General features: G+C 67.3%; 59 protein-coding genes and 1 tRNA gene (1 of these 60 running past the window's edge). 34 read left to right on the top strand and 26 right to left on the bottom strand.

What is annotated here, in order from left to right:
- Positions 1-3398 carry the 5' portion of a hypothetical protein gene (locus K3F48_RS11290; RefSeq protein WP_222575543.1) on the bottom strand. 1705 nt of this gene lie to the left of the window's left edge, so 3398 of the gene's 5103 nt are visible here — the first part of the coding sequence; the start codon lies at positions 3396-3398; its stop codon lies off the left edge, out of view.
- A 558-nt stretch (positions 3399-3956) separates the two neighbouring features.
- Here K3F48_RS11290 and K3F48_RS11285 point away from each other — a divergent pair.
- Together K3F48_RS11285 and K3F48_RS11280 are read left to right on the top strand one after the other, a co-directional pair.
- The gene (locus K3F48_RS11285) at positions 3957-4256 is read left to right on the top strand and encodes a hypothetical protein (RefSeq protein ID WP_222575542.1); all 300 of its coding nucleotides are present in this window, start codon (positions 3957-3959) and stop codon (positions 4254-4256) included.
- A 156-nt stretch (positions 4257-4412) separates the two neighbouring features.
- Positions 4413-4832 (top strand): hypothetical protein, encoded by a 420-nt coding sequence (locus K3F48_RS11280; RefSeq protein ID WP_222575541.1) that lies wholly within the window; start codon positions 4413-4415, stop codon positions 4830-4832.
- Between the two features lie 3 nt (positions 4833-4835).
- On the opposite strand, the gene K3F48_RS11275 is transcribed toward K3F48_RS11280, so the two are convergent.
- Complete coding sequence (locus K3F48_RS11275) at positions 4836-5462, bottom strand: hypothetical protein (protein ID WP_222575540.1); 627 nt, start codon at positions 5460-5462, stop codon at positions 4836-4838.
- On the opposite strand from K3F48_RS11275, the gene K3F48_RS11270 reads away from it, so the two are divergent.
- Entirely contained in the window at positions 5463-5693 is a 231-nt protein-coding gene (locus K3F48_RS11270; protein ID WP_222575539.1) for a hypothetical protein, read from the top strand.
- Positions 5694-6221: 528 nt separating this feature from the next.
- Here K3F48_RS11270 and K3F48_RS11265 read toward each other — a convergent pair.
- Positions 6222-7019, bottom strand: a complete 798-nt coding sequence (locus K3F48_RS11265) for a DUF1217 domain-containing protein (RefSeq protein ID WP_222575538.1) — start codon at positions 7017-7019, stop codon at positions 6222-6224.
- Between the two features lie 467 nt (positions 7020-7486).
- On the opposite strand from K3F48_RS11265, the gene K3F48_RS11260 reads away from it, so the two are divergent.
- Together K3F48_RS11260 and hisS are read left to right on the top strand one after the other, a co-directional pair.
- Positions 7487-7906, top strand: a complete 420-nt coding sequence (locus K3F48_RS11260; RefSeq protein WP_222575537.1) for a DUF123 domain-containing protein — start codon at positions 7487-7489, stop codon at positions 7904-7906.
- A 28-nt stretch (positions 7907-7934) separates the two neighbouring features.
- On the top strand, positions 7935-9428 hold the full coding sequence (gene hisS / locus K3F48_RS11255; protein WP_222575536.1) for a histidine--tRNA ligase: 1494 nt from the start codon (positions 7935-7937) through the stop codon (positions 9426-9428).
- A 64-nt stretch (positions 9429-9492) separates the two neighbouring features.
- Here the strand turns inward: hisS and K3F48_RS11250 are convergent, their stop codons facing one another.
- From K3F48_RS11250 to K3F48_RS11240, 3 genes are read right to left on the bottom strand one after another with little or no spacing between them, the layout of a single operon-like run.
- A complete protein-coding gene (locus K3F48_RS11250) occupies positions 9493-10452 on the bottom strand; it encodes an Hsp33 family molecular chaperone (protein ID WP_222575535.1) in 960 nt (319 codons plus the stop codon).
- Positions 10449-11399: an ornithine carbamoyltransferase gene (gene argF, locus K3F48_RS11245; RefSeq protein ID WP_222575534.1), complete on the bottom strand. Its 951-nt coding sequence runs from the start codon at positions 11397-11399 to the stop codon at positions 10449-10451. The genes K3F48_RS11250 and argF overlap by 4 nt, the downstream gene beginning before the upstream one ends.
- Complete coding sequence (locus tag K3F48_RS11240) at positions 11396-12592, bottom strand: aspartate aminotransferase family protein (RefSeq protein WP_222575533.1); 1197 nt, start codon at positions 12590-12592, stop codon at positions 11396-11398. The genes argF and K3F48_RS11240 overlap by 4 nt, the downstream gene beginning before the upstream one ends.
- Before the next feature lie 476 nt (positions 12593-13068).
- Here K3F48_RS11240 and K3F48_RS11235 point away from each other — a divergent pair, with 476 nt between their 5' ends.
- Positions 13069-13611 (top strand): GcrA family cell cycle regulator, encoded by a 543-nt coding sequence (locus K3F48_RS11235; protein ID WP_222575532.1) that lies wholly within the window; start codon positions 13069-13071, stop codon positions 13609-13611.
- Between the two features lie 101 nt (positions 13612-13712).
- On the opposite strand, the gene K3F48_RS11230 is transcribed toward K3F48_RS11235, so the two are convergent.
- The 4 genes from K3F48_RS11230 to K3F48_RS11215 form a co-directional block, all read right to left on the bottom strand.
- Positions 13713-15110 (bottom strand): NAD(P)(+) transhydrogenase (Re/Si-specific) subunit beta, encoded by a 1398-nt coding sequence (locus K3F48_RS11230; protein WP_222575531.1) that lies wholly within the window; start codon positions 15108-15110, stop codon positions 13713-13715.
- Positions 15111-15115: 5 nt separating this feature from the next.
- Positions 15116-15565: an NAD(P) transhydrogenase subunit alpha gene (locus tag K3F48_RS11225; RefSeq protein ID WP_222575530.1), complete on the bottom strand. Its 450-nt coding sequence runs from the start codon at positions 15563-15565 to the stop codon at positions 15116-15118.
- 75 nt (positions 15566-15640) lie between these two features.
- Complete coding sequence (locus K3F48_RS11220) at positions 15641-16777, bottom strand: Re/Si-specific NAD(P)(+) transhydrogenase subunit alpha (protein ID WP_222575529.1); 1137 nt, start codon at positions 16775-16777, stop codon at positions 15641-15643.
- A gap of 106 nt (positions 16778-16883) precedes the next feature.
- A complete protein-coding gene (locus tag K3F48_RS11215; protein WP_222575528.1) occupies positions 16884-17027 on the bottom strand; it encodes an aa3-type cytochrome c oxidase subunit IV in 144 nt (47 codons plus the stop codon).
- A gap of 319 nt (positions 17028-17346) precedes the next feature.
- On the opposite strand from K3F48_RS11215, the gene K3F48_RS11210 reads away from it, so the two are divergent.
- Positions 17347-18366 (top strand): patatin-like phospholipase family protein, encoded by a 1020-nt coding sequence (locus tag K3F48_RS11210; RefSeq protein WP_222575527.1) that lies wholly within the window; start codon positions 17347-17349, stop codon positions 18364-18366.
- A 23-nt stretch (positions 18367-18389) separates the two neighbouring features.
- Here K3F48_RS11210 and gor read toward each other — a convergent pair whose 3' ends face one another.
- From gor to rpiA, 3 genes are all read right to left on the bottom strand, one after another.
- Positions 18390-19763, bottom strand: a complete 1374-nt coding sequence (gene gor, locus K3F48_RS11205) for a glutathione-disulfide reductase (protein ID WP_222575526.1) — start codon at positions 19761-19763, stop codon at positions 18390-18392.
- 210 nt (positions 19764-19973) lie between these two features.
- Positions 19974-20537, bottom strand: a complete 564-nt coding sequence (locus tag K3F48_RS11200) for a DUF2059 domain-containing protein (RefSeq protein ID WP_255608864.1) — start codon at positions 20535-20537, stop codon at positions 19974-19976.
- Between the two features lie 41 nt (positions 20538-20578).
- Entirely contained in the window at positions 20579-21289 is a 711-nt protein-coding gene (rpiA, locus tag K3F48_RS11195; RefSeq protein WP_222575525.1) for a ribose-5-phosphate isomerase RpiA, read from the bottom strand.
- A 181-nt stretch (positions 21290-21470) separates the two neighbouring features.
- Here rpiA and K3F48_RS11190 point away from each other — a divergent pair, with 181 nt between their 5' ends.
- Together K3F48_RS11190 and K3F48_RS11185 are read left to right on the top strand one after the other, a co-directional pair.
- A complete protein-coding gene (locus K3F48_RS11190) occupies positions 21471-22571 on the top strand; it encodes a M14 family metallopeptidase (RefSeq protein ID WP_222575524.1) in 1101 nt (366 codons plus the stop codon).
- A 71-nt stretch (positions 22572-22642) separates the two neighbouring features.
- A complete protein-coding gene (locus K3F48_RS11185) occupies positions 22643-22969 on the top strand; it encodes an antibiotic biosynthesis monooxygenase (RefSeq protein WP_222575523.1) in 327 nt (108 codons plus the stop codon).
- A 14-nt stretch (positions 22970-22983) separates the two neighbouring features.
- Here the strand turns inward: K3F48_RS11185 and K3F48_RS11180 are convergent, their stop codons facing one another.
- Positions 22984-23355: a hypothetical protein gene (locus K3F48_RS11180; protein WP_222575522.1), complete on the bottom strand. Its 372-nt coding sequence runs from the start codon at positions 23353-23355 to the stop codon at positions 22984-22986.
- Between the two features lie 93 nt (positions 23356-23448).
- On the opposite strand from K3F48_RS11180, the gene K3F48_RS11175 reads away from it, so the two are divergent.
- The gene (locus K3F48_RS11175) at positions 23449-24153 is read left to right on the top strand and encodes an HAD-IA family hydrolase (RefSeq protein ID WP_222575521.1); all 705 of its coding nucleotides are present in this window, start codon (positions 23449-23451) and stop codon (positions 24151-24153) included.
- An 88-nt stretch (positions 24154-24241) separates the two neighbouring features.
- Here the strand turns inward: K3F48_RS11175 and K3F48_RS11170 are convergent, their stop codons facing one another.
- Positions 24242-25195 carry a GDP-L-fucose synthase gene (locus K3F48_RS11170; protein ID WP_222575520.1) on the bottom strand — a complete coding sequence of 318 codons (954 nt, stop codon included), beginning with the start codon at positions 25193-25195 and terminating at the stop codon, positions 24242-24244.
- 340 nt (positions 25196-25535) lie between these two features.
- Between K3F48_RS11170 and K3F48_RS11165 the strand changes: the two genes are divergently transcribed.
- Both K3F48_RS11165 and K3F48_RS11160 read left to right on the top strand, forming a co-directional pair.
- Positions 25536-25611 (top strand) — tRNA-Thr (locus tag K3F48_RS11165).
- Between the two features lie 329 nt (positions 25612-25940).
- A complete protein-coding gene (locus K3F48_RS11160) occupies positions 25941-26930 on the top strand; it encodes an SDR family NAD(P)-dependent oxidoreductase (RefSeq protein ID WP_222575519.1) in 990 nt (329 codons plus the stop codon).
- On the opposite strand, the gene K3F48_RS11155 is transcribed toward K3F48_RS11160, so the two are convergent.
- The 5 genes from K3F48_RS11155 to K3F48_RS11135 all read right to left on the bottom strand — a co-directional run bounded on the left by K3F48_RS11155 (position 26927) and on the right by K3F48_RS11135 (position 30303).
- Positions 26927-27328: a VOC family protein gene (locus K3F48_RS11155; RefSeq protein ID WP_222575518.1), complete on the bottom strand. Its 402-nt coding sequence runs from the start codon at positions 27326-27328 to the stop codon at positions 26927-26929. The two genes, K3F48_RS11160 and K3F48_RS11155, sit on opposite strands and share 4 nt — an antisense overlap.
- A 123-nt stretch (positions 27329-27451) precedes the next feature.
- Complete coding sequence (lysA, locus tag K3F48_RS11150) at positions 27452-28729, bottom strand: diaminopimelate decarboxylase (RefSeq protein WP_222575517.1); 1278 nt, start codon at positions 28727-28729, stop codon at positions 27452-27454.
- Between the two features lie 173 nt (positions 28730-28902).
- On the bottom strand, positions 28903-29175 hold the full coding sequence (locus K3F48_RS11145; RefSeq protein WP_222575516.1) for a lipoprotein: 273 nt from the start codon (positions 29173-29175) through the stop codon (positions 28903-28905).
- A 76-nt stretch (positions 29176-29251) separates the two neighbouring features.
- Positions 29252-29653 (bottom strand): metalloregulator ArsR/SmtB family transcription factor, encoded by a 402-nt coding sequence (locus tag K3F48_RS11140; RefSeq protein WP_222575515.1) that lies wholly within the window; start codon positions 29651-29653, stop codon positions 29252-29254.
- Positions 29650-30303 carry a peroxiredoxin gene (locus K3F48_RS11135; RefSeq protein ID WP_222575514.1) on the bottom strand — a complete coding sequence of 218 codons (654 nt, stop codon included), beginning with the start codon at positions 30301-30303 and terminating at the stop codon, positions 29650-29652. Before K3F48_RS11135 ends, K3F48_RS11140 begins: the two co-directional genes overlap by 4 nt.
- Before the next feature lie 90 nt (positions 30304-30393).
- Between K3F48_RS11135 and K3F48_RS11130 the strand changes: the two genes are divergently transcribed.
- From K3F48_RS11130 to K3F48_RS11105, 6 genes are read left to right on the top strand one after another with little or no spacing between them, the layout of a single operon-like run.
- Positions 30394-31314, top strand: coding sequence for an MBL fold metallo-hydrolase (locus K3F48_RS11130; RefSeq protein ID WP_222575513.1), 921 nt, complete (start codon positions 30394-30396; stop codon positions 31312-31314).
- Positions 31314-31745: a YeeE/YedE family protein gene (locus K3F48_RS11125; RefSeq protein ID WP_222575512.1), complete on the top strand. Its 432-nt coding sequence runs from the start codon at positions 31314-31316 to the stop codon at positions 31743-31745. Before K3F48_RS11130 ends, K3F48_RS11125 begins: the two co-directional genes overlap by 1 nt.
- Positions 31739-32155 carry a DUF6691 family protein gene (locus tag K3F48_RS11120; protein WP_222575511.1) on the top strand — a complete coding sequence of 139 codons (417 nt, stop codon included), beginning with the start codon at positions 31739-31741 and terminating at the stop codon, positions 32153-32155. Before K3F48_RS11125 ends, K3F48_RS11120 begins: the two co-directional genes overlap by 7 nt.
- A gap of 27 nt (positions 32156-32182) precedes the next feature.
- Positions 32183-32386: a DUF2892 domain-containing protein gene (locus K3F48_RS11115; RefSeq protein WP_222575510.1), complete on the top strand. Its 204-nt coding sequence runs from the start codon at positions 32183-32185 to the stop codon at positions 32384-32386.
- A 34-nt stretch (positions 32387-32420) separates the two neighbouring features.
- A complete protein-coding gene (locus K3F48_RS11110) occupies positions 32421-34097 on the top strand; it encodes a bifunctional protein tyrosine phosphatase family protein/NAD(P)/FAD-dependent oxidoreductase (RefSeq protein WP_222575509.1) in 1677 nt (558 codons plus the stop codon).
- Positions 34098-34107: 10 nt separating this feature from the next.
- Positions 34108-34893 carry a sulfite exporter TauE/SafE family protein gene (locus K3F48_RS11105; protein ID WP_222575508.1) on the top strand — a complete coding sequence of 262 codons (786 nt, stop codon included), beginning with the start codon at positions 34108-34110 and terminating at the stop codon, positions 34891-34893.
- A 14-nt stretch (positions 34894-34907) separates the two neighbouring features.
- On the opposite strand, the gene K3F48_RS11100 is transcribed toward K3F48_RS11105, so the two are convergent.
- Complete coding sequence (locus K3F48_RS11100) at positions 34908-36950, bottom strand: acyltransferase family protein (RefSeq protein ID WP_222575507.1); 2043 nt, start codon at positions 36948-36950, stop codon at positions 34908-34910.
- Between the two features lie 432 nt (positions 36951-37382).
- Between K3F48_RS11100 and infA the strand changes: the two genes are divergently transcribed.
- The 4 genes from infA to K3F48_RS11080 all read left to right on the top strand — a co-directional run bounded on the left by infA (position 37383) and on the right by K3F48_RS11080 (position 39089).
- Positions 37383-37601 (top strand): translation initiation factor IF-1, encoded by a 219-nt coding sequence (gene infA, locus K3F48_RS11095; RefSeq protein ID WP_222575506.1) that lies wholly within the window; start codon positions 37383-37385, stop codon positions 37599-37601.
- Positions 37602-37629: 28 nt separating this feature from the next.
- Entirely contained in the window at positions 37630-38268 is a 639-nt protein-coding gene (locus tag K3F48_RS11090) for a Maf-like protein (RefSeq protein WP_222575505.1), read from the top strand.
- 100 nt (positions 38269-38368) lie between these two features.
- On the top strand, positions 38369-38737 hold the full coding sequence (locus tag K3F48_RS11085; protein ID WP_222575504.1) for a cold-shock protein: 369 nt from the start codon (positions 38369-38371) through the stop codon (positions 38735-38737).
- On the top strand, positions 38724-39089 hold the full coding sequence (locus K3F48_RS11080) for a hypothetical protein (RefSeq protein ID WP_222575503.1): 366 nt from the start codon (positions 38724-38726) through the stop codon (positions 39087-39089). The genes K3F48_RS11085 and K3F48_RS11080 overlap by 14 nt, the downstream gene beginning before the upstream one ends.
- 6 nt (positions 39090-39095) lie before the next feature.
- Here the strand turns inward: K3F48_RS11080 and alr are convergent, their stop codons facing one another.
- On the bottom strand, positions 39096-40241 hold the full coding sequence (gene alr / locus K3F48_RS11075) for an alanine racemase (protein WP_222575502.1): 1146 nt from the start codon (positions 40239-40241) through the stop codon (positions 39096-39098).
- A 112-nt stretch (positions 40242-40353) separates the two neighbouring features.
- Positions 40354-41031 (bottom strand): response regulator transcription factor, encoded by a 678-nt coding sequence (locus tag K3F48_RS11070; RefSeq protein ID WP_222575501.1) that lies wholly within the window; start codon positions 41029-41031, stop codon positions 40354-40356.
- Positions 41032-41444: 413 nt separating this feature from the next.
- Here K3F48_RS11070 and sdhC point away from each other — a divergent pair, with 413 nt between their 5' ends.
- The 7 genes from sdhC (at position 41445) to K3F48_RS11035 (ending at position 46246) form a co-directional block, all read left to right on the top strand.
- Positions 41445-41858, top strand: a complete 414-nt coding sequence (gene sdhC, locus K3F48_RS11065; RefSeq protein WP_222575500.1) for a succinate dehydrogenase, cytochrome b556 subunit — start codon at positions 41445-41447, stop codon at positions 41856-41858.
- A gap of 61 nt (positions 41859-41919) precedes the next feature.
- Entirely contained in the window at positions 41920-42300 is a 381-nt protein-coding gene (gene sdhD / locus K3F48_RS11060; RefSeq protein WP_222575499.1) for a succinate dehydrogenase, hydrophobic membrane anchor protein, read from the top strand.
- A 32-nt stretch (positions 42301-42332) separates the two neighbouring features.
- The gene (gene sdhA, locus K3F48_RS11055; protein WP_222575498.1) at positions 42333-44165 is read left to right on the top strand and encodes a succinate dehydrogenase flavoprotein subunit; all 1833 of its coding nucleotides are present in this window, start codon (positions 42333-42335) and stop codon (positions 44163-44165) included.
- A gap of 27 nt (positions 44166-44192) precedes the next feature.
- The gene (locus K3F48_RS11050) at positions 44193-44414 is read left to right on the top strand and encodes a hypothetical protein (protein WP_222575497.1); all 222 of its coding nucleotides are present in this window, start codon (positions 44193-44195) and stop codon (positions 44412-44414) included.
- Positions 44411-44794 (top strand): virulence factor, encoded by a 384-nt coding sequence (locus tag K3F48_RS11045; protein ID WP_370631403.1) that lies wholly within the window; start codon positions 44411-44413, stop codon positions 44792-44794. Before K3F48_RS11050 ends, K3F48_RS11045 begins: the two co-directional genes overlap by 4 nt.
- 7 nt (positions 44795-44801) lie before the next feature.
- Positions 44802-45590 carry a succinate dehydrogenase iron-sulfur subunit gene (locus tag K3F48_RS11040; RefSeq protein WP_222575496.1) on the top strand — a complete coding sequence of 263 codons (789 nt, stop codon included), beginning with the start codon at positions 44802-44804 and terminating at the stop codon, positions 45588-45590.
- Positions 45591-45901: 311 nt separating this feature from the next.
- Positions 45902-46246, top strand: a complete 345-nt coding sequence (locus K3F48_RS11035; protein WP_222575495.1) for a hypothetical protein — start codon at positions 45902-45904, stop codon at positions 46244-46246.
- 6 nt (positions 46247-46252) lie between these two features.
- Here the strand turns inward: K3F48_RS11035 and K3F48_RS11030 are convergent, their stop codons facing one another.
- The gene (locus tag K3F48_RS11030) at positions 46253-47650 is read right to left on the bottom strand and encodes a M48 family metalloprotease (protein ID WP_222575494.1); all 1398 of its coding nucleotides are present in this window, start codon (positions 47648-47650) and stop codon (positions 46253-46255) included.
- A 689-nt stretch (positions 47651-48339) separates the two neighbouring features.
- Positions 48340-48915 carry a hypothetical protein gene (locus K3F48_RS11025; RefSeq protein ID WP_222575493.1) on the bottom strand — a complete coding sequence of 192 codons (576 nt, stop codon included), beginning with the start codon at positions 48913-48915 and terminating at the stop codon, positions 48340-48342.
- A gap of 250 nt (positions 48916-49165) precedes the next feature.
- Here K3F48_RS11025 and mch point away from each other — a divergent pair, with 250 nt between their 5' ends.
- The 5 genes from mch (at position 49166) to fae (K3F48_RS11000) (ending at position 53401) form a co-directional block, all read left to right on the top strand.
- The gene (gene mch, locus K3F48_RS11020; protein WP_222575492.1) at positions 49166-50143 is read left to right on the top strand and encodes a methenyltetrahydromethanopterin cyclohydrolase; all 978 of its coding nucleotides are present in this window, start codon (positions 49166-49168) and stop codon (positions 50141-50143) included.
- Complete coding sequence (locus tag K3F48_RS11015) at positions 50097-51068, top strand: RimK family alpha-L-glutamate ligase (protein WP_222575491.1); 972 nt, start codon at positions 50097-50099, stop codon at positions 51066-51068. Before mch ends, K3F48_RS11015 begins: the two co-directional genes overlap by 47 nt.
- Positions 51061-51933, top strand: a complete 873-nt coding sequence (locus tag K3F48_RS11010) for a triphosphoribosyl-dephospho-CoA synthase (RefSeq protein WP_222575490.1) — start codon at positions 51061-51063, stop codon at positions 51931-51933. The genes K3F48_RS11015 and K3F48_RS11010 overlap by 8 nt, the downstream gene beginning before the upstream one ends.
- 137 nt (positions 51934-52070) lie before the next feature.
- The gene (gene fae, locus K3F48_RS11005; protein WP_222575489.1) at positions 52071-52580 is read left to right on the top strand and encodes a formaldehyde-activating enzyme; all 510 of its coding nucleotides are present in this window, start codon (positions 52071-52073) and stop codon (positions 52578-52580) included.
- A gap of 257 nt (positions 52581-52837) precedes the next feature.
- Complete coding sequence (gene fae / locus K3F48_RS11000) at positions 52838-53401, top strand: formaldehyde-activating enzyme (protein ID WP_255608857.1); 564 nt, start codon at positions 52838-52840, stop codon at positions 53399-53401.
- 52 nt (positions 53402-53453) lie between these two features.
- Here the strand turns inward: fae (K3F48_RS11000) and K3F48_RS10995 are convergent, their stop codons facing one another.
- The gene (locus K3F48_RS10995) at positions 53454-54152 is read right to left on the bottom strand and encodes a HisA/HisF-related TIM barrel protein (protein ID WP_222575488.1); all 699 of its coding nucleotides are present in this window, start codon (positions 54150-54152) and stop codon (positions 53454-53456) included.
- Between the last annotated feature and the right edge of the window lie 207 nt (positions 54153-54359).

The raw sequence follows: 54359 nt of genomic DNA, 5'->3' as shown, positions 1-54359 counted from the left end.
TCGGCGCCGCCGACCACCCAGACGACGGCGCGCCAATCGCCGAGCTGCGCGGGCCAAGCGGCGACCGGCGCGAGCCCGCGGTCCTGTCCGACGACCAGCCAGCGCCCGTCCGGCGCGCGCTTCTCGATCGACAGCGCGATCTCGCGGGAGGATTGCGCGGCGACGAGCATCAGCCGCCCATCGGTGGCGACGGGCAGCGCGAGCTCATGCGCGCCAGCGCCGGAGAGGGTTCGAACGCCCGAGAAGGTCAGCGCCTCGCGCGGCGTCGCGACCGGCAGAGCGAGGCGAATCTCGACGCCAGCGGGATCGTCCCGTTCCCCCGCTTCCTCGACGGGCCGATCCTCCCGCCCGGCTTCGTTCTCGCCCTCCGCGGATTCGTCGCCGCCGGATCGCGCCTTGCCCTTCCGCGCGTCGAGACGCAGCCGATAGGCGCCGGCGGGCAGCCGGCGCGACAGCGACAGGTTCCAATCCTCGGCCCGGCCCTCGAGCCGCTCGATCGCCGCGCCGGATTCGTCTTCCAGCGCGCCGATCAATTCCTCGTCGCCGAAGCTCGTCACATCGACGATGCGGTCCTCGGCGATGGAGAAAGGCAGGGTCGCCGGCGGCCGCGCGAAGCGGGAGGCGCCGGGCTGCAATTGCCTCGACGCGAGCGTGATCTGGTAGTCGAGCCGATCGTCATGGGCGAGGCTGCGCGCCTCGATCCGATAGGCGCCGGCGGCGAGCGTCCTCGCAAATTTGCGGCCCATGGCGAATTTGCCGAGGCTCTCCGCGCCACGGAAAATTTCGGCGATCATGCCGTCGCCGATGTCGATCTCGACATCCGCCTCGCCCGCCAGCGCAAAGGTCCACACATCCGGATCGCGCGGAGCGTTCTTCGCCGAAGGCTCGCGCCATTGCAGCCTCTGCGGCGCGTCGAAGGGCAGCGCATGCGGGCCATGGCCGGCGAGCGGCGCCGGCGTCACGAGCTTGCGCAGCCGGGCGACGAAACGGCCCTCGACATCCTCGGGCAGCACGACCAGCCGATAGGTCCCCGGCTCGAAGCGGCGGACGAGATGCGTGATCGGGCCGGGGGTCGTCAGCGGCCAGCCGTCCGCCTCCTCGAGCCGCGCGCGCCATTGCCTGCCGAGGCCCTGCACGTCGAGCCGGTAGAGCCCGGCCTCGGCGATCTCGATCGGCGCGACCGCGCCGCGGCCGCCGTCGAGCGCGGCGCTGGCCGCGCCTTCGCCGACGAGCGGCGCGGTCGCCGCCAGGGCGACGGGTTTCACGGACAGGCCGAGATGACCGGCCGATTCGCGCGCGGTGACGGCGGCGCGATAGGCTCCCGCGCGCAGATAGGCGGTGATCAGCGCATTATGCCCGGGGCCATTGTTCTCGGCGTCGCCGAGATGCGGCGTCACCGCCGCGCCGAGCGCGAGACGTGTCTGCAGCCGTCCGAGCGTCTCCACCCGGTAGAGTCCGCCCTCGGGCGCCTCGAAGCGGAACTCGCGCCGCTCGTCGCGCGCGAGATCGAACCAGGCGGGCCGCGCGGCGGCGATAGAAACGGCCGGCGTCTCCTTCGCCGGCTCGCCCGCCGCGACGTCCGGCTCGGGCGCATGGATCACGGCGACGGCCTGCGGGCGGGAGATCGCGGGCAGGCGCACCGTCGCGAGCCGAATGTCCTTGTCGATCTTTTCTTCGGCGATGGATGCGGGACGGCGCGCGCCGGTTTCGTCGACGATCAGAATTTTGCCCGCGCGCGGAGCGCGGACCGGCAGCAATTCTTCGCCGCCCGCCGAACGCCAGAGCGCCGCCGGACCTTTCTCCAGCTCGGCCGGGAGAGCGGTCACGCGGGGGCCGGTGACGAGGCCCGGGGCCGCATTGGCGAGGATGAAATAGGAGCCGGACTTGTCGAGCTCCTGCCGGCCGAAGGAGATCGCCGCCCGCGAGAGCGGCTGCGCCGCGAGCGCCGGCGAGAGGCCGGGCGGTCCGAGCGTCAGATCGAGAACGCCGACGGCGCCGTCGACCGGCTCCAGCGACAGCGCGTAATAGCCCGCCTGCAGATCATAGCGCAGGGGCAGGCGCCCGTCGGCGCGCGGCGGGGCGGCGGCGAACGCCGGCTCGATGATGGCGCGCACGCGCGGGCCGACGACGCCGATCGCGACCGGGCCGCTGTCGGCCGCCTCGAACAGCAGCGTCGTCGGGCCGCGCAGATTGAACCTGGCGCGATAGGCGCGGCCGCCGCCGATCTTCGGCAGATCGGCGGCGAGCACGCGGGCGCCGCCATTTTCCGCGCGCGCCAGCAGCGCCGTCACGGGGACCTCGTCCGCGCCCTCGCCGGCGACGTCGAGCGCGACGAGATGCGGGCCGGAGCCCTCGACCGTCGCGCGACTCGCCCGCTTCAGCGCGCGCAAGGTGAAGGCCTGCCCCTCGAGGCCGGAAATCTCGACGCTCGCCGCCGTCTTGCCGTCGGCGGCGAGCGAGAGGAGCGCGACCGGCTCGCGGCTCTTCTTGTCGATGACGTCGACCGCGGGCGCGCCGGCGCCGCGGCGCGCCTCCAGCCGCGCTGCGACCGGCTGCGGCAGCTCGAGGCGAAACGCATCATAACCCGCCGGCGCCTCGAACCGCGCCGAGCCGAAGGGACCGAGCGTCCCATCGACGACGCCGGCCGCGAGCGAACCCTGCTCGATCCGGCGGAGCAGGAGGGGCTGCGCCGTCCCGCCGTCGGGCCAGATCAGCGGCTCGCCTCCGTAAGCGGTGAGGACATAGCGGCCGGGCTCTGTCGTCCCTTCGAGCCGCAGGCGGGTCATCGGCCGCCCGGCGCGCGGCTCGGCCTGATCCCGCGCCGGCAACAGATCGACCAGCTCCCCGCCGGCGCGCCACAGCCGCAAATCGCGCAGGGATCGGCCCAGCGCCTCGACGGCGACGCGCCCGGAGGCGCCGACCTCCAGCGCATAGGAGCGCTGCGTGAGATCGCCGAGCTCGGCGGTTGTCGTCCGGCCCGGCGCCGGCGCCTCGCCGCCCTTCTGCAGTTCCGTGAAGGGCGCGGCGGAGAGCGCGATCCTGCCGCTCGCGCCCTTCGCGCCGAAGACGCGCAGCTTGTAGACGCCCTTGTCGAGCAGCTGGTCGAGGCGGCCGTCGCGCGAGCCGGCGGCGCCGGCGACCTCGCCGGGGCCGGCGATCATGTCGACGAGCTGGAGCGCCGCGCCCGTGGCGCTGCGCGCCGCGACCGCATAGCGGCCGGGCCGCGCAATGGTCAGCAGCGCGAAGCCGTCGCGGTCGGCCGGCAGATCATTCGCCGAGAACCGGCCGGGCGGTGAATGCGGCGGCTCCTCGGCGGCGCGCGATGAGGCCGGCGCGAAGGCCGCGAGGGCGACCAGAGCCGCCGCAACGGCGAGATCGCGAAAATTCGACTGTCTCATGCAACCTCTCCGCCACCCCGAACGCCGCGCGCGCGGTCCGCGAGCCTAGAGCAGTTTTCGATCCGAGTGGATCGGAAACCGCTCCAGAGGCTTGCGTCGAAATTGAAGGCCCGAAGGCCCCCTCCCTCACCCTCCCCCGCTGCGCGGGAGAGGGAGGCGTCGACGTTTCGCGAACCGTTTATGAAGCGCCGAATCTGCTCCCTCTCCCGCGCAGCGGGGGAGGGTTGGGGGGGCGTCGAACACCTTTCATCTTCATTGACGCAAGTCACTCGGCCTTTTTTTTGATTTGGAGCGAATTCCGATCGGAAAGCGCTCCGATTCGACGAGCCTTCGCCTGTCGAGCGGACATGCCGCTCGACGAGCGTCATGCGCGCAAACACGCTTTTCTGTCGCCGGAGAATGCGCCGCCGCATAGACGCGCGCATCACGCCGCGCGCTCCGCGTTAACCTCGTCGAACGGGGAATTTGCGCCGCTCCCATGTTCGAGCGTCCGGCGCGCGCTAATTGCGCCGCCGTGAGCATGATTGCCGAAAGGCAAGACTTTTGTGGAGGTCTTGAATGAAATCGAAACTCGCAACCCTCGTCGCCGTCGCGCTGCTCGCCGGAGCCGGCTCGGCCGTCGCCGGTCCGCGCATCGTCACGGATCTGGCGGCGTTCCGCTCGGGTCCGGGCGTGACCTTCCTGCCCATCCTCGCCATTCCGCCCCAGACCGTGGTCGAGGTGCGCGGACATGTCGGCGGCTGGTCCCGGGTCTTCTATGCCGGCAACGTCGGCTTCGTGGCCAGCTCGCTGCTGGCGCGTCCGGCGGTGATCGCGCCGGTCGTCGTCACGACCCCGGCTCCCGCTCCGCTGTTCTGAGCCCGGGCGGCGGCGAGAGCCGCAAATCGATTCGCAGCGCGCGAGACAAACGCCCGCGCGCTGCTCTTTTGCGGCAGCAGGGTCGACCCGGTGTTCGCGCGACGGATTTCATGGTATCGCTCGAAGCCATCGGTTCGATTTCATGCAGGGCCGTTCATGCGATCCGCAATTCTCGCGCTCATTCTCTGCATCGGCGCCGCCGGCGCCTCGGCGCAATCCCCCGAGAGCGACGCCGCGCCGGCGCCGAACGCTCCCGCGCTCCGCAAGGCCCCGGCCCAATCCGCCGTAGCGCCGCGCCGCTGCCCGCCGGCCCGCCGCCGGGCCGCCTGCGCGCGGGCGAAAACCTCGGCCGCGGTCGTGGCGCCGGCCACGGCGCCCATGCTGCCGCCGCTCGGCGGCCATGTCTGGCTGCACGAAGACCCGCCGCTCTTCGACGCTTATGAATCGGCCGGCCCCTGGTACAAGCCATGGACCCATGCGGGAACCGACGTCGTGCAGTGGCGCTACGGCTTTCCCGGCGGCCATGTCGATTGGTTCAGGGGCATCGGCTGGCGCCCGGGGTTCGGCTGGTTCTGACGCTCACTTCCGGCCGCGATCGCAGACATAGAAGCCGCGCGCGGCCCAGCACTCGCCATTCTTGTAGACATTGCCGAAGTCGCGACTCTCGAGGCGCGCCGTCCACACCCGTCCCTGACGCTGATCGATGGTGATCGGACCGTCGTCGATCTGGAACACCACGCTTTTTTCGCCGTCGCGCAGAATGCGGCAGGAGCGCGAGACGAGCACCTTGCCGTCGATCTTGACGAAGCAGCGCGCCTCATATTCGTCCATGCCGCTCGCCCGCACGGACGCCGCCCGCGCGGGGGGAGCGGGCGCCGGGGGAGCCGTTTCGGCCGTGGGCGCCGGCGGAGCGACGATCGCGGGAGCGAACGAACCGGCCGCGAGCGGCGGCGCCGTCTCGAAGCCCGGCCGGCCCTTGTCGGCGAATTCTCCCAGCGCCGAGGCGGGGAAGCCGAGCTCGCTGGCGAGCGCGCCGAAGGCGAGGCCGAGGCCGGTCGCCGCGCCCGCCAGCGCCGCGCCATTCGTGGCGAGGCCGACGCGCCGGCGCCGCCCGTCCTGGCGGCGCCCCTCTTGGCCACGCCCCTCCTGGCCATCGCCGCGGTCGGCCTTAGGTGAGATGTCGACGGCCCTGCGAAGGAGGAGCAAATGCCGGACGGTGATCGGCCCGAGCATATTATCGGCTATCGGCTGGGCTTCGAAGGCGAGATCGATTGGGAGCGTCCCACGGCTTTCCGGCTCGATGCGATCGAGCGCATCGAGCGGGCGGAGGATGGGCGGGCGCGCTTCACCTTCGGCACAAGCGCGCTCGAACCTGTCGTCTTTGTGACGATGAGCGCCTTCGAGGAGGTGATCGAGCGCTTGCGGGCTATCCACTGACGAGATCCTGACTCTTGGGAGGAAGCCGTTCCGGCGGAGGCGAAGCGTGACGAGGGAAAACGGCGCTTGTTCGGCGCGCGCACGGCCGGCGTATGTCGCGATTGCTTAGGGGAGGAGGCGTGTCGATGGCGCTATCGACGAGCCGCGAAGGCGTTCCCCAGCCCGCGGGGGCGGCGGAAGCGCGCGGCGTGTTCGGACCCGGCCATCCGTTGTCGGAAGGCGCGCGGGCGGGATCGTCGCGGCGCTGACCGCCGACGAGGAAGACGAGCGCGGGTGAACGGCTCGTGACCAGTGGTCTGCGTCAATGAAATCGACGGGCCTCGAGAGCGAGCCTGAAGGCTCGCAGTCCATGGGCCGCGCTTGGACCGCGAGCCTTCAGGCTCGCCTTTTCACCCTGTCAAATCGGCTGAATCACGCCACTCGTCTAGCGTCGGGACCGAACCGAGGGGAATCTCGAGAGCGAGCCCGAAGGCCTGTTGCCGACTGCCGGGCGGCGGCCGATCGATTCGTTTGTTTCGCATTGTCCTCTCAGAGCGAGCTGAACCTCACGCCCTGCAGGGCGAGGAGCAGGCTCGAATCGACGCCGGCGCTCGATCCGGAGGAAGAGGCGGAGAACAGGGTCGACATCAGAGAACTCTGCGAGTTCGGGTCGCTGCCGGCATTGTTAAAGTCGTACATCGCGGCGAAGCGCGAGATGAACTTCTGCAGCGTTTCTGAATTCTGAAAATCCGCGAAATCGACCTTCGACGTCAGCATTTTCGCCTGCGAATCGATGGACTGGGAGGAGGTATCCGTCGAGAGGCCGAGCGCCGTCTGCACCACGGACAAAATCTTGGAGTCGGCGAGAATGCCGTAGGCACTGGTGATCTCCGGCGCCTTGCGCTGGAAATAGAGAGCGAGCTCCACGCCCGGATTCTGCTCGCCCTGATCGGTCTCCAGCGCCTGTTCCGCATAGCGGCTGGTGACAGTGTCGACCAGCGTCGCAGAGGAGGTCGTCTCCTCGCCATTGTCGACGAAATCAAAGGCCGTGGCGAAGGCCTTGATGTTGGAGTTGTTGAGCGTGACGGCGAGCGATCCGGAGCCGACGCCCTGCTCCAGGACCTTCTTCATCATTCCTTTGGCGTAGGTCATGTCGCCGAGGCCGAAGGCGGTCATCGCATAGTCGAACAGTCGCTCGTCCTTCATGAACTCGTCGGCCGATTTGACCTTGCCGATGTTGTCCTGAAAATATTTGGTCTGCGTCGCGACATCGGGCGACTTGGCGGTGATCGACTGCCATTTCGCCTGGTTGTTGGCGATCTGCAGATAGGAGGAGAGAGTCGTCATGGCGCGTTCCGATCGCCTCGCACATGCGCGGGCGTCGCCGATGATGACGTCCGTCTATTGACGGGGCGTTAAGATTTGCCGCGGCTCGGGAGGGTCTCGGCCGACAGCGGCGGACGGGCTTGGGCGCCCGATCCCGAGAGGCGCCGTGTTCCACGGCGCTGCCTATCAAAGGCGCAGCCTGCCCGTCGGGCGCGCCCAAAATATGTAGTTGCATTACATAACGACGACGGGCATAAAGACGATGCCCAATGGCAACGTCTTGCAAAGAACACCAAGGTTCCGCCTCGTCGCGTTTCGTGAAGCGACAGCGCGACGCGCGAGGAGGCGGCTACTTTCGCATTCCCCTCAGCGCGACCTTCCGTCGAGGTCGGGTCGACTTTGCGGCATTGGTTCTCACGGTGTCCACAGCCCCTCCCTGTCCCCGCCTCGGTGGTGACAGGGAGGTTTTTCGCGCCTATTCTCGTCCAATGCAATTTATTTGCGCAGCCGAGGACGCGCCGTCGAATGGCGGCGCCTATGCGTTGCTGCTCGAGCTGGACGTTCCCCTCCTGGCTCGCGCCGGTCGACGCTCCGCTCTGCTCGCTGCCGGACGCTATATTTATTGCGGCTCCGCCCGCGGCCCGGGAGGCCTGCGCGCCCGGCTGGGCCGCCACATGCGCCGCGGCAAGTCTCGCCGCTGGCACATCGACCAGCTGACCGAAGCGGGCCGCGTCGCCGGCGCCTGGATCGCGCCGGGCGGCGACGAATGCGCTCTGGTAAGGGCTCTCGCCGAGCTGCCCGTGCCATTGGCCGGCTTCGGCAGCTCGGATTGTCCGCGATGTCGCAGCCATCTGCTGCATTGGCCGCAGGGCGCAGCCGCTGCTGTCCTCGGCGCGCAAAAATGCTAGGAAGGGCGCGGATCAAAGGCCTCACCCGATGTCAGACGAAAAAAAAACGAAAGTCGAGCCGCGCTCCCCGCGCGGCCTCGCCGACCGCGACGCGGCGGAGCTGGCGGCGACCGGCAGGATGCTGGACGTCATCCGCTCCGTCTATGACCTCTATGGCTTCGAGGCGCTGGAGACCCCGGCGATCGAATATACGGACGCGCTCGGCAAATTCCTGCCGGACCAGGACCGCCCCAATGAGGGCGTCTTCTCGTTCCAGGACGACGACGAGCAATGGCTGTCGCTGCGCTATGACCTGACCGCGCCGCTCGCGCGCTATGTGGCGCAGAATTTCGACCGGCTGCCCAAGCCGTTCCGCAGCTATCGCTTCGGCAATGTCTATCGCAACGAGAAGCCGGGGCCGGGACGCTTCCGCCAGTTCATGCAGTTCGACGCCGATACGGTCGGGGCCGCCTCGCCGGCGGCCGACGCGGAGATCTGCATGATGGCCGCCGACACGCTGGAGCGGCTCGGCATGGCGCGCGGCGATTACGTCATCAAGATCAACAGCCGCAAAGTGCTGGACGGGGTGATGAAGGCGATCGGTCTCGACGGCGACGAGAACGCCGGCCGCCGCCTCACCGTGCTGCGCGCCATCGACAAGATGGACCGGCTCGGCCCGGAGGGCGTCAAGCTCCTGCTCGGCCCCGGCCGCAAGGACGAGAGCGGCGATTTCACGCGCGGCGCCGGCCTCGCGGATGACGCCGTCGACACTATTCTCTCTTTCACGCTCGGCGGACAATATAAGGACGGCGAGCCGCGCTTCGGCCTGTTCGAGCTGCTCGGCCGCAGCAATGTCGGGGCGGAGGGCGCCGAGGAGCTGCTCGAGATCGAGGATCTCGTCCGCGACGCCGGCTTCGGGCCGGACCGCATCCGCATCGATCCCTCCATCGTGCGCGGGCTCGAATATTACACGGGTCCGGTGTTCGAGGCCGACCTCACCTTCGAGACCAAGGACGAGAAGGGCCATCCCGTGCGCTTCGGCTCGGTCGGCGGCGGCGGCCGCTATGACGGGCTGATCGGCCGCTTTCGCTCCGAGAACACGCCGGCGACCGGCTTCTCGATCGGCGTCTCGCGGCTCTATGCCGCGCTGAAGCTGGTCGGCAGCCCGATCGTCGCCGCCGTGGGGCACAAGGGTCCGGTGGTGGTGCTGGCGCTCGATCGCGACCGCATCGCCGATTATCAGCGCATGGTCGCCGCTTTGCGCAATGGCGGGGTCTCGGCCGAACTTTATCTCGGCGCGTCCGGCATGAAGGCGCAGATGAAATACGCCGACAAGCGGAACGCGCCGGCGGTGGTGATCCAGGGCTCGGACGAGCGCGCCAAGGGCGAGGTGCAGATCAAGGATTTGATCGAGGGCGAGCGGGCCAGCGCCGCCATCGCCACCAATGAGGAATGGAAGGCCGCCCGTCCGGCGCAGTTTTCCGCGCCGGAGGCCGATCTGGTGACGGAGATCAAGGCGCTGCTGGCGAGACAGCGCGGCTGATTTTTCGACCGGAACGACGAAGCTGCGCCCCTTCTCCCACTCGCGGGAGAAGGAAAAACACCCTTCAGTCGAAATCCGCGGGGTCGAACACGCGGTGCGTCCGGCAGAATTCGCAGGTGACGCCGATCTTGCCGTCGTCGCCCACCATGTCGCGGCGGTCTTCGGGCGGAAAGCTGCGGAGGAGATCGGCGACGCGCTCCGTGGAGCAGCGGCAGGCTTCGACCAGCGGGGTCTGCGGAAACACCATCACCCCGCGCTCGTGGAACAGCGAATAGAGCAGCCGCTCGCCCGAGAGCTTTGGGTCGACCAGCTCATGATCCTGCGTCGTCGAGGCGAGCGACAGGCCCTCGATCCAGGCGTCGTCCTCCGGCTCTTCCCCGGCCGCGGCTTCGGGGGCGTCGCCCGGATCGAGATCGCGCGGACGGCGCGGCGTCGTCGGCAGATATTGCAGCAGCAGGCCGCCCACGCGCCAGCTGCGGCCGGCCGGCGTCACGCTCTCGGCGACGGCGAGCTTCACGAAGCTCGGGATCTGCTCCGATTGGCGGAAATAGCGGTGGGCCGCCTCGGTGAGGCTGTCGCCCTCCAGCGCCACCACGCCCTGATAGCGCGCGGCGTCGCCCGGGCGCTCCACGGTGAGCGCCAGATGGCCATGGCCGAGCAGCGCCCCCTGCGTGGCGCCGGCCGTGATGCGGCTCGCGTCGAAACGGGCAAAGCCGCGCAGACGGCCGGGCGCGTCGCAATCGACGACCAGCATGTCGACGGGGCCGTCGCTGCGGGTCTGCAGTTGAAAGCGCCCATGCGCCTCGAGCAGGGAGCCGAGCAGCGCGGCGAGCGCCGCCGCCTCGCCCAGAAGGCGCGCGACCGGCGGCGGGTAATCATAATGCGTCAGGATGGAATGCGCCGCCGGGCCGAGCCGAACGAGCCGCCCGCGCAGGTCGAGCGCGTCGACGGCGAAGGGCAGCACATTGTCGTCCTCGGCGATGGGCGAGGCCGGCCGGCCGATCGCGTCGCTGTCCCGCGTCACGGCGCGGTGGCCCCGAAGCACCAAGCGAGCACGCCCTTTTGCACATGCAGGCGGTTCTCCGCCTCGTCGAACACCACCGATTGCGGGCCGTCGATGACCTCGTCGGTGACCTCCTCGCCGCGGTGAGCCGGCAGGCAGTGCATGAAGATCGCGTGCTTGGCCGCCGCGCCCATCAGCCTGGCGTTCACCTGGAAGGGGAACAGCAGCGCATGGCGGCGCGCCTCCTCCTCCTCGTCGCCCATCGACACCCAGCAATCGGAAATCACGGCGTCGGCGCCGGCGACGGCCTCGAAAGGATCGGAGGTGAGGGTGAGAGCGACGCCATTGGCGCGGGCGAAATCGACCAGCGCGGCGGACGGCGCGAGTTCGGGCGGCGTCGCCACATTGATCTTGAAGTCGAAGCGCTGCGCCGCATGGACCCAGCTCGCCAGCACATTATTGGCGTCGCCGGTCCAGGCCACGGTGCGGCCCGCGATCGGCCCGCGATGCTCCTCGAACGTCAGCACATCGGCCATCACCTGGCAGGGATGCGAGAGCTTGGTGAGGCCGTTGACCACCGGAATGCTGGCGAAGCGCGCCAGCTCCTCGAGCTGATCATGCTCGAGAATGCGGATGACGATGGCGTCGACGAAGCGCGACAGCACGCGGGCCGTGTCGGCGATGGTCTCGCCGCGCCCGAGCTGCATCTCCTGCCCGGTGAGCATGACGGTCTCGCCGCCGAGCTCGCGCATCGCGAGATCGAAGGAGACGCGCGTGCGGGTCGACGGCTTGTCGAAGATCATCGCCAGCGCCTTGCCGTCGAGCGGCCGCCAGGCGGACGGCGCACCCTTCACGCGCTTGCGCTTGATCGCCGCCGCCTGATCGAGGATGCGGCGCAGCTCCGTCGCCGGAACCTGCGAAATATCCAGGAAATGACGGACGCCCGTCACTTGCGCATGGGCGGTCATCCGATTGCTCCCGCTCGCTTCTCCCGCGTCGATGCGGCGCAGGCGATCTCGAGCCGCCGCACGCCTTCGGCGATCTCGTTCTCGGAGACGATCAGCGGCGGCAGCAGGCGAACGACATTGCCGCTCGCCGGAATGGTGAGAAGCCCCGCGGCGCGAGCCGCCGCCGCGAAGGCCATGTTGGGAATGCGCGTCTCGAGGCCGAAGATCAGCCCTTCGCCGCGCACGCTCTCGATCACTTGCGGATAGCGATCCTCGAGCTCGGCGAGCTTCTGGCGGAACAGCCCGCCGAGGCGAGCGACGCGCTCGAGGAAGCCCGGCTCCAGCACGATATCCAGCACGGCGTTGCCGACCGCCGTGGCGAGCGGATTGCCGCCATAGGTCGAGCCATGCGCGCCCAGCGTCATGCCCTTGGCGGCCTCGGCCGTCGCGAGGCACGCGCCGAGCGGGAAGCCGCCGCCGATGCCCTTGGCGAGGGCGGCGATGTCCGGCGCGACTCCGGAATGCTCGATCGCCAGAAAACGTCCCGTGCGGCCGACGCCCGTCTGCACCTCGTCGACGACGAGCAGCAGGCCCTGCGCGTCGCAGAGCGCGCGCAGGCCGGCGAGGAAGCCGGGCGGCGCGGCGCGCACGCCGCCCTCGCCCTGGATCGGCTCGAGCAGGATGCCGGCGGTCTGCGGCGAGATCAGCGCGCGGACCGCCGCGAGATCGCCGAAAGGCGCCTGGTCGAAGCCGTCGACCGGCGGACCGAAGCCGTCGAGATATTTGGGATTGCCGCCGGCGGCGATGGTCGCCAGCGTGCGGCCGTGGAAGGCGCCCTCGAAGGTGATCAGCCGATAGCGCTCCGGCTGCCCATTCGCGGCGTGATATTTACGCGCCGTCTTGATCGCGCATTCGACCGCCTCGGCGCCTGAATTGGTGAAGAAGACGAGATCGGCGAAGGTCGCCTGCGTCAGCCGCTCGGCGAGACGCTCGGCCGAGGGGACGCGAAACAGATTGGAGACGTGCCATGGCGCGGCCGCCGCGGCGTTCAAGGTCCCGACGAGATGCGGATGCGCATGGCCGAGCGAATTGACCGCGACGCCGGAGCCGAAGTCGAGATAGCGCTCGCCGTCGCTCGCGACGAGCCATGCGCCCTCGCCCTTCTCGAAAGCGAGGTCGGCTCGCGGATAGGTCGGAAACAGCGCGGAGACCACGGGGCTCCTCCATCGAGAGGATCCGGCCGCGCGTGGTCTTCGAAACGCGCGGAAGGGGCCAAAAATCAAAGTGCCGCCCCGAGGGGCGGCAACTCTCGCGAGCCGATATTCTAGGGTCTCCCCCGACGCCGGTCAAATCTGTTTCGAAAGGCGATCGCTCGCCAATGGTCGCCGAGGGCGGCCGCGCAAGGATATACGCGCAGTCTCGGCGACCGCCGCGACGCGCCGACGCATCCTTCGCGCAACGCTCGCAGGCAATATTGCAGCATTACGTTGTGGGGAACGTCTGCGCCACTTGCCAGGGACTCTTGCGCGTGATTCAACTCGTAGAGTAGCGTCTGCGTCATCGCCCACGACGTCCCGTGCGGCGTTTTTCAAGCGAGTGCGAGTGCGTCGTATCGACTCCGGCCATGCCGGTTGCGCGAGCGTTCGCCGATTCTTGCGGCAGGAACCAAGGTTATTCGAGGAGGATCCTCATGTCCTGGACCGACGAGCGCGTCGAGCTGCTGCGCAGGCTCTGGAACGAAGGGCTCAGCGCCAGTCAAGTGGCGGCGGAGATCGGCGCCGGCATCACGCGCAACGCCGTCATCGGGAAGATTCACAGGCTCGGGCTGTCACAGCGCGCCAAGACGCCCATCGCGGCGCGACCGCGTGCCGCCAAGCAGCCGCGCTTGCAGCAGAATGGCGTCGCCGTCCGCGCCGCGGCCGCGAGCGCGCCAAGCGTCATGGGCAATGTGGCGCTGGCTCTCTCTCCCTGCGCGTTGCCGCAGGTGGAGGCGCGGCCGCAAGAGGAGGTGGTGATTCCGATGACCGAGCGGGTCACCATCATGGAGCTGCGCGAAACAATGTGCCGCTGGCCGATCGGCGATCCGACCTCGGCGGAGTTCCGCTTCTGCGGCGCGCGCACGCCCGGCGGCGCCGGCGGACCCTATTGCGGCTTCCATGCGCAGGTCGCCTATCAGCCGGCGCAGGATCGCCGCCGCTCCCGCGACGATATGAAGACCGCCCGCATCGCCTGACTTCTCTAACCTCGCGTGCTTCGAGCTGCGAGCCTTTAAGGCTCGCGGTCCGATTGCGCGCCGCCTGGACCGCGAGCCTTCAGGCTCGCTCTTCCCGGGCGTCAGTGCGCCAGCGCCTTGACGATCGACTCGACCGTCTTCTTGGCGTCGCCGAACAGCATCATCGTGTTCGGACGAAAGAACAGCTCGTTCTCGACGCCGGCGTAGCCCGAGCCCATGCCGCGCTTTAAAAACAGCACCGTCTTGGCCTTTTCGACGTCGAGGATCGGCATGCCATAGATCGGCGATTGCGGATCGGTCTTGGCGGCGGGATTGGTCACGTCATTGGCGCCGATCACGAAGGCGACGTCGGCCTGGCCGAATTCCGAGTTGATGTCCTCGAGCTCGAAGACCTCGTCATAGGGGACATTGGCTTCGGCCAGCAGCACGTTCATATGGCCGGGCATGCGTCCCGCCACCGGGTGAATGGCGTATTTCACCTCGACGCCTTCCTTCTTCAGGAGATCGGCCATTTCGCGCAGGGCGTGCTGCGCCTGCGCGACCGCCATGCCATAGCCGGGCACGACGATCACCTTGCCGGCGTTCTGCATGATATAGCCGGCGTCCTCCGCCGAGCCCTGCTTCACCGGACGCTTCTCCACCACGCCTGCGGCCGCCGCCGTCTCGCCGCCGAAGCCGCCGAGAATGACGGAGACGAAGGAGCGGTTCATTCCCTTGCACATGATGTAGGAGAGGATCGCGCCCGAGGAGCCGACCAGCGCGCCGGTGATGATGAGCGCGAGATTGCCCAGAGTGAAGCCGATGCCGGCCGCCGCCCATCCCGAATAGGAGTTGAGCATCGACACGACGACCGGCATGTCGGCGCCGCCGATCGGTATGATCAGCGTGACGCCGAGCGCCAGCGACACGAGAATGATGAGGAAGAGCCAGAAGCCGCTCTCGGTCGTCGCGAACAGGACGATGAAGCCGACGAGCGCGACGCCGAGCAATATGTTGATCGTGTGACGCTCGGGCAAGAGGATCGGCTTGCCGGTCATGCGCTCGTCGAGCTTCAAGAAAGCGATCACGGAGCCGGTGAAGGTGATGGCGCCGATCGCCGCGCCGAGCGACATTTCGAAGAGGCTGCCGCCTTCGATATGTCCGGGGAGGCCGATGCCGAAGGCCTGCGGCGCATAAAAGGCGCTGCCGGCGACGAGCACGGCGGCGAGGCCGACGAGCGAATGGAAGAAGGCCACGAGCTGCGGCATCTTCGTCATTTCGACGTGCTTGGCCACATAAGCGCCGACGCCGCCGCCCGCTCCGGCGCCGATCACGATCAGGACCAGCGCGCCGAAACTCGGCAGGCGCAGCAGCAGCGTCGTCGCCACGGCGACGCCCATGCCGATCATGCCGTAGAGATTGCCCTGGCGCGACGTCGCCGGCGAGGAGAGGCCGCGCAGCGCCAGGATGAACAATATGCCGGCGGCGAGATAGAGGAGGACGGAGAGATTGGCGCTCATCTCGATCAGCCCTTCTTCTTATACATCGACAGCATTCGCTCGGTGACGAGGAAGCCGCCGAATATATTGACGCTGACGAGGGCGAGCGCGATGAAGCCGAGCCAGCGCGCGACGGCGGAGCCGCCCGTGGCGTCGGCCGCCGAGTCGACGCCGACGGAGAGCAGGGCGCCGACGACGATGACCGAGGAGATGGCGTTGGTCACCGACATCAGCGGCGTGTGCAGCGCCGGCGTCACCGACCAGACGACATAATAGCCGACGAACACCGCGAGGGCGAAGATCGCCAGCCGGAACACCACCGGATCGACGGCGCCGGCGAGGCCGTGCGAGGAAGCCGCCGCTGCCACTTGCGAGAGCTGATCGGAATAGGCCTGCGCCTGCTCGGCGAGGCGCTTCGTGGCCTCCGCCGCTTGACGGGCCGATTCGAGCAATTGCTGCGTCGTGTCGCTTGCCATGTCAAACGCCCTTTCTTCTCGCTGAACCGGAGCTGTTTCGTTCGGAGCGAATTCCGATCGCCCGAGCGGCGGCGTTCACGCCTTGGGCGCGAAGCGCGGATCGATCACGGCGCCGTCGCGGGTGAGCGCGGTCGCCTTCACCAGCTCGTCCTCCCAATCGATCGCCAGGGACCTGGTTTCCTTGGAGATCAGCGTCTCGACGAAGGCGAGCAGGTTCTTGGCGTAGAGGCTGGAGGCGGTGGCGGGCAGACGCCCGGCGAGGTTCACGGCGCCGACGATCTTGACGCCGGAGTCGATGGTGGTTTCGCCGGGCCGGGTCAATTCGCAATTGCCGCCGCGCTCGGCCGCGAGATCGATGATGACCGAGCCCGCCCGCATGGAGCGCGCCATCGCCGCCGAGATCAGCCTCGGCGCCGGTCGGCCGGGAATGAGCGCGGTGGTGATGACGATGTCCTGCTTGGCGATATGCGCCGCCACCAGCTCGGCCTGGGCTTGCCTGTATTCCGGCGACATTTCCTTGGCGTAGCCGCCCGCGGTCTCGGCCTGGCGGAACTCGTCGTTCTCGACCGCGATGAATTTGGCGCCGAGGGATTCGACCTGCTCCTTGGTCGCCGGCCGCACATCGGTCGCCGAGACGATGGCGCCGAGACGCCGCGCGGTGGCGATCGCCTGCAGCCCGGCGACGCCGACGCCCATCACAAAAATTTTGGCGGCGGGAACGGTTCCCGCCGCCGTCATCATCATCGGAATGGCCCGGCCATAGTCGGCGGCCGCGTCGATCACCGCGCGGTAGCCCGCGATATTGGCTTGGGAGGACAAGACGTCCATCACTTGCGCGCGGGTGATGCGCGGCATGAGCTCCATCGCGAAGGCGGCGACCCCCGACGCCGCGAGCTCCTGGAGCTCCTTTTCATGTCCGAAGGGGTCGGCGATGGAAATGACGGCGGCGCCTCTCGCGGCGCCCGCGACCTCGGCGGCGGAGGGCCGGCGCACGCGCAGCACGATCTCGGCGTTGTCGAGCGCGCCGGCGGCGCTGTCGGCGATAGCCGCGCCGGCCGCGGCATAGTCCGCGTCGGCGAAGCCGGAGGCGGCGCCGGCGCCGGACTGAACCACGACCTCGGCGCCGAGGTTCTTGAATTTTTTCACGGTCTCCGGCGTCGCAGCGACGCGCGTCTCATTCTTGTCGGACTCGGCGGGAACAGCAATGCGCATGACGAAACTCCTTGTTCGCAGGCGCATGCCCTCGTCCGATCACATTCGGGCGAGCGCGCCGTGCGGGTCGGCGTTTGTCTCGAGGCTGTCGAAGAGTTCCGAGCGCTCAGCGCGCCAGGAAGAAATAGAGAAGGACCAGCGCGGCGATGGTGGCGCCGGTGGAAATTTTCAGCAGTTTCAGGAAGCCCTTATAGGTGGCCTCGTGCTCGGCGAATTCATCGCCGGACGCGGCCTTGTGATGCTCGGCCATTTCTCTCCCCTTCGATTTCGTCGTCCGTCGAGGGCCGACGCATGGCTCATGCTAGACGAGCGCGGGCGATCCTGCAACCGCATGCGCGTCGCGCCGACCCCCGACCAGCGCGACCGAATCGCGCGCTTCGATCGCCGCGCGGCGACGGCGTCTCGTGAATTGCTGGACCGCGAGCCTTCAGGCTCGCTCTCTCAGAGATCGCAAATCGGCTGACGCAAGCCGCTGGAGCCGAGCCTCGGCCCATGCGCCGCCCCGGTCGCTATCTTGCCGCGGCGCTCTATCTTTCTTCGTCGATCGCTGTTCACATTGGTTGGATTGCATGGCTCGCGACATGCTCATCGTCGATCTGGCGCTGCAGGGCGGCGGCGCGCATGGAGCTTTCACCTGGGGCGCGCTCGAGCGTCTCATCGAGGAGCCATGGCTCAGGATCGACGGCGTCTCCGGCACATCGGCCGGAGCGATGAACGCCGCCCTCCTCATCGACGGCTATTGCGCGGGCGGCGTCGACGGCGCCCGCGCCGCGATGGAAGGCTTCTGGCGGCGCGTCGCCGACGCGGCGCGATTCAGCCCGATACGGCGCAACCCGCTCGACATGCTGCTCGGCCGCTGGACCTTGGACAATTCTCCAGCCTTCCTCGCAATGGACATCGCGTCGCGCATCTTCTCGCCCTATGATCTCGATCCCTCTGGCTCCAACCCGCTGCGCGACATATTGCGCGAGACCATCGACTTCGAGCGCCTGGCGCGGGCGCCGATCAAGCTCTTCGTCACCGCCACCAATGTGGCGACGGGACATGGACGCGTCTTCCGCAACGCCGATCTCACCGTGGAGGCTCTGCTTGCCTCCGCCTGTCTGCCGACCTTGTTCCGAGCGGTGGAGATCGACGGCGAAGCCTATTGGGACGGCGGCTATTCCGGCAATCCGACGATCACGCCGCTCGTGCGCGAATGCGAGTCGAAGGACACGATCCTCATCCAGATCAATCCGATCGAGCGTCGGGGCGCGCCGCGCTCGGCGATCGATATCTCCAATCGCCTCAACGAGATCGCCTTCAACTCGCCGCTGCTGAAAGAGCTGCGCATGATCGCGCTGCTGCACGAGGTCGCCGACCCGGGCCATAGCGAGGGCGCGCTGTGGGCCTCGATGCGCATTCACGCCATTGCGACCGACATGTCCGCCGAGCTCAGCGCGTCCTCGAAGCTCATCGCCGAATGGGATTTCCTCTCCCTTCTGCGCGAGGAGGGGCGGCGCCGGGCGGAACGCTTTCTCGAGACGAGCGCCGACGATCTCGGCCGGCGCTCCAGCTTCGATCTCGGCGCGCTGCTGCAATATGTGTGAGCCGCGCGTCGAGAAGCGCGTCGTCAGGCGCGCTCGACGATGCGCGAGGGCGAGCGCATGGTCACCAATTCCTCGGCCAGCGAGGGATGCAGCGCCATGGTCTGGTCGAAATCGGCCTTGCGCGCGCGAAGACGCAGCGAGATCGCCAGCAGCTGCGCCATCTCGCCCGCCTCCGGCCCGAGAATATGCACGCCCAGCACCTGATCGCTGTCGCCGTCGACCAGGATTTTCATGAACACTTTTTCGGCGCGCTTCGACAAGGTCGCGCGCATCGGCCTGAAGCTCGTCTCGAAAACGAGCAGGCGCTTCGCCTTCGCGCTCGCCTCCGCCTCGGTGAGGCCGACCGTGCCGATCTCCGGCGTCGTGAACACGGCGGTCGGCACGAGCGCATGATCGACCGCGACGTCGAGCCCGCCGAACACGGTGTCGGCGAAGGCGTGGCCTTCGCGGATCGCCACGGGCGTCAGATTGAGCCGATCGGTGACGTCGCCGACCGCAAAGATGGACGGAACGCTGCTGCGCGAATAAGCGTCGACGACGATCGCGCCATTCTCCTTCAGCGCGACGCCCGCCGCCTCGAGGCCAAGCCCTCGCGTCAGCGGCGCGCGGCCGGTCGCGACCAGCACGGCGTCGACCTCGAGCCGGCTCTCGTCCTGCAGCGTGACCGCGAGGCCGCTCGCCGTCTTCTCGATGCGGGTCGGCAGCGCGCCAGCGTGGATGTCGACGCCCGCGGCGACGAGGCCGTCGCGCAGGAGACGGCGCAAATCCTCGTCGAACCCGCGCAGCGGCAGCTCGGCGCGCAGCGAAAGATGCGTCTTCGCGCCGAGCCGCACGAACACGCTGGCGAATTCGACGCCGATATAGCCGCCGCCGACCACGAGCAGGCGCTGCGGAAATTCCGCAAGGTCGAAAATTTCATTGGAGGAGATCGCATAGTCGATCCCGGGGATTTGCGGATGCTGCGTCGGCGCGCCGCCCGTCGCGACGAGAATGCAGCGCGTCGAGACGCGGCGGCCGTCGGCGAAGGCGACCGCGTTCGGGCCGGCGACGACGCCGCGCCGGCGCACGATCTCGACGCCGGATTTTTCGAGATTTTGCGCATAGAGGCCGGAGAGGCGCGTGATCTCCGCCTCCTTGGCGGCGACGAGCTCGCCCCAGTCGAAGCGCGCTTCGCCGACCGTCCAGCCGAAGCCGGCCGCATCCGCGAAATCATCGTGGAAGCGGCTCGCCATCACATAGAGCTTCTTCGGCACGCAGCCGCGGATCACGCAAGTGCCGCCGATGCGGAACTCCTCGGCGACGGCCACCTTGGCGCCATGGCCGGCGGCGATGCGCGCCGCGCGCACGCCGCCCGAACCTGCGCCCAGAACGACGAGATCATAGTCATATTGCGTCATGTCGAACCCCGATCTCGGGCCGGCCGGCGCTCTCGCGAGAGCGAGCCTTCAGGCTCGCTCCACTATATAGCGGCTCGCTCGACGTCGACGCCCCAGTGGCGTGATTCAGCCGATTTGAGCAGGCCTGAAGGCTCGCGGTCCAAGCGCGGCCCTGGACCGCGAGCCTTCAGGCTCGCACTCGAGAGGCTTCAAATTCGTCGACGCACGCCGCTAGAGCTCATGGCCCTTCTTGCGCATCTCTTCGCGCACGCGCGACATCATGTCGACGGAAATCTTCTGCGACCACGCCTGCATGGCGACGAACATGTCGTTCATCAAAAAGGGCTGCGAGCCCACGTATTTGCGCCCCGACGCGCTCTTGAAGAAGGCCGAGACGTCCTCGAGCTCCTTCTGGGTCAGTCTCTGCGCATAGAGATGCGCGGCGCTGTCGATCATCTCGTCGACCTTCTTGTCGAAGTCCGGCCTCACATCGGCGAGCACCAGATTGAGATCGGCGACGAGCTCCGGCCGCGTCCGCGTCACCGACAGCGCAATCTGCTCGAGATATTGCGGAATGATCAGCTGGAACGACGAGGAAATGCCGGAATCGACGATGACCGCGCGGGCGAGAGCGATCTGCGCGGGGCTGGCCGCGGGCGGGGCGGCGGCGGAAGCGGCGGGCGGCGCGACCGCAGCGGCCGGGGCGGCGGGACGGCGTTCGGCGGAGTGAGCGAAGGAAGCCGAGAGGACGACGACGCCCCCGAAAAAAGCCGCGCGCAAAAACACCTCTGTCATCTCCTTGCCGAGAAAAATCGAGAGCCGGCGCTAGACTAAGCTCAATCGAGCCGGCCGAGCGTCTCCACGCCCTCGCGGCCGGCGACGACGACCGCCGTCGCGAGCCCGATGAACAGCCCATGCTCGACGACGCCGGGGATGGCGACGAGTCGGTCGGCCAAGGCCTCGGGATGGGGAATAGAGCCGAACGCACAGTCGAGCACGAGATGCCCGCCGTCGGTGACGAAAACATGTCCGTCGGGACGCATTCTGAGGCGGACCTCGCCGGCAAGGCCGAGCGCCGCGGCGGCGCGCTCGACATGGCCGAGCGTCGACTTTGCGCCGAAGGCGTCGATCTCGACCGGCAGCGGGAAGGCGCCGAGGCTATTCACCCGCTTCGTCGCGTCGGCCACCACGATGAGGCGGCGCGAGGCCGCGGCGACGATTTTCTCGCGCAGCAGGGCGCCGCCGCCGCCCTTGATCAAGCGAAGCGCCGAATCGAATTCATCCGCGCCGTCGACCGTGAGATCGAGCTGCGGCGCCTCGTCGAGGGTCGCGAGCGGAATGGCGAGCGCCTCCGCCTGGGCGCGCGTGCGCTCGGACGTCGGCACGCAGAGGACGTTCAGCCCCTCGCGCACGCGCTCGCCGAGTAGAGCGACGAAATGGGCGGCGGTGGAGCCGGTGCCGAGCCCGAGCCGCATGCCCGGCGCGACGGCGCCAAGCGCCGCGGCGGCCGCGCGCTTCTTCATGTCATCGGCGGCGTCGATCGGCATGAGTGGGCTCCCTTCGCGTGGCGGCGCCCGGCGATAGTCGGTTTGGCGGCGTAAATCAATGGCGGCGCCGGCGGCCGCGACCTGTGGCTTGTCTTCCCCCTCGAACCGCTCGACACTCGCCTTCCAGTTGGTCCGCCTCATTTATTCACGCGAGCCCCCGCTTCGACCCCGGAGAAGAAGCATGAGCAACGACGTCGATTCTTTCAGCCGATCCTATGCGCAAGCGCGTGATAAATTTCGAGCCGCGGTCGACGCGGCGGGCGGCGCGCTCGAGGTTTTCGAACATCCGGGCCGCGGGCCGGACGGCGAGGCCCTGACCACCGATGTCGCATGGGTGGGGCCGAGAACCGACCGCGCCCTGGTGCTCATTTCCGGTACGCATGGCGTCGAAGGCTATTGCGGATCGGGCGCGCAGATCGACTGGCTGCGTCGCGGCGGGGCGGCGAACGCGAGCGTCGGCGTCCTCCTCATCCATGCGATCAACCCTCATGGGTTCGCGTGGACGCGGCGCGTCAATGAGGACAATGTCGACCTCAACAGGAACTGGGTCGATTTCCCGCCACGGCTTTCATCGAATCCGGATTACGCCGAGCTGGCCGACGACCTCTGTCCAGCGCAATGGACGCCCGAGGCGCAGAAGAGCACGACCGAGCGCCTGTTGGCGTGGAGAGCGGCGAGAGGCGACCGCGCCTTTCAGAAGGCCGTCAGCATCGGACAATATTCTCATCCGCTCGGATTGTTCTACGGGGGGAAGGAGCCGAGCTGGTCGCGGCGAACGCAGAGCGCGATTTTTCGAAAACATCTCGCCGGCGCCCGCCGCGTCGCGGTCATCGATTATCACACCGGGCTCGGCCCGGAGGGATATGCCGAGCGACTTTCGACCGATGCGCCCGGAACTGCGGAGTTCGCTCGCGCCTCCTGCTGGTATGGCGCGGCCGTCACCTCGACGAAGATCGCCGACGCGACGCAGGCGGGGGAAAAATCGGCCTCCGAGGATGTGACGGGCGATAATCTGATCGGTTCCGCGAAGCTGCTTCCGGGCGCTGAATTCACCGGCATAGCTTTCGAGGTCGGCACGGCGCCGATTCTGGAAGTCATGCAGGCGCTGCGCGCCGACGCCTGGCTGCACGCCTATGGCGATCCGAATTCCGAGGCGGGCCGGACGATCGAGAGCCGGATGCGGTCGGCCTTCTACCGCGAGACCGATTTTTGGAAGGGCATGGTCGCCGGGCAATCCTTGCTGACCATTCGGCAAGCCATCGCCGGCCTGATGCGCGAATAGTCGTTCTCCATTGCGCCGGCGGCTCGAGCCGCCGGGCTCGCATTCCACTCCGCCTTCGCAGGAATTTCAGCATGACCGTCAAAGACGCCGAATCCGCCGTTCTGGAGGCGGCGATGCTCGATATTCGTCCGGGAGAGGAATGCGCCTTCGAAAACGCGATCCGCGTGGCGCTTCCCCTCATCTCGGCGACTCCCGGCTTCGTTTCGATGGAAATCCGCCGATGCATCGAGACGTCATCCCGATATCTTCTGCTCGTGACCTGGGAGAAGCTCGAAGATCACACGATCGGCTTTCGGCAGTCGGATCGATACGCCGAGTGGAAGGCGCTGCTCCACCACTTCTACGACCCTTTCCCGGTCGTCGAGCACTATGCGCGTCCTCTGGACCTCGACTTGTGATCGGGAGGCGTCGCTCATTTCGCCGGCGGCGTGCACACCACCGAGCTCTCGTTCAGCACGAAGCAGATCGACATCGATCCCGTGCGCAGATCGACGCGAAACACGCCGCCCTCGCCCGTATGGCGCGAGGCGACGAGCGAATATTCACTGAAAGGGCCGGCCTTCGCGCCCTCGCCCGGCGGATAGCAGAGGGTGACGCCGATCGAGGCGCCCTCTTTCAGCCCATATTGGCAGGCGCCGACCTCGCCGCTCGCCCGGTCGAGGCGGAAGACGCGGTTGAGGTCGGTTTGCGGCGCGGCCAGGAACTCGTAATTGCCTGCGAGCGCGGCGCCGGGCGCGGCGAGAAGGAGGAGGCCGAGGAAGGGGAGACGAAAGGTCGGGCGCAAGGTTAAACTCCACCGGCGAATCACCTGCCGCAGTCTACACGCCGATGCGTCATTCGCGAGGCGCCGGCGCGGCGGACAGACGGAAGAGGGCTCATGACGGGCGCGCCGATCCTGGTGTTCGATCTCGACGGCACGCTCGCCGACACGGCCGGCGACCTCATCGGCGCGCTCGGCGTCCTGCTGCAGCGCGACGGCCACGCGCCCCTGCCCGCCTCCGCGGCGCGCGCGCTGGTCGGCGCCGGGGCGCGGGCGCTGATCCAGCGCGGCTATGCGGCGAACGGCGCCGAGCTCGCGCCCGAGCGCTTGGAGCTGCTGTTCCACCTCTTTCTCGCCCATTATCGCGAGCGGATCGCCGACGAGACGCGCCTCTTCCCCGGCGCCCTATCGGCGCTCGAACGTTTTTTTGCGGCCGGCTATCGCCTCGCGGTCTGCACCAACAAGCCCGAGGACTTGTCGATCCTGCTGCTCGAGCGTCTCGGCGTCGCGTCGCGCTTCTCGGCGATCTGCGGCCGCGACAGCTTTCCATTCCACAAGCCCGATCCGCGCGCGCTCACGCAGACGATCGCGCGCGCCGGCGGCGATCCGTCGCGGGCGGTGATGATCGGCGATTCGCAGACCGACATCGACACGGCGAAAGCGGCCGGCGTGCCGGTCGTCGCCGTCGATTTCGGCTATACGCAAACGCCGGTCGCGGAATTCGCGCCCGACCGGGTGATCTCGCATTTCGACGATCTGTGGGACGCCGTCGCCTCCCTCGCCGCCCACTGGTCGGAGCGCGCGCCCGCAGCGGTGGACTGAGTCTTCGTCGACACGAGGAGCACAGCCGCGAGCCGTCCAGGGCCGCCGCGCAATGACGCTCGGCGGCGCGACGGGCCTGCAGGCCTCGTCAGGCCGCGTGGACGTCCGCTGTCGCCCGAGCGGCGACATTCTCCAGATACCAGCGATAGGTCGAGGCCAGTCCCGCGTCGAGCGAGATCTCCGGCGACCAGCCGAGCGCTTGGATACGGCTCGAATCCATGATCTTTCGCGGCGTGCCGTCGGGCTTCGTCGTATCGAAGACGAGGCGTCCGTCGAAGCCGACGACCCGCGCCATGGTCTCGGCGATCTCGCGGATCGAGACCTCGGAGCCCGCGCCGCAATTAATGTGCGGATAATCGTCATAGTGATCGAGGCAATGGACGACGCCGCGCGCGAGATCGTCGACATGCAGGAACTCGCGCAGCGGCGTTCCGGTGCCCCAGACCACGATCTCGCGGGCGCCCGCCAGCTTGGCCTCGTGTAGCTTGCGCATCAGCGCCGGCAGCACATGGCTGGTCTCGAGGTCGAAATTATCGTTCGGGCCGTAGAGATTGCAAGGCATGACGGACACATAGCGGCGACCGTGCTGGCGCCGATAGGCCTGGCAGGTCATGATGCCGGCGATCTTGGCGATCGCATACCATTCATTGGTCGGCTCCAGCGCGCCGGTGAGCAGCGAGTCCTCGCGGATCGGCTGCTCGGCGAATTTGGGATAGATGCAGGACGAGCCGAGGAAGACGAGCCGATCGACGCCGGCCTTGTGCGCGCCGTGGATCACATTGCTCTGAATGGTCAGATTGTCATAGATGAAATCGGCCGGGTAACGGCTGTTGGCGAGAATTCCGCCGACCTTGGCCGCCGCGAAGAGGATCGCCGTCGGCTGATTGGCGCGCAGCCAGAACTCGACCTCCGGCTGGCTTCTGAGATCGAGGATCGAGCGATCCACGGTAATGACGTTGCGGCCCTGCGCGCGCAGCAGACGGGTCAGAGCGGAGCCGACCATTCCGCGATGTCCAGCGACCCAGATCCGTTCGTCCTTCATAAAAAGTCCTCACGACAAGACTGACCGGCCCGTGCGTAATGCTCACGATATGCCGGATCAAAATTTTCCAACGAGCGAGAGCATATCTGCGCGCGAGGCGCCGATCAAGGAGGTTTCTCGCGTTGGTTGCGAAGCGATGGGTGCGTTCGGCATCACATTTATATGCATGACCTCGGCCCGCCGCTCCGCGTCGCCTTGCGGCTCGCCATGGCGACGAAAGCTGTGGGAGCGTCCCGGACGGCGGCGGAGATCCGGGTCTTTTCCCCAGCAGCGATGGCGCGTATAGAAAGCCGAGCGCAAGGGAGCGCGCGTGAGCGCGAAACCCGGTCGTGCGCATGGGGCCGGTTTAGCTCAGCTGGTAGAGCAACTGATTTGTAATCAGTAGGTCGCGGGTTCGAATCCTGCAACCGGCACCACCACCCATTTCGAAGACTTCCGAAGTCCGCCGAGCGCGGCCTTCCCTCTGAAAAGCAGCAATTAACCATCCGATGCGTTCCGGCGAGGTCGGCGTCGAGATGGCCCGCGCGACGAGGCGGGGGGCTGCTCGCCGCCGGGCGCAGCCGGCGCGTTTGCGCGATTTGCTGTTGCGAGGAGCCTGCGAAGCGGGCGTCTCGACGGACAAGGGTTAGGGATTTTGTCCTTCACCCGATCGCCCGGGCGCGGGGTCTTCCCCGAGTTGACAGTCTGCGCCTTTTCCGCGACAGCGAGCGCAGGGGCGGCCGCGCGATGCGATCGGATCGGGCTCATGCGTTTCTTCGTGACCGGCACCGCCGGCTTCATCGGCTTTCATCTCGCGCAGCGCCTGCTCGAGCTCGGCCATCGGGTCGTCGGCTATGACGCCATGACGAGCTATTACGACGTGCGGCTGAAGGAGGCGCGCCACGCGATGCTGGCGCGTTCCGACCAGTTTCGCGCGGTCGTCGCGCCGCTCGAGGACATGCAGCGCCTGACGAGCGCGGTCGAAGCCGCCGAGCCCGACGTCATCGTCCATCTCGCCGCGCAGGCGGGCGTGCGTTACAGCATCGAGGAGCCGCGCGCCTATATCGACTCCAACATCGTCGGCTCCTTCAATATTCTGGACCTCGCGCGAGCGATGAAGCCGCGGCATCTGCTGATGGCTTCGACCAGCTCCGTCTATGGCGCCAATGCGCATGTGCCCTTCCTCGAGAGCGAGCGCGCCGATCATCCTCTGTCGCTCTATGCGGCGACCAAGAAGGCCACCGAGGCGATGGCGCATTCCTATGCGCATCTCTTTTCGATTCCGATCACCCTGTTCCGCTTCTTCACCATCTACGGCCCCTGGGGCCGGCCGGACATGGCGCCGTATAAATTCATCGACGCGATCGAGAAGGGCCGGCCGATCGACGTCTATAATCACGGCGACATGGAGCGCGACTTCACTTATGTCGCCGATCTCATCGAGGCGATCCTGCGGCTCGTCGACTGCGTCCCGCGCATCGACTCCGCCGATCCGTCCGTGTCGCCGGCGGCGCCCTGGCGCGTCGTGAACATCGGACGCGGCGAGCCGATCAACCTCATGGATTTCGTCGCGGCGATCGAGCGCGCGCTCGGCCGGAAAGCGATCTGCAACTATCTCGACATGCAGCCCGGCGACATGCAGCGCACCTTCGCCGATTCCGCTCTGCTCGAGCGGCTCACGGGCTTTCGGCCGCACACCTCGATCGACGAGGGCGTCGCGGCGCTGGTCGCGTGGCATCGCAGCTATTACGGCTAAAGCAGCGGTTCCGGCTCGTGACGGCAGACGCAGAGCTTGTTGCCGTCCGGGTCACGGAAATAGGCGCCATAATAATGCGCATGATATTGCGGCCGCAGCCCCGGCGGGCCTTCGCTGACGCCGCCGTTCGCGAGCGCGGCGGCATGGCATCTGTCCACGGCATTGCGGCTTTGCGCCAGTAGCGCCACCATCTGCCCATTGCCGGCCGAGGCGAGCGCGCCGTCATAGGGGCGGCCGATGAGAAGCAATGGCCGGTCGGCGCCGCGTGATCGCCAGCCGGCCCAGGACCTCTCACCCTCCTTGAACGTCAAGACGAGATCGAGCTCCTGCAGCACAGCGGAATAGAAGGCGAAGGCGCGCTCGAAATCGGTCACGCCGGTATGGACATGAGAGAACATGGACAGCCTCCGATCGCGCGCCGGGCGATTGTCGAGAAACGCGGCGGAGTCCGCAATCGGCGCCCGGCGTCGGCCGGCGGCGAGCCTGAAGGCTCGCTCATCCGCAGCGTCTTTAGATTTTGCCTACTCGCCGCGCAGCCAGGACGGAACGCGATCGAACGCAATGAGCGCTTCGACGCTCGGCCGCTCGCGCACGACGGCCCAGCGCGCGCCGTCGACCAGAACCTCGGGAATGAGCGGCCGCGTATTATAAGTTCCCGCCTGCACGGCGCCATAGGCGCCGGAGGTGAGGACGGCGAGCAGATCGCCCTGCGCCGGCTCAGGGATGGAGCGGCCGAGCGCGATATAGTCGCCCGTCTCGCACACCGGGCCGACGACGTCGGCGAGAATATCATTCGTGTGCGGCGCGGGCTGCGTCACCGGAACGATCTCGTGCCAGGCGTCGTAGAGCGTCGGCCGGACGAGGTCGTTCATGCCGGCGTCGACGATGACGAAGGTCTTGGCCTCGCCCTGCTTCACATAGAGAACGCGGGTGACGAGCACGCCGGAATTGCCGACGATGAGCCGTCCCGGCTCGAACAGCAGCTTGCAGCCGAGTCCGCCCATATGCCGCCGCACGATCTCGGCGTAGCGATCGGGGTGATAGGACGCCGGGTCCTCGCCCGCGTGATACGGAATGCCGAGGCCGCCGCCGAGATCGACATGGGAGATCGCATGGCCGTCGGCGCGCAGAGCGACGACCAGCTCGGCGAGCAGAGAGAAGGCTTCGTCGAAGGGGCGCAGATCGGTGATCTGCGAGCCGATATGCATGTCGACGCCGACGATGTCGAGCCCCGGCAGCCGTGCCGCCTGCGCATAGATGTCGCGGGCGCGCGACAGGGGCACGCCGAATTTGTTCTCGGCGAGGCCGGTGGAGATCTTGGCGTGGGTCTTGGCGTCGACGTCGGGATTGACGCGCAGCGAGATATGGGCGCGCTTGCCCCTTTCCGCCGCGATGCGCGAGATCGCCTCGAGCTCCGGCTCTGATTCCACATTGAAGCAGAAGATGCCTTCGTCGATGGCGAGCGCGATCTCCTGCGCCGTCTTGCCGACGCCGGAGAAGGTGATCTTGCGCGCGGGAACGCCGGCGGCGCGGGCGCGCTGCAATTCGCCGCCCGAGACGACGTCCATGCCGGCGCCGAGGCCGGCGAGCAGAGAGAGCACGGCCTGGTTGGAATTGGCCTTCACCGCATAGCAGACGAGCGCGTCGAGCCCCGCGAAGGCCGCCGAGAAGACGGTGAAGTGCCGCCGGATCGTCGCCGCCGAATAGCAGTAGAACGGCGAGCCGACTTCGTCGGCGATCTTCGGCAGCGCCACGTCCTCGGCGTGGAGGACGCCGGCGCGATAGTCGAAATGATGCATCAGTGGGTCCTACTCGCCTGCGTCCGGTGACGCCCCTCCCCCGGCCCTCGCCCGCTCCGTGGGAGAGGGAGCACGTTGCGCGCCTCTTCGGTTCCTTCGCGAAGCGCCGGCCGCCGCCCTCTCCCGCGGAGCGGGGGAGAGGGCTTTCGCTTCCGATAGACCGGAGCGGGCCTTTAGTCGAGCAGCGGATCGAGGATGAAGGGATAGCGCTCCGGCGGCCGGAAGCCAGTCGTGCCGGGAATATACTCCACAGCCCTCACCTCCTCCGCGACCGGCTTCTTGGAGCCCTCCGGCGTGACCGTGGTTTTTTGCACGACCGCTTCCCTCGGCTGAGCCGTGACCTCCGGCGGCAGGTCGAGCGGACCGCGCCGGCCGCAGCCGGAAAGGCCCGCCAGCGCGAGGACCAGGATCAGCGCCGCCCTGTGCGGCCGAGCGAAGTGAGGCATGGAAGGACGTCCTTCGGATGCGATTTGCGCGGCACTATAGACGAAAGCGGCAGGATGACGAGGCTCACGGCGAGCGTCACGGCATGATCTTGGCGAAGCTCGCGGCGCCGGCGCGGCTGCGCGGCTCGCTTCGAGCGCTCGGGCCGCGCAGCGCCTCGGCCAAGGCGGCCTCGGGATCGCCCGCGCCCTCGAAGATCGCCTCGACGCAGCGGACGCAGAGCGCGACGCGGGCGTCGGCGAGCTTGTAGAAGATCTGCTTGGCCGCGCGCCGCGTCTCGACCAGCTCGGCGCGGCGCAGCTCCGCGAGCTGCTGGCTGAGCGCGGGCTGGCCGATGGCGGTCGCCGTCTCGATCTCCCCGACCGTGCGCTCGCCGGCGAGCAGAAAAGAGAGAATCATCAGCCGCTGCGGCTGCGCGTAGATCTTCAGCCGTTCGGCGGCCTCATTGGCGCGCTCGCGGGATTGGTAGATCGCGGTCATTTGTCCTTGCAGGTCCGATAGAACCAATCGTCGGCCGCGCCGGGCGCGAGCGCTTCGGCGGCGCCGGTCGCCGGCGGCAGCAGCAGATCGCCGCCGGGCGTCCAGCCCTCCGGCGTCATCACCTCGCCCGAGGCGGTCCTCTGCAGGGCTGTCGCCAGACGCAGCATTTCCTCGACCGAGCGTCCGACGGTGAGCGGATACCAGGTCAGCGCCCGCACGACGCCGAGCGGATCGATGTAGTAGGTGGCGCGCATCGCCGAGGAATCCTGCGCGGCCTCGTCGAGCATCCCATAGGCGCGGCCGATCGCCATCGACGGGTCCTCGACGATGGGGAAGGGCACGGTCACGCCGAAAATGTCGCGAATCGCCCGCACCCAGGCGAGATGCGAATAGAGGCTGTCGACCGAGAGGCCGAGCAGGGCGCAGCCGATCGCCTCGAAGCGCGACGCGGCGCGGGCGAGGGCGACGAACTCGCTGGTGCAGACCGGTGTGAAATCCGCCGGGTGCGAGAAGAAGATCAGCCAGCGTCCGCGGAACTGGTCGAGCCGCACCTCGCCCTTGGTGGAGCGCGCGCGGAAGACGGGCGCGGTATCGCCGATGCGCAAACCCCTGCAGCCCCCCGCCGGAGCCGGAATCGGTTCGTTTTCCATGGGTTCTCTCTGCCTCCTTTCGCGGCTTGACACAATGACCTTATATGATTACATAGTTTATGTAATCATTAATATGAAGGGGGTTCGCAAATGACCGATGCAGCGCTCCAGCGCGCCACCGAGCAGGTCCTCGCCGCCAAAACGCGACCTCTGATTCAGGTCGTCACTTTTTTCGACGAGCCGACCTTCACAGCCACCCATGTGGTCTTCGACCCCGCGACCCGTCGCGGCGCCATAGTCGACAGCGTTTTGAACTTCGACTACGCCTCCGGTCGCACCTCGACCAGAGGCGCAAACGAGATCATTGATTACGTAAATCGTGAAAGCTTGAAAATCGACTGGCTGCTCGAGACCCACGCCCACGCCGATCACCTCTCCGCCGCGCCCTATCTCCAGCGCAAGCTCGACGGCAAGCTCGCCATTGGCCGCGAGATCGCCACGGTCCAAACCGTGTTCGGCAAGCTGTTCAACTTCGGCGCCGAATTCGCCCGCGACGGCTCGCAGTTCGACCGATTGTTCGGCGACGGCGACACTTTCGCGGTCGGCGAGATCCCGGCGATCACGCTGCATGTGCCCGGACACACGCCGGCGGACGTGGCCTTTGTGATCGGCGACGCCGCCTTCATCGGCGACACGCTGTTCATGCCGGACTATGGCACGGCCCGCGCCGACTTCCCCGGCGGCGACGCCCGCGCGCTCTATCGCTCGATCCGCCGGCTGCTGTCGCTGCCCGCCGAGACCCGGCTGTTCCTCTGCCACGATTATAAGGCGCCCGGCCGCGATCATTTCCTCTGGGAGACGACGGTCGGCGACGAGCGGACCAAGAATGTCCACGTCCATGACGGGGTCGAGGAGGAGGCCTTCGTCTCCATGCGCACCGCGCGCGACAAGACGCTCGACCTGCCGCATCTGATCCTGCCCTCGGTGCAGGTGAATGTTCGCGGCGGGCGACTGCCGCCGGCCGAGGACAATGGAACGCGCTATCTGAAGCTGCCGCTGGACGTGTTCTGATGTCGCTCGCGCAGTCCATCGTACACGGGCTCGCGGGCGGGCTGATGATCGGCGCCGCGGCGTCGGCCGTCCTCCTCGGCGCCGGCCGCATCGCCGGCGTCAGCGGCTTGCTCGCCCGCGCCCTTCGCCTGACGCAGGGCTGTGGTCCGGACGGCCTCGCCACGGGCTTCGTGCTCGGACTGCCGCTCGGCGCGCTGCTCATGCAGCTCGCCCTCGGGCCGGTCGAGACGCGCTTTCCTCCGCTCGCTCTGCTGCTGATCGGCGGCGTGCTGGTCGGCTATGGCAGCCGGCTCGGCTCGGGCTGCACCAGTGGCCATGGCGTCTGCGGACTGTCGCGCCTGTCGAAGCGATCGGTCGTCGCCACCGCCGTCTTCATGTCCGCGGGCGTCGCGACCGTGGCGGCGATGAATGCGGCGGGGCTCGCATGGTGACGCGCTCGGCTGTTCTCGGTCTCCTCTGCGGGCTTTTGTTCGGCGCCGGACTCGCTTTGTCGGGCATGGCCGATCCGGCGCGCGTGCGCGGCTTTCTCGATCTCTTCGGCGCCTTCGATCCGACGCTCGCTTTCGTGATGATCGGCGCGCTCGTCCCCATGGCGATCGCCTGGCGCATTCGCCGCCGCATGGACAAGCCGCTGGTCGAAACGGCCTTCGATCTGCCGCCGACCGATCCGATCGACGCGCGCCTCGTCATCGGCGCGGCGCTGTTCGGAGTGGGCTGGGGGATCGCCGGCCTTTGCCCGGGACCCGCGCTCGTCGATCTCGCGCTCGCTCCCTTGAGCGCCATCCCCTTCGTCCTCGCGATGGCGCTCGGAATGTTCCTGCAACGCCTTCTCGGCCGCTGAATCTCGTCCAACCGAAAGAGTATCGTCATGTCCAAGAATGTCGGAATGATCGATCGCCTTCTTCGCCTCGCCGTCGTCGTTGCGATCGCCGTCGCCTATGCGCTCGGCCATCTGAGCGGAACCATCGCCATCGTGCTCGGCGCCGTGGCGCTCGCCCTGCTGCTCACCAGCCTCTTCTCCACCTGCCCCGCCTACAGCCTGCTGGGCGTCTCCACCTGCGCGCGTCGCTGACGCATCGCTTCCACCTCGAACGAGAGACCGCATCATGGGCTTTGTCGCTCTCACTCCCGATTTTTCCGTTTCGCCGCAGCTCTCGCAGGACGATGTCGCTCGCGCCGCGCGTGACGGCTTTCGCCGCATTGTCGATTGTCGTCCCGACAATGAGGAGCCCGGCCAGCCGAGCTTCGCCGACGTCTCCGGCTGGGCGGCCGCGCATGGACTGACGGCGGCGCATGTTCCGGTGACGATGGCCGATCTTCGCGACGACGCCGTCGACGCATTCGCTGCGGCGCTGGCGAGCGCGGACGGAAAGGTCCTCGGCTATTGCAAGACGGGGCGCCGCGCGAGCGCGCTGTGGGCGCTCGCGCAGGCGAAGACGCTCGGCGCTTCCGCGATTCTCGCCGCTGCGGAAGGCGCGGGCGTCGACATCGAGCCGGTGAAGCAGCGCATTCTCGCGCGCGGCGCTCATGGGCCCGGCGATTATGATGTGGTGATCGTCGGCGGCGGCAGCGGCGGCATAGCGGCGGCCGCGAGCCTCTTGAAGCGGCGGCCCTCGCTGTCGGTCGCCATCGTCGAGCCGGCCGACGTGCATTATTATCAGCCGGGCTTCACGCTCGTCGGCGCCGGCGTGTTCACGCCCGAGACGACGCGGCGGCCGACGGCCTCGGTGATGCCGGACAAGGCCAAATGGGTCAAGCAGGCGGTCGCCGAATTCGCGCCGGAGGCGAATGAGGTCGTTCTCGCCGACGGCTCGCGCCTGCGCTATCGCGCGCTCGTCGCCTCGCCCGGCATCAAGCTCGATTGGGACGCGATTCCCGGCCTCGTCGAGACGCTCGGCAAGAATGGCGTCACCTCCAATTATCGCGCCGATCTCGCGCCCTACACGCATCGGCTGGCGACCTCGCTGTCGAAGGGCCGCGCGCTGTTCACGCAGCCGCCCATGCCGATCAAATGCGCGGGCGCGCCGCAGAAGGCGATGTATCTCTCCTGCGACACATGGCGACGCGCCGGCGTGCTGAACGATATCGAGGTGGAGTTCCACAATGCCGGCGCGGTGCTGTTCGGCGTGCCCGCCTATGTTCCGGCCTTGATGAAATATGTCGAGCGCTACGGCATTCGTCTCGACTTCGAATCGAAGCTCGTCGCCGTCGACGGCGCCGCGAAGGTCGCGACCTTCGAGGAGAAGGACGCCGACGCGAACGTGATCCGCGTTCAGCGCGAGTTCGCCATGCTGCACGCCGTGCCGCCGCAGAAGGCGCCGGAGTTCATCGCAAAAAGTCCGCTCGCCGGCGAGACGGGATTCATCGCCGTCGATCCGCAGAGCCTGCGTCATGCGCGCTACGCCAATGTGTTCGCGCTCGGCGACGGCATTGCGACCACCAACGCCAAGACCGCCGCCGCCGCGCGCAAGCAGGCGCCGGTCGTCGCCATCAATGTCCTGTCGGTTCTCGACGGGAAGGCGCCGCATGTCGGCTATGACGGCTATGGCTCCTGCCCGCTCACCGTCGAGCGCGGCAAGATCGTGCTGGCCGAGTTCGGCTATGGCGGCAAGCTGCTGCCGAGCTTTCCGAAATGGATGATCGACGGGACCAAGCCGTCGCGCGCGGCGTGGTTCCTGAAGGAGCGCCTGCTGCCGCCGATCTATTGGAACATGATGCTCGAGGGCCAGGAATGGCTGTGCAAGCCGCACATGCTCGAGACATCCGCGCAACCTGCCGAATGACGAGGGACGCGTGACCCTGGAGCTCGTCCAATATGTGATCGCGGCCGCCTGCGGCGGCGGCATCGGGTTCACGCTGGGCCTCATCGGCGGCGGCGGCTCGGTTCTCGCCGTGCCGCTGCTCGTCTATGTGGTCGGCGTGACGGATCCGCATATCGCGATCGGGACGAGCGCCTTCGCGGTCGCGATCAACGCCGCCTTCAGCCTGTTCAATCACGCGCGCGCCGGTTCGGTGAAATGGCGTTGCGGCGGCATGTATGCGGCGGCGGGAACCTTGGGCGCCGTCGTCGGCTCGACGCTCGGCAAGAGCTTCGATGGCCCAAAGCTGCTGTTCCTCTTCGCCTTCGTGATGATCCTGACGGGCGTGCTGATGCTGCGCGGCCGCGGAAGGTCGGGAAACGCCGCGGTCGAATGCACGTTCGAGCGGGCGCCGAAGGTCGGCGCCACTGGCTTCGTGACCGGACTCTTTTCGGGCTTCTTCGGCATCGGCGGCGGCGTGCTCGTCGTGCCGGGCCTCGTCGGCTCCACCGGAATGCCGATGATCAACGCCGTCGGCACATCGCTCGTCGCCGTCACCATCTTCGGGCTGACGACGGCGCTCAATTACGCGACGTCGGATCTCGTCGACTGGCTTCTGGCCGCCGTGCTCATCGGCAGCGGCGGCGTCGGCACCTTGTTCGGCGTCGCGACGGCGCGACGCATGTCCAAGAAGACGGGACAGCTCACAATCGCCTTCGCCGTCGTCGTCTTCGCAGTCGCCGCCTATATGCTGATGAAGTCGACGTGGCTGCTCGGCTGATCGCAAGCTTTCATTCACGGCGTCGCCGGCCCGGCGCTCCCGATCGACGCCGCATGCGGCCAGGGAAAGCCGAAGCGCGCGAGCTCTTCGGCGATCGGCCGCAACATGACGCGACTGGCGAAGCGGGAGATGTGATCGCCGTCCCAGAACAGCGGCCTGCCGTCGCGATGCAGCGCGCATGCGTCGGCCTCGCAGAGAAACGGCAGCGGATCGAAGATTTCGACACGCGGAAATTCCGCCTTCAAGGTCGCGAGCAGCTCCATCGCGGGTCGGCGATGCGCCTCTTCCTCGGCGCGCGGGACGCGATCGCCCTCGGCGCAGGCCGGATGAGTGCGGTCGAACCAGTCCGCGCAGCGGAAAAAGGTGGTCTTGTGGACGGGCTTCGGCGCTTCGATCAACAGGTGAATGTCCGGCCTGTCGAGAGCCTGCAGCGTGGCGCGCGCATCGGGAAGCGCGTTCGCCTCCTGCATTCGGCTCGCGAGATCCGGCGTCTGCGGCTCCAGCCCATCCGCTCCGTTCCGCCGCCATCGCAGGGTGCGCAGTCCGGGCAGGAAAATGGCGTCGCCCGCCTTCGCCTCGGCGGCGAGCCGCTCCGTCCGTCGCGACGCGAGCCGGGCGCAGTCCGACGAGATCGGAAGCGTATGGAGCAGGACGCAGCCCGACGCATAGCGCAGCACGACGCGCGTTCCGCTGCGTAATGCGTAGAGCTCGGCGAGATCGAGATAGGCCCAGGCGTGGCTGTCGCCGACGATGTAGAGCGTTCTATCATCCGGCGGGCCGCATCCGACGCGGGTCATGCGCAGCTCGACCTCCTCCCCGTCGACGAATTTTTCGGTCGCGACGGAGCATGCGCCGTCAATGACGGCCGCATCGAGATGCGGAAACCAGTCGTGTGAATTCTGCGCCACGACGCTCGCCGACAGCCATGGCGTCATCGCCCGCATCAGCGTGATTCCGCCCCATGCCGCAATGAGCGCCGCGGCCGAGAGCGAGATGGCGCGAGCGTGGGTACGTAGCAGCGGCCCGTAGCGACAGGGCCGCTCGATGAGCTCATAGGAGGCGAGCGCGGCGGCGGTCGCGACGGCGAGGGCGGCGAGCTTCGACGCCGGCGTGTCGACCCCGATCGTCCATTTGACCAAGACGATGACCGGCCAGTGCCAGAGATAGAGCGAATAAGAGAGCGCGCCGAGCCGCAGGGCGGCGCCGCAGCTCAAAGCCTTGCCGACGAGGCTGGTCGGCCTGCGGGCGTGCAGGGCGCCGATGAGGCAGAGCGTTCCGAGGACCGGCGCGAGCGCGCCCGGCGTCGGAAACGTCTGCGGATCGGAGAAGAAGAAGCTGAAGGCCAGAAGCGCGGCTCCCGCCGCGGCGAGCGGCGTCTTCTCGGCGCCGGCGTCGGCGCCGGGCGCGAACAGCCCTTTCGCCGCCAGGATCCGATAGGCGAGAACGCCGGCGCCGATCTCCCAGAAGCGCGAGAGGCTGGAATAGAAGCCGGCGTCGAAGGCGCCTTTGCGCCAGTCGAAGCCGGAGGCGAAGGAGAGGAGGACGAGGACGGCCAGCAGGCCCATCGCGTCGGCCCGCCGTCGCATGAGGAAAAAGAGAGCAGGGAAAATAACATAGAACTGCTCCTCGACGCCGAGCGACCAGGTATGCGTGAAGGCGTCGAGCGCGGCGTCGGTCCCGAAATAATCGGTCCCCCGGCCGAGGATGATATTGGAGTAGCCGAAGCAGGCCGCCGTCGCGACCGCGCGCATCTGACTCCCGAACATCATGTTCGGGACGAACACGGCCGCGAGCAGGAAGGTCGTCGGCAGCATGACGGCGAGAGCGGGAACGATGCGCCGAAAGCGGCGCGCGTAGAAAAAGCGCAGAAATTCGCCGAAGCTCGCGAAGCTGTATTTGTGAAGAGATCCGGAGACGATGAAGCCGGATATGACAAAAAATGCATCCACTCCCGCATAGCCGCCGGGCGTCGATCGCGGCGCGATGTGGAAGGCGACCACGGCGGCGATCGACGCCGCGCGCAGCCCGGCGATATAGGGATAAGCTTCTCTCTCCACGCGAAAGGGCCTCGCTGTTCTCGTCATTTCCCCGCGCGTCGGCGCGGCGTTCCTACTCTCGCGGCGGCGTTTCGTCGCCGCCGGCCAGGACAATCGGATGAAGGATAAAATCCCCAACCCTCGTCCTGAGCCGCCGGAGGCGGCGTCTCGAAGGACGGCCGCAGGGCGAAATCAAAGGGTTCTGCCGTTGCCGTCCTTCGCGACGCCCGCTGCGGGGGCTCCCTCGGGACGAGGGTGACGGGGGCTCGTCCTTCACCCGATTGCCCCGATTGCTCTGCCGCGCGCGGTTCACAATTCATCCTTTCTCGGTTAGGGTCCGGCGCGGATTTGCGTGTCCCGATTCCGATCCCATATCCGAGCTGCGCCCGCGATCAGCGGGCCTTTCGCTTTGGGGGCCGCGCGACGCGCGCGAGCCCCGTAAGAAGGAACCACATGGCCAAGGAAGAACTGCTGGAGTTTCCCGGTATCGTCGTCGAGCTGCTGCCGAGCGCGACGTTTCGGGTGAAGCTCGAGAATGATCATGAGATCATCGCCCATACCGCCGGCAAGATGCGGAAAAACCGCATCCGCGTGCTCACCGGCGACAAGGTGCTGGTCGCGATGACGCCCTATGATCTGACCAAAGGGCGCATCACTTATCGATTCAAATGATTGCCATTGCAGCGCGGAGCCGATCGCCGTGACGTCCCAGCCGACTGCCGCGCGGCCGCTTCTGGCCCTCGCTTCCGCCTCGCCCCGGAGGCTCGCCCTGCTGCAGCAGATCGGCCTCGACGCCGACGCCCTGCTGCCGACAGCAATAGACGAGACTCCGCAGCGCAACGAGCTGCCGCGCAGCCTCGCCGCCCGGCTGTCCGGCGAGAAGGCCGCCGCGGCCGTCAAGCTGATCGCCTACCGGCCCGAGCTCGAGGGCTGCTATATCTTGGCCGCCGACACGGTCGTCGCCGTCGGCCGCCGCATCCTGCCCAAATGCGAGGATGTCGAGCAGGCCGAGGACTGCCTGCGGCTGCTGTCGGGACGCCAGCATCGGGTGTTCACCGGCGTCACGCTGCTGACGCCGCGCCGCGCCGAGCGCCGCCGCCTCGTCGAGACGCGCCTGCGCTTCAAGCGCCTGTCGGCGACCGAGATCGACGCCTATCTCGCCTCCGGCGAATGGCGCGGCAAGGCCGGCGGCTACGCCATTCAGGGCCTCGCCGGCAGCTTCGCGGTGCGGCTCATCGGCTCTTATTCCGCCGTGGTCGGCCTGCCGCTCTACGAGACCGCGGCGCTTTTGGCCGGGGAAGGCTATCCGGTGCTGACGCCCTGGTTCGAGAGGGCGTGAGGTCGCGCTCCTCCCCCGGGGCGAGGCCGGCGGAATATCGGTGGATATTTTTGCTTTCGGCAATTAGCTTATGCGTGATCCCACAAAGGGTCTGCGCCCCATGTCCACAGAAAAAACCGCTGACGACGAGCAGAGCGCCGACGTTTCCTCGCCGGACGCGGGACTGGCGGCCGCCCTGAGAAGGCTGGCCGGCTTGCCGAAAGCCGTCGCGCCGCAACGGGTGAAATGGTTCGACGTGGGGAAAGGCTTCGGCTTCGTGCAGCCGAACGGGGGGGACGACGTCTTCTACGTCCTCGCCGGCGCTTCGAGCGCGTCGGCCGAGAACGAGCTCGCCGACGACGATTACGAGCTGATCAAGACCGAAGCGATTGCTTTGATCTGCGCGGAGCGGCTCGATTCTCCGCAGGCGCATTTCGATTATATCAGTCATTCTGTCGCCGGAGCTTTGTCGAAGCATGCTGGGACGTGACAAGATCGCCCAAGCGGCGAAGGAGCTCGCCGAGCATCTGCAAGTCATCGAGACTATAAAATCCTTGCAAGAATCGCAGAAGAAGCTCGCCGATGCGGTCAATGCCCTGGACCAGCGCCTACGGAGCCTCGAGGTCGAGCTGAAGGTCGTCCGCGCCGACGTTCGTGTCGACGCGCTGCGGGAAACGCAAAATATTGTTAATTCCGTTCAAGGCGGGCTCAATCAGAGAATCGAGGATTTGGCGATCAAGGTCGCGGTGATGGAGCGCGGCGCCCACCGCCCGTCGCCGGTCGACGCGAGCGTTCCGCTGATCCTCGGCCGTGACGCGACCGCGCCCGGCGACGGCGCCTGAGCCTCCTCAGCCGCCGATATAGCGCCGCTCGTACCGCCGGCCGAGCCGGGTCAAAATCTCATAGCCGATCGTGCCGCTGCGCGCCGCCAGCTCGTCGACGCCGATCGTCTCGCCGAGAATTTCCGCGGTCGCGCCGCGATGGGCGGCGGATGCGGGGATGTCGGTCACGTCGAGCATCACGAAATCCATCGACACGCGCCCGACCAGCGGACAGCGATAGTCGCCGATGATCGCCTCCGCGCCGGCGCGCCCGGGAAGGGAGGAGGCGCCCGCCGGAAGGCCGTCGCCATAGCCGAGCCCGAGCGTCGCCAGCCGCGTCGGGCGGGCCGCGGTCCAGACCCCGTCATAGCCCACGGTTTCGCCGACCTCGATGTCCCGCACCGCCAGCACGCTCGCTTCCAGCCGCACGACCGGCCGCATCGGATTTGGCGCGCAAGGCGTGGGATTGCCGCCATAGAGCGCATAGCCCGGGCGCAGCAGATCGTAATGCGGCTTTTGAGACAGAAATATGCCGGAGGAATTGCTGAGCGACGCCGGCGCGCCGGGGAAGAAGCGCAGCGCCTCCTCGAAGCCGGCGATCTGCCGGGCGTTGCGCGCATCCTCCGCCCATTGCGCGCAAACGAAATGGCTCATCACCAGCGTCGTCTCGATGTCCTGAGCGGCCGCCGCCGCTGCGGCGGCCTCGCGCGGCGCCAGGCCGAGCCGATTCATGCCGGTGTCGAATTGCAGCGCGGCGGGCAGGCGCCGTCCGATCGAGCGGCCGAAAGCGCCCCATTCGCGAATTTCCTCGAGCGAGGCGAGGACCGGACGCAGGCGCGCCGTGGCGAGCATGGGCGCGCCGCCCTGGGGCAGCCCCTCGAGAACATAGACGATGGCGCGGGGCGCGACTGCGCGGAGGCGCTCGCCCTCGCCGGCCGTGGCGACGAAAAAGGTGCGGCAGCCGGCGGCCGCGAGCGCGCGCGCCGCCGGCTCCAGGCCGATCCCATAGGCGTCGGCCTTGACCACGGCCGCGCAATCGGCGCCGGGCGCGCGCGCCGCGAGAAGACGCCAATTGGCGACGAGCGCCGAAAGATCGACGCAGAGCGTCGCCGCCCGCGCCTGCGCCGGGAGGGAGTCGCTCGTAGGCGCTCGGGCCGATCGATCGATTCGCATGAAACATATTCTAGCGCCGGAGCGTGGCGTCCGCATGGCCGTATTGCGCGCCATGCGATCCGCGGCCACGCTCCGGAGCCTCTATGCGCGTCTGGCGACAGCCGCCCCGGGATCAGCGGCGGCTGTCGGGCGCCTCCACCGTCATCTGGCGCGAGGCCGGCGGCATGATCCGGCTCGGGTCGTGCCGCGGGGCGCCGAGCGAGATGCGCACCAGATCGGCGACGCTCTTCACCCGCATCTTGGTCATGATATGCGAGCGATGCGTCTCGACGGTGCGCGCGCTGATGCCGAGCTCATGCGCGATGACCTTGTTGAGCTTGCCGTCGACGAGGCCGGCGAGCACGTCGTTCTCCCGGCTGGTGAGCGTGCTGAGGCGCCCGGGCGTCAGCCGCGGGCGTCCGCGATAGGCGCCGAAGTCGACGCGGCGCGCCATCGCCTGCTGCACCGCGGCGAGCAGCCTCTCCTCATTCAGCGGCAGCTCGAGCAGATCATAGGCGCCCTCCTTCATCACCTGAATCGCGCCGCGCACATTCGCCTGCGCGGTGATCACGATGATCGGCAGCTCGATCCGATGCGTCTTGGCGGTCTCGAGGAAATCGAGGCCGATCAGATCGGGCATGTCGACATAAGCGAGGACGCAGCCGCGGCCGTCTGGTTCGACGGCCTCGACGAAGCGTCCGGCGTCGTCGTGCAGGCGGACGCGATAATCGGTCTTGTCCAATATGGCTTTCAAGGACGTTCGAATGACCGGATCGACGCCACAGATATGGATGGTTTCACCGTATTTCATAGTTCGCTCTCGAGATGTGTGGACGAAAAAGTAAGCCATGAGACCGCAGGCCACACTCCGCCGGGAAAATAGCCCGGTGGTCCGACGTATTCGAAAAAAGCAACGCTACGCGCACGCGACAGACGATCCGTCGAAAAATCCTCGACGCTGATCGACCGAACGATCGCGCCTGCTGGCCCTGAGCGACGTCGGCGCCGGCATGTTAACAGATCGGGCGGCAATGGGAACGCATTTCGACTCGATTTGCGCGGAAGAAGCGATATGGCGCCGCGGGAAGATCAGGACCGGCGACGGCGCCGCGGCGGCGACGCGGCGTTTCGGAAACGCCTTTCCCGTGCTTCGCGAATGCGTTGTTGCAGGCCCGGCGTGATTGAATTATCTCTCAGCGGGGACTTGGGAAAGAGAGGACGAGCATGGCCGACGCCGATCCCGTGAGCGAGAGGCTCGCCGCTGCGCGGCCGCTGTCTCCGCATCTTTCCGTCTACAAGCCGATCATCACGATGGCGATGTCCATCGCGCATCGGATCAGCGGCGCGGCGCTCTATGCGGGAGCGATCCTGCTCGCCTTCTATCTGCTCGGGCTCGCGCTGGGCCCGTCGGCGTTCTCGGCCGTGTCGTGGATCGCGAGCTCCCTCATCGGCAAGGCGTTCGTCTTCCTGTTCAGCTGGGCGCTGCTCCATCATCTGCTCGGCGGCGTTCGTCATGCGATCTGGGATCGCGGCCTATATCTGGACGGGCCGGGCCGCGAGCTGCTCGCCAAGGCGACGCTCGGCGGCGGCGTGGCGCTCACTATTCTGCTTTGGGCGGCCGTGGCGCTGTTCGGCTGACGAGCCGCGCCGCTCACATCATCGCACATCCGCCGCGCGCGGTTCCACGGGAGGAAAGGCCATGTTCGAGAGCGGGCGCAGCGGCAAAGGCGCCGCCTTCACATCCGATCATTCCGGCTCTCTGCATGCGCTCGCCATGCGCCACAGCGCATGCGCCCTGGCGCCGCTCGGCCTCCTATCCGTGTGGTTCATCGCTCATCTATCCGGCCAGCCATATGAGGCGGCGCGCGCGGAGCTCGGGCGTCCCTTTCCAGCCATCGCGCTGATCGCCTTCATCTGCATCGCCGCCTATCACGCGCGGCTCGGCATGGAGACCATCGTCGAGGACTATGTCCATGACGCGGCGCTGAAGCGCCGAGCCCTCACCGTCAACAAATGGCTGACGATCGCCATCGGCGCGACGTGGACGCTGTCGATCATGATCATCGCCGCGCCGCGCTGACCGGCCGCGCCCTTCTTTCGACGAGGAAAACGATGTCTGCAAACGGCGACACGACGACGGCCCATATCGGCGGCCGAGCCTATCCGATCATCGACCATACGTTCGATGTGGTGGTGGTCGGCGCGGGCGGCGCAGGGCTGCGCGCGGTCGTCGGCTGCGTGAAGGCGGGGCTGAAGGTCGCCTGCGTCACCAAGGTGTTTCCGACCCGCTCGCACACAGTCGCCGCGCAGGGCGGCGTCGCCGCGGCGCTCGGCAATATGGGGCCGGACGATTGGAAATGGCACATGTACGATACGGTCAAGGGCTCCGACTGGCTCGGAGACCAGGACGCGATCGAATATTTGTGCCGCAACGCGCCGCAAGCGGTCTACGAGCTCGAGCATTGGGGCGTGCCGTTCTCGCGCACCGAGGACGGCCGCATCTATCAACGCCCCTTCGGCGGCATGACCACGGATTTCGGCAAGGGCCCGCCCGCGCAGCGCACCTGCGCTGCCGCCGACCGCACGGGCCATGCGATGCTGCACACGCTCTACGGCCAGGCGCTGCGCTATGACGCGCGCTTCTTCGTCGAATATTTCGCCATCGATCTCATCACGGACTCGAGCGGCGCCGCGCGCGGCGTCATGTGCCTGAAGCTCGACGACGGGACCATTCATCGTTTCCGCGCCGCGCTCACCGTGCTCGCCACCGGCGGCTATGGCCGCGCTTTTCTCTCGGCCACCTCCGCGCATACCTGCACCGGCGACGGCGGCGGCATGGCGCTGCGCGCCGGCCTGCCGCTGCAGGACATGGAGTTCGTGCAATTCCATCCGACCGGCATCTATGGCGCCGGCTGCCTCATCACCGAAGGCGCGCGCGGCGAGGGCGGCTATCTCACCAACAGCGAGGGCGAGCGCTTCATGGAGCGCTATGCGCCGTCGGTGAAGGATCTCGCGCCGCGCGACATGGTTTCGCGCGCGATGACCGTTGAAATCAGAGAGGGCCGCGGCGTCGGCAGGCTGAAGGACCACATTCACCTGCATCTCGAGCATTTGGATCCGGCGATCCTGCACGAGCGCCTGCCGGGCATCTCCGAGAGCGCGAAAATTTTCGCCGGCGTCGATGTGACGCGCGAGCCCATTCCGGTGCTGCCGACCGTGCATTACAACATGGGCGGCATACCGACCAATTTTCACGGCGAGGTGCTGCGCAAGACCGGCGACAACCCGGATATGGTCGTGCCCGGCCTCATGGCGATCGGCGAGGCGGCCTGCGTGTCGGTGCATGGCGCCAATCGCCTCGGCTCCAATTCGCTCGTCGATCTCGTCGTCTTCGGCCGCGCCGCGGGGCTGCGCGCCGCCGAGCTGGTGAAGCCGGGGCAGGCGCAGCCAGAGCTGCCGGCCGATTCCGCCGATCTCGCTCTGTCGCGGCTCGACAGGTTCCGCCACGCCGCCGGCGGCACGCCGACCGCCGAGCTGCGGCTGAAGATGCAGCGCGTGATGCAATCGCATTGCGCCGTCTATCGCGCCGGCGAGGTGCTGGAGGAAGGCTCGCAGGCGATTCACGCCGTCTGGCGCGACAGCGCCGATCTGAAGATCGCCGACCGCTCGCTGATCTGGAACACCGATCTCGTCGAGACATTGGAACTCGACAATCTGCTCGCCCAGGCGGTGGTGACGATGGATTCGGCGAAGAACCGCACCGAATCCCGCGGCGCCCACGCCCGCGAGGATTTCCCCAATCGCGACGACGCCGATTGGATGAAGCACACGCTGGCCTCGATCGACGATGCGGCCAAGACGGTGGCGCTGGATTATCGCCCGGTGCACAGCTACACGATGTCCGACGAGGTGGCTTATATAGAGCCGAAGGCGCGGGTGTATTGAGGGAGAATCGGCGAAAGGATCCAGGCGATGACCAGCGTGACTCTGCAGCTGGACGACGGCCTGCGGGGCGAGCTTCTGCAGCAGGCGAGGTCGAACAATCTTTCGTTGGAAGAACAGATTTTAACCGTGCTGCGGGCCGAACGGCGCAGGGCGCTCTCGGAGCGGATGGACGCCATAGCGGCCATGACGCCGAAGGGCGTCGTACAAACCGACAGCACGCTTCTCATTCGAGAGGATCGCGACCGGTGAGAGCATCGTCGTCTCGCAAGCCGACGATCGGCCACAACCGCCCGGGCCGGAGCAATTACATGTACGCCATCGCCTTCGATCTCGACACAGAGCAGCTTCGTCAGCTCTATCCGAACGCCAACTGGAACAACGCATGTTTCGACATTCGCCGGGAGCTGGAGGAGAGCGGCTTCCGCTGGCGGCAGGGCAGCGTCTATTTCGGCAATGACGATATCAGGGCGACGGATTGCGTGAAGGCGACGATGGACCTCGATGCGCTTTTTCCCTGGTTCAAGCCCTCGGTTCGCGATATCCGCATGTTGCAGATCACCGAGGAGGATACGCTCATGGACTTTCTCGGCTATGAGGCGGGACGCTCCGCACGCGACCGCAAGCGTTGAGGCAGAAATGGTCGAATTCGTCCTTCCCCAAAACTCCCGCCCGGTCGAGGGCAAGGTCTGGCCGGCGCCGGAAGGCGCGACGCGGCTGAGAGAATTCCGCATCTATCGCTTCGATCCGGACACCTCTGCGAATCCGCGCATAGACACTTATTTCGTCGATCTCGACGATTGCGCGCCGATGGTGCTGGACGCGATCCTCTGGATCAAGAACAAGATCGACCCGACGCTGACCTTCCGCCGTTCCTGCCGCGAGGGCATTTGCGGCTCCTGCTCCATGAACATCGACGGGCTCAACACGCTCGCCTGCACCAAGGGCATGGACGAGATCGAGGGCGCGATCAAAATCTACCCGCTGCCGCATATGCCGGTGGTGAAGGACCTCGTGCCCGATCTTTCGGATTTCTACGCCCAGCACGCCGCCATCGAGCCCTGGCTGCAGGCGGAGAGCCCCGACCCCGAGAAGGAGCGGCTGCAGTCGCCGGAGCAGCGCCACAAGCTCGACGGCCTCTATGAATGTATTTTGTGCGCCTGCTGCTCCACCTCCTGTCCCAGCTATTGGTGGAACTCCGACCGTTTCCTCGGCCCGGCGGCGCTGCTGCAGGCGCAGCGCTGGGTGATCGACTCGCGCGACGAGGCCGGCGAGGCGCGCGTCGCTTATGTCGACGACGCCTTCCGCCTCTACCGCTGCCACACTATTCTCAATTGTTCCAACGCCTGCCCCAAGGGCCTGGAGCCCGGCACGGCCATCGCCGAGCTGAAAAACCTCGCCATTGCGCAGAACACGAAGAAAGAGTGAGCCGGCCGTATCGCAGGGCAATTGGGTGGAGGATAAATCCCTACCCCTCGTCCTGAGGAGCCGCCACAGGCGGCGTCTCGAAGGACGGCCGTGGGGCGCAATCAAAGGCTTCTCCCCGTTGCCGTCCTTCGAGACGCCCGCTTCCCGGGCTCCTCAGGATGAGGGTGATGGGGCTGTAGTCCTTCGTCCGATTCCCCCGGGCCGCATCGCGGCCACGCTCGTGAAGCAGTCCGGAAACGAGCGCGGCTTGTCTTTCCGGTTCCGAGGGGGCATCCTGTCGCAAGCTCGACATTGCTCGTGGAGTAGCCTTCATGCGATTGGGCCCGCATCTCACGATCGCCGCCGTTCTCGCCCTGACGACGGTCCTCGGCGCCAGCGCCGCGACGGCGCAGGAATGGACGCTCGACACAAGCGCGCTCGGCGCGTCCGCCCCGGCAAAGGGCAAAAAGGCGAAGCCGCAGAGCGCCGCTTCGCCCGCCGACAGGGGTGCAGCCGGCGCCAAGACCGACAACCGCCAGTTCGGCGAGCTCGAGGGGTGGTCGCCCGGCAAATCCCCGCCGAAGCCGAAAGAAAAACAGGACGACACGCCGCGCTTCGGCAAGGCCCCCGTCAATATGAACTCCAATGGCGGAATGGGCGTCGGCATGCCCTTCTGAGGGCGGTCATTCGCTATCGGCCGGACGATAAGTCAAAATATCGTCCGCCTTCAGCCAGCCGGGCGTGCCTTCCTTGAACTGCGCCTGGGCGCGCGCCGCCTGCGTGCGCGCCTCGATATATTTGCCCGCGACGAACAGCCCTTCCGCCGCGGCGAGCTGCGCCTTGGCGGAATCGCCCTTGCGGAAATACGCCATGGAGAGAAACTCCCAGGCTTCGGGCGACTCCTCGTCGGCCTGGGTGGCGTTGGCCAGAACCTTGATCGCCTCATCCGTGAAGGCGGGGTTCTCCGAGGCGACCAGCGCATGGCCGAGCAGCACGCGGATCGGCGTCTCCCCGGAGCCGGCGAGCGCGACCGCCTTGCGCAGCGGTGCGATCGCCTGCGTCGCCCGCCCGGCCTCGAGCAAAATCTGCCCCTTCAGCTCCCAAAAATACGGATTCTTGGGTTGGGACGCGACCAGCGCGTCGGCGCCGGCGAGCGCCTCCTCGAGCCGGCCGAAGCGATTATCGGCGATGACTCGCGCATAGCGCGCCGGCAGCGACATATCGGAAACGGGATAGCGCCGGCTTACCTCGCTCGCGTCGCCGGTGAAGCCGATCAGCTTGGCGCGCATCAGATCGTGCCGCGCCTGCAGCGCCGGCGGATCCTGCGTGTCGAAGAAAGGCGACTGCTTGGCCGCCTGCTCCAAATTGGAGATTCGCTCATTGGGCAGCGGATGCGACTGCAGATAGGGATCGATCGTCGTCGCTTTGAACAGGGTCTCGCTGGCGAAGCGGTTGAAGGTCTCCAGCATGCCTTTGGCCGATTGCCGCGTGGCGGTGAGAAAGCGCACGGCCATGCGGTCGGCGGCCTGCTCCTCGCCGCGTTGATAGGCGAGCAGCGAGCGTTTCACCGCCTCCTGCGGACCCATCAGAATGCCGACGGCGCCGGCCGAATCCATGCCGACCGAGCCATTGCTTCGGGAGAAGGCGCCACGGGCGGCGAACATGGCGCCGGCGCTGGCCAGCATTCCGGCGACGGAGAGAATGGCGGCGCGGGCGAGCTCCTGGCGGCCGCGCGCGAGATGGCCGCCGGCGATATGGCCGGTCTCATGCGCGAGCACACCGATGATCTCATTGGGCGTCTTGGCCTCGACGAGCGCGCCGGTGTTGACGAAGATTTTCTGCCCGCCGGCGACGAAGGCGTTGAAGGAGCGGTCGCCGACGAGGATGATCCGCGCCGCGCCGGAATGGATTCCGGCCGCTTTGAAGACGGGCGCGGTGTAGTCGCGCAGCAATTGCTCGATCTCGGCGTCGCGAATGATCGACACGCGCGGCCCGTCGTCCTCGCCGCGCGCGGGCGCGACCAAGGCGAAAACGAGCCAGCCTGTCAAAAGGACACGGATATGGCTGCAGCTTCGGCGCATCGGTAGAGAGTGGGGGAAACGCGCCCGGAAAGCAAATCGAGCCGCGATCGGGATGGCGCGTCTTGACAATTTTGGACTAAATTCCCATTGTTTCCCCTGCTTCCGCCGCATGGGGCGCCGCCCGAAGGGGCGGGCGGCGTCGGCGGGGCGCGGTTCGCACGGCCGGGCGGCGACCCTCGCCCGAAGCTGTGCGACGCCACGCCGCCGGTTCCGGCTCCTCCTTCGTGCGGAGGGCCTCGTGAGAGCGAGGCGAGAGCCGGGCCGAATATGCGAGGCTCGCACGGGGACCGATTACCCGAAAGGGAGCAAGGACCCTGAGCCCGCAGGCGGCGACCAGGAAAGGCGCCCGTGGTCCGGAACGCTCCGGCTCCGACGCTGCATTTTTTCCACGGCCGAAAACGGCGCCGCGGCGTTCCGGACCGCCCATCCCCCGCGCCGGAAACGGCGGCGGGGCGCCGGCGCGAGGCCCACGGGAATCGGCTGACGGGAATTTGGTCCTGCGCCCATTATCCTAGCCGCTCGAAGGGCTCGTCTCGAAGGAACACGATGAATCCGCGGCCGCCCGACCCGATTCGAAATGAAGAGACGGGTTCGACGCCACGACGCGCGCATGAGCCGACGATTATCGAAGCGGCCATTCCGGGCCTCGCAGAGATTCTAGGCCCGGAACGTCGGTTTGCTTTCTCCCTTTAGAGAGCGAGAGTCACAGCAATTTTCTTCGTTCCCGTCGTCGGAACAGGAAACGGCGCGACGGAGGCAGAGGAGCTGCGATAAAGACCGCCGGCGGCGAAGGTGGTCGAAACGCCCGGATGCAGGTTCATCGTGGTGGCCGTCGTGGCAATTTGCCAGATATACGGAATAGAGACAGTGCATGTTCCAGCCGACGCGCTCGACTTTACCACATAGCTGTCCGCGGTCGCGTAATTGGCGAAGGAGGCGTCGTAAGAACTGATATTGAGGGCGCAGGTGATCGGCTGCGCCCGTGGAATGCTGCTATTGATTTTGACCGTAAACGTCACTGTCAACGTCGCGGCGGCGGCGACGGGGGCGGCGGCGGGCGTCAGTGCAAGTCTGGGGGTGAAAGCGCCTGTCTGTGGGTTCAAAAATCCGGCGATGGCCGGGGCCGATTCGCCGGCATGGGACGCCGACGCGAAAAGCGGAACGGTCAAGGCCATTACGAAATTCCATATTTTCATATTCCCCTCCTGGGTTGCGGCGATGCGCGAAAACCGAGCGTCTACCCGTTCGACCTCGAGCGTCACCACAGCTTTTTATTCCAAAACTCGCGCCGAATCATCACGCTTCGACGTCATAAAAGCTCGTCCTGCCGACGGCTCGTCGTCTCGCGGACTCGGGTGCGTTGGAAAAATCTCGAACGTTGCTCATGGCGGAGGCCCGATCTCGTCCTTGCCACCCCGCGCTTTCGCCGGACCCGAAACCTTAGTAATGTCGCCGCCGACAAGCATGGCCGGCGCGGCGGCGGCCCTCGACAAACGGAACAGAGGAACGGGAAACGTGACGGGAACTCTCGATAAGACCGGCCGGGCGACGGCCAGCGTCAATCTGCTGGCGGGCGAGATCGTCGACAGGCTCGCCGCCGGCGCCGAGCGCTATCGGGTCGCCGTCTCGCGCGGAAGCCTCGGCGAGCTGCTCATCGACGCCGGCGCGAAGGTCGCGGGCGGGATCGACGCCGGGCTGTTGCTCACAGAGATCTGCCTCGGCGGCCTCGGCAAGGTCTCGCTGACCCCCGCGCCGGGGCAGAAGAACTGGCCCTTCTGGCTCACCGTCACCAGCAACGACCCCGTCGTCGCCTGCCTCGCCAGCCAATATGCCGGCTGGAGCCTTTCCCACGAGAAATTCTTCGCGCTCGGCTCGGGCCCGGGCCGCTCGCTGGCCCGCAAGGAGCCGCTGTTCCAGGAGCTGCCTTACGAGGACTCCGCCGATCGCGCCACGATCGTGCTCGAGGCCGGCGCGCCGCCGCCGGAGCCCGTCGTCGCCAAGGTCGCCGATGGTTGCGGAGTCTCGCCGGACAAGCTCGCATTCATCTATGCGCCGACGCAGAGCCTCGCCGGCAGCGTGCAGGTGGTCGGCCGCGTGCTCGAGGTGGCGTTGCACAAGGCGCATGAGCTGAAGTTCCCGCTCGAGCATATCGTGGACGGAATCGCCACGGCGCCGCTGTCGCCGCCGCATCCCGATTTCATCACGGCCATGGGCCGCACCAATGACGCGATCATCTATTCCGGCCGCGCTCATCTCTTCGTGCGCGGCTCCGCCGAGGCGGCCAAGGCGCTGGCGGAAAAGCTGCCGAGCTCCAACTCGCGCGATTACGGTCGGCCTTTCGCGGAGATTTTCAAAGCGTATAAGGGCGACTTCTACAAAATCGACCCGAGCCTGTTCTCGCCCGCCGAGGCGCTCGTGACAGCGGTCGAGACAGGCGAGACCTTCCGTGCCGGAGCTATCGACGAAAAGCTTCTCGACGCCTCCTTCGGCTGAGCGCCCGGCGCGCCCCGCCGCGGGCGCGCCGCATGTCGCGATCTTCACCGACGAGCTCGACTGGCATGTCGAGCGTCTGCGCAAGGGCTTCGCGCGCCATGGCGCGCGCGCGACGCCGGTGCGACTCGCCGCCTGCAAGATCGACACGGCGCGCTCCGACGCGCTGGCGATCCCAGGGTTCCATGGGCGGCTGCCGGACGCCTGCGTCGTGCGCGCGATCGGCGACGGCTCGCTGGAGACGATCACGCTGCGGCTCGGCGTGCTGCATGCGCTCGGCGCGCTCGGCGTGCCGCTCGTCAACAGCGCGCGCGCCATCGAGCGCTGCACCGACAAATCCACTGCGAGCTTCCTGCTGGCGCAGGCGCGCATCCCGACGCCCGCGACCTTCGTCACCAGCTCGCGCGCCGAGGCGCTGCGCATCCTGCGCAGCGAGGCCGCGCGTGGGCCTCTCGTCGTCAAGCCCCTATTCGGCGCGCAGGGCTGGGGCCTGAAGCTTCTGCATCGCGAGGAGGATCTGCCGACCGAGGAGGAGGCGCGCGGCGTCTTCTATCTGCAGCGCTTCGTGCCGCCGCGCGACGTCTGGTACGAGGACATGCGCATTCTCGTCTCGCATGGCGAGGCGATCGGCGCGATGCGGCGACGCTCGCGCCGCTGGATCACCAATGTGCGCCAGGGCGCGAAGCCTCATGCCTGCGAGCCGACGCCGCGCGAGCGCGAGCTCGCTCTGCGCGCTGCCGCCGCGCTCGGCGCGGAATTCGCCGGCATCGACATCATCTGCGGCGCCGATGGCCTGCCGATGGTGCTCGAGGTCAACAGCATGGCGGGCTGGAGCGGCTTGCAGAGCGTCACGCCGTTCCAGATCGCCGAGCGCGTCGCCGGCGACATATTGGGGGCGATCGCCGCGTCGCGCCGCGCGCATGGCTGACGGCGCGCTCGCCGACGCGATCGCGCGCGCCTTCATACGCGCCTGCGAGGACGAGCTCGCCGCGCCAAAGCCCGGCAATGTCCATATCTACGCGCCCGGCCATGGCATGGAGGCGCAGGATTTCATCGACAGCGCGCATGCGGCGGCGCCTTGTCTCTGTGCGTCGGGCGCGAGCGTCGGGCGCCGTATCTTCGACGCGATCGAGGCGACCTGGGCGCGCGTTCATTGCAACACCAATCTCGGCATCATTCTTCTCTGCGCGCCGCTCGCCCATGCGGCGCTGCGCGAGGGCCGCGCGAGCTTGCGCGACAAGCTCGTCGCCACTCTGGACGCGCTCGATCGAGAGGACGCCGATCTCGCCTTTCGCGCGATCGCGCGCGCCTCTCCGGCCGGTCTCGGCTCTGCGGACGAACATGACGTCGCGGCGCCTGCGGTCATCGGTTTGAAGGAGGCGATGACGATCGCCGCCGATCGCGACCGGGTCGCGCTGCAATATGCGAGCGGCTACGCCGATATCTTCGGCCTCGGCCAGCAGACGATCGCGCAGTCGCGCGCGCGCGGCGATGACAGACCGATGACGACGCTGCGATTGTTCATGGCCCTTGCGAGCCGGTTTCCCGACAGCCACATCGCCCGCAAGTTCGGCCCGGCCGCCGCGCGCTTCGTAATGGAGCGGATGGCCGCGACCGCCGCGCGTCTCGACGCGATCGACGACAAAGAAACGGCTTTTTCGTGCGCGTTGGAATTGGATCGTTTTTTGAAGAAAAGCGGGTATAATCCAGGCACGAGCGCCGACCTCGCCGTCGCGGCGCTTTTTGCCGATTCTCTTCTCGCCATCTTGCCGAACGTTCACAAAAATGGTTGAGTTCGCGCCGCGCGAGATGGTCTCGCGACCGGCTCGACCGGCTCGGCTCGTTTCGGCCTGACGCTCGTCGAGAATGGGGGAGGCGCCCGCGCCGGCAGCCGCGCGGGCGAACATCGAGTTTATCGAAAGGAACAAACATGGCCCTGATCAACAAGCTCCTGGTCGGCGAGTCGCTCGTCGGCGAAGGCAACGAAGTCGCCCACATCGACCTGCTGATCGGACCGCGCGGCAGCGCCGCCGAGACCGCTTTCGCCAACGCCCTGGTGAACAACAAGGACGGCTTCACCACCCTGCTCGCGGTCGTGGCCCCCAACCTGCTCGCCAAGCCGAACACGATCCTCTTCAACAAGGTCACCATCAAGAACGCCAAGCAGGCCGTTCAGATGTTCGGCCCGGCCCAGGCCGGCGTCGCCAAGGCGGTCGCCGATTCGGTCGCGGAGGGCGTGATCCCGGTCGCCGAGGCCGACGACCTGTTCATCTCGGTCGGCGTGTTCATCCACTGGGAAGCCAACGACGACAAGAAGATCCAGGAATATAACTATCAGGCGACGAAGGAAGCCATCGCCCGCGCGATCAAGGGCGAGCCGAAGGCCGCCGAGGTCGTCGCCAAGCGCAACGACGTCAAGCATCCTTTCGGCGCCAACTGAGCCGGCTTTCCCGACGCGACGAAACGTCGGCGCAGCCGCGCCGGCGCGTCGCGGCGTGAGAGCGGCGCCGCCGCGTCATACGGGAAGCCGCTCGCCGGCTTCCCGTCGTCGACCAGAATGCGGACAGATCGAAACCGGGGTCGGCGTCATCCAGTCGGCTTCCTGACGGGGAAGTTGCAGCGAGACAGGGGAGGCCTCGCGCAGGCCGCGAGAAGCGCCGCGAAGGCGTCAAACAGAGAACCGAAAGGAAATCGAAAATGGCCTCGATACTGGACAAGATTCTCGGCGCCTTGTTTCCCAAGGCGGCCGGCTCGGCCACGCCGAAATTGCTGGTCGGCGAATCGCTCGTCGGCGAAGGTAATGAGGTCGCGCATATCGATCTGCTGATGGGTCCGCGCGGCAGCTCGGCCGAGACCGCATTCGCCAATGCGCTGGTCAATAATAAGGACGGCTTCACCACTCTGCTCGCCGTCGTCGCGCCGAACCTGCTCGTGAAGCCATACACGATCCTGTTCAACAAGGTGACGATCAAGAACGCCAAGCAGGCCGTGCAGATGTTCGGCCCGGCGCAATATGGCGTCGCCAAGGCCGTCGCCGACAGCGTCGCGGAAGGAATCATCCCGATCGAGCAGGCCGACGACCTCTTCATCTCGGTCGGCGTGTTCATCCATTGGGAAGCCAATGACGACCAGAAGATTCAGGACTTCAACTATCGCGCGACGAAGGAAGCGATCGCCCGCGCGATGAAGGGCGATCCGAGCGCCTCTCGCGTGCTCTCCGAGCGCGTGACCGCCAAGCACCCCTTCGCCGCCGCCGACTGAGCGCCGGGGCATCGCTTCGACAAAGAGGAGCCGCTTTCGCGCGGCTCCTTTTTTATTCAGCGGCGAATCGTCGAAGATCTGCGCGCGAGAGGCGCCCGTCATGCAGCGCCGAAGCGACGAGCGCGCCGGCGACGCCGGTCCGTGCGAGCGCGTCGAGATCGGCCGCGTCGCGAACGCCACCGGCCGCATAGAGGCTGCGCCCTTCCGCCTTGCGCGCGAGGCGAGCCGCCAGATCGAGGTCGGGGCCTTCGAACGAGCCGACGCGCGCCAATGTCATCGCAATGACGCGCCGCGGCCAGAGCTGCGCGTTCTCCTGCAGTTCTGGCGGCCCGAGAACGCCGCCGCCGCGAAAATCGAGGGAGAGGATCGCATCCGCACCCGATGCGAGCGCCGTCGCCGCCTCGCCCGCCGGAATGCTCTCGCTGCCGATCACCGGCTCGACGCCGATGCCGCGCAGAGCTGCGATCCGGCCCGGCTCGGCCGAGCCGTCGTCGACCCAGAAGGACAGCTTCGGGAAATCGCGCGTGAGCGCGAGAAGCATCGCGCTTTGTCCGACGCGCCCCTCTATGGCGTCGAGATCGGCGACATAGAAGGTCGAAAAATCGAAGAGGCCGAGATAAGCCGCAACGACGTCCTGCGGCGCGCTCGAGGCGACGAGCCGCGAGGCGATGGGCGCATAGGCGTCGCGATCGCCTCTCACCGCCCGCACCGCCCGACCGCCTTTCAGATCGAGGACAGGAATGATCCGCATGACGCGCACTATAGCGGCGTCGGAAAGAAGAAGGGAGCTTTAAGAGCCGACTAGGCTTTTGCTCCTTCGGCGAGAACTTTGAATTTATCCGCGGTGAGGACGCGGCGCATGAGGCGCAGGGTTTGATCGCCGGGGACGTCGAAGCCCTGCGGGGGGCCGGGATAGACGATGGTCTGGTCGTAGCCGCGGGTCGCGAATTTGGCTTCG

Source organism: Methylosinus sp. Sm6 (assembly GCF_019802345.1).
GTDB lineage: Bacteria > Pseudomonadota > Alphaproteobacteria > Rhizobiales > Beijerinckiaceae > Methylosinus.
The sequence above is the reverse complement of the archived record's forward strand: the minus strand, read 5'-3'. Positions and strand labels throughout refer to the sequence as shown.

Excerpts from the sequence above, each read along its gene's own strand:
- K3F48_RS11285 (WP_222575542.1), top strand. The coding sequence starts at position 3,957 with ATGAAATCGAAACTCGCAACCCTCGTCGCCGTCGCGCTGCTCGCCGGA.
- K3F48_RS11280 (WP_222575541.1), top strand. The coding sequence starts at position 4,413 with ATGCGATCCGCAATTCTCGCGCTCATTCTCTGCATCGGCGCCGCCGGC.
- K3F48_RS11270 (WP_222575539.1), top strand. The coding sequence starts at position 5,463 with ATGCCGGACGGTGATCGGCCCGAGCATATTATCGGCTATCGGCTGGGC.
- K3F48_RS11265 (WP_222575538.1), bottom strand. The coding sequence starts at position 7,019 with ATGACGACTCTCTCCTCCTATCTGCAGATCGCCAACAACCAGGCGAAA.
- K3F48_RS11260 (WP_222575537.1), top strand. The coding sequence starts at position 7,487 with ATGCAATTTATTTGCGCAGCCGAGGACGCGCCGTCGAATGGCGGCGCC.
- hisS (WP_222575536.1), top strand. The coding sequence starts at position 7,935 with ATGTCAGACGAAAAAAAAACGAAAGTCGAGCCGCGCTCCCCGCGCGGC.
- argF (WP_222575534.1), bottom strand. The coding sequence starts at position 11,399 with ATGACCGCCCATGCGCAAGTGACGGGCGTCCGTCATTTCCTGGATATT.
- K3F48_RS11235 (WP_222575532.1), top strand. The coding sequence starts at position 13,069 with ATGTCCTGGACCGACGAGCGCGTCGAGCTGCTGCGCAGGCTCTGGAAC.
- K3F48_RS11230 (WP_222575531.1), bottom strand. The coding sequence starts at position 15,110 with ATGAGCGCCAATCTCTCCGTCCTCCTCTATCTCGCCGCCGGCATATTG.
- K3F48_RS11225 (WP_222575530.1), bottom strand. The coding sequence starts at position 15,565 with ATGGCAAGCGACACGACGCAGCAATTGCTCGAATCGGCCCGTCAAGCG.
- K3F48_RS11220 (WP_222575529.1), bottom strand. The coding sequence starts at position 16,777 with ATGCGCATTGCTGTTCCCGCCGAGTCCGACAAGAATGAGACGCGCGTC.
- K3F48_RS11215 (WP_222575528.1), bottom strand. The coding sequence starts at position 17,027 with ATGGCCGAGCATCACAAGGCCGCGTCCGGCGATGAATTCGCCGAGCAC.
- K3F48_RS11210 (WP_222575527.1), top strand. The coding sequence starts at position 17,347 with ATGGCTCGCGACATGCTCATCGTCGATCTGGCGCTGCAGGGCGGCGGC.
- gor (WP_222575526.1), bottom strand. The coding sequence starts at position 19,763 with ATGACGCAATATGACTATGATCTCGTCGTTCTGGGCGCAGGTTCGGGC.
- K3F48_RS11200 (WP_255608864.1), bottom strand. The coding sequence starts at position 20,537 with ATGACAGAGGTGTTTTTGCGCGCGGCTTTTTTCGGGGGCGTCGTCGTC.
- rpiA (WP_222575525.1), bottom strand. The coding sequence starts at position 21,289 with ATGCCGATCGACGCCGCCGATGACATGAAGAAGCGCGCGGCCGCCGCG.
- K3F48_RS11190 (WP_222575524.1), top strand. The coding sequence starts at position 21,471 with ATGAGCAACGACGTCGATTCTTTCAGCCGATCCTATGCGCAAGCGCGT.
- K3F48_RS11185 (WP_222575523.1), top strand. The coding sequence starts at position 22,643 with ATGACCGTCAAAGACGCCGAATCCGCCGTTCTGGAGGCGGCGATGCTC.
- K3F48_RS11175 (WP_222575521.1), top strand. The coding sequence starts at position 23,449 with ATGACGGGCGCGCCGATCCTGGTGTTCGATCTCGACGGCACGCTCGCC.
- K3F48_RS11170 (WP_222575520.1), bottom strand. The coding sequence starts at position 25,195 with ATGAAGGACGAACGGATCTGGGTCGCTGGACATCGCGGAATGGTCGGC.
- K3F48_RS11160 (WP_222575519.1), top strand. The coding sequence starts at position 25,941 with ATGCGTTTCTTCGTGACCGGCACCGCCGGCTTCATCGGCTTTCATCTC.
- K3F48_RS11155 (WP_222575518.1), bottom strand. The coding sequence starts at position 27,328 with ATGTTCTCTCATGTCCATACCGGCGTGACCGATTTCGAGCGCGCCTTC.
- lysA (WP_222575517.1), bottom strand. The coding sequence starts at position 28,729 with ATGCATCATTTCGACTATCGCGCCGGCGTCCTCCACGCCGAGGACGTG.
- K3F48_RS11145 (WP_222575516.1), bottom strand. The coding sequence starts at position 29,175 with ATGCCTCACTTCGCTCGGCCGCACAGGGCGGCGCTGATCCTGGTCCTC.
- K3F48_RS11140 (WP_222575515.1), bottom strand. The coding sequence starts at position 29,653 with ATGACCGCGATCTACCAATCCCGCGAGCGCGCCAATGAGGCCGCCGAA.
- K3F48_RS11135 (WP_222575514.1), bottom strand. The coding sequence starts at position 30,303 with ATGGAAAACGAACCGATTCCGGCTCCGGCGGGGGGCTGCAGGGGTTTG.
- K3F48_RS11130 (WP_222575513.1), top strand. The coding sequence starts at position 30,394 with ATGACCGATGCAGCGCTCCAGCGCGCCACCGAGCAGGTCCTCGCCGCC.
- K3F48_RS11125 (WP_222575512.1), top strand. The coding sequence starts at position 31,314 with ATGTCGCTCGCGCAGTCCATCGTACACGGGCTCGCGGGCGGGCTGATG.
- K3F48_RS11120 (WP_222575511.1), top strand. The coding sequence starts at position 31,739 with ATGGTGACGCGCTCGGCTGTTCTCGGTCTCCTCTGCGGGCTTTTGTTC.
- K3F48_RS11115 (WP_222575510.1), top strand. The coding sequence starts at position 32,183 with ATGTCCAAGAATGTCGGAATGATCGATCGCCTTCTTCGCCTCGCCGTC.
- K3F48_RS11110 (WP_222575509.1), top strand. The coding sequence starts at position 32,421 with ATGGGCTTTGTCGCTCTCACTCCCGATTTTTCCGTTTCGCCGCAGCTC.
- infA (WP_222575506.1), top strand. The coding sequence starts at position 37,383 with ATGGCCAAGGAAGAACTGCTGGAGTTTCCCGGTATCGTCGTCGAGCTG.
- K3F48_RS11085 (WP_222575504.1), top strand. The coding sequence starts at position 38,369 with ATGTCCACAGAAAAAACCGCTGACGACGAGCAGAGCGCCGACGTTTCC.
- K3F48_RS11080 (WP_222575503.1), top strand. The coding sequence starts at position 38,724 with ATGCTGGGACGTGACAAGATCGCCCAAGCGGCGAAGGAGCTCGCCGAG.
- alr (WP_222575502.1), bottom strand. The coding sequence starts at position 40,241 with ATGCGAATCGATCGATCGGCCCGAGCGCCTACGAGCGACTCCCTCCCG.
- K3F48_RS11070 (WP_222575501.1), bottom strand. The coding sequence starts at position 41,031 with ATGAAATACGGTGAAACCATCCATATCTGTGGCGTCGATCCGGTCATT.
- sdhC (WP_222575500.1), top strand. The coding sequence starts at position 41,445 with ATGGCCGACGCCGATCCCGTGAGCGAGAGGCTCGCCGCTGCGCGGCCG.
- sdhD (WP_222575499.1), top strand. The coding sequence starts at position 41,920 with ATGTTCGAGAGCGGGCGCAGCGGCAAAGGCGCCGCCTTCACATCCGAT.
- sdhA (WP_222575498.1), top strand. The coding sequence starts at position 42,333 with ATGTCTGCAAACGGCGACACGACGACGGCCCATATCGGCGGCCGAGCC.
- K3F48_RS11050 (WP_222575497.1), top strand. The coding sequence starts at position 44,193 with ATGACCAGCGTGACTCTGCAGCTGGACGACGGCCTGCGGGGCGAGCTT.
- K3F48_RS11040 (WP_222575496.1), top strand. The coding sequence starts at position 44,802 with ATGGTCGAATTCGTCCTTCCCCAAAACTCCCGCCCGGTCGAGGGCAAG.
- K3F48_RS11035 (WP_222575495.1), top strand. The coding sequence starts at position 45,902 with ATGCGATTGGGCCCGCATCTCACGATCGCCGCCGTTCTCGCCCTGACG.
- K3F48_RS11030 (WP_222575494.1), bottom strand. The coding sequence starts at position 47,650 with ATGCGCCGAAGCTGCAGCCATATCCGTGTCCTTTTGACAGGCTGGCTC.
- K3F48_RS11010 (WP_222575490.1), top strand. The coding sequence starts at position 51,061 with ATGGCTGACGGCGCGCTCGCCGACGCGATCGCGCGCGCCTTCATACGC.
- fae (WP_222575489.1), top strand. The coding sequence starts at position 52,071 with ATGGCCCTGATCAACAAGCTCCTGGTCGGCGAGTCGCTCGTCGGCGAA.
- fae (WP_255608857.1), top strand. The coding sequence starts at position 52,838 with ATGGCCTCGATACTGGACAAGATTCTCGGCGCCTTGTTTCCCAAGGCG.
- K3F48_RS10995 (WP_222575488.1), bottom strand. The coding sequence starts at position 54,152 with ATGCGGATCATTCCTGTCCTCGATCTGAAAGGCGGTCGGGCGGTGCGG.